General features: G+C 68.6%; 42 protein-coding genes and 1 tRNA gene. 21 read left to right on the forward strand and 22 right to left on the reverse strand.

The annotated features are described in order from the left end of the window. On the reverse strand, positions 1-600 hold a 600-nt coding region (locus tag GBZ26_RS02625; protein ID WP_345772035.1), incomplete at its 3' end, for an N-acetylneuraminate synthase family protein. Positions 601-630: 30 nt separating this feature from the next. Next, positions 631-2238, reverse strand: coding sequence for a glycosyltransferase (locus GBZ26_RS02630; RefSeq protein ID WP_174437474.1), 1608 nt, complete (start codon positions 2236-2238; stop codon positions 631-633). A 362-nt stretch (positions 2239-2600) separates the two neighbouring features. On the opposite strand from GBZ26_RS02630, the gene GBZ26_RS02635 reads away from it, so the two are divergent. Next, positions 2601-3362, forward strand: coding sequence for a TrmH family RNA methyltransferase (locus GBZ26_RS02635; protein ID WP_174437475.1), 762 nt, complete (start codon positions 2601-2603; stop codon positions 3360-3362). A gap of 84 nt (positions 3363-3446) precedes the next feature. On the opposite strand, the gene guaB is transcribed toward GBZ26_RS02635, so the two are convergent. From guaB to GBZ26_RS02650, 3 genes are all read right to left on the reverse strand, one after another. Next, positions 3447-4925 (reverse strand): IMP dehydrogenase, encoded by a 1479-nt coding sequence (gene guaB / locus GBZ26_RS02640; RefSeq protein ID WP_174437476.1) that lies wholly within the window; start codon positions 4923-4925, stop codon positions 3447-3449. Between the two features lie 165 nt (positions 4926-5090). After that, entirely contained in the window at positions 5091-5801 is a 711-nt protein-coding gene (locus tag GBZ26_RS02645) for an RlmE family RNA methyltransferase (protein ID WP_094306430.1), read from the reverse strand. Between the two features lie 14 nt (positions 5802-5815). After that, positions 5816-6844, reverse strand: a complete 1029-nt coding sequence (locus GBZ26_RS02650) for a Ppx/GppA phosphatase family protein (protein WP_174437477.1) — start codon at positions 6842-6844, stop codon at positions 5816-5818. 200 nt (positions 6845-7044) lie between these two features. Between GBZ26_RS02650 and GBZ26_RS02655 the strand changes: the two genes are divergently transcribed. The 4 genes from GBZ26_RS02655 to rpmG all read left to right on the forward strand — a co-directional run bounded on the left by GBZ26_RS02655 (position 7045) and on the right by rpmG (position 11670). Beyond that, positions 7045-7118: transfer RNA gene (locus GBZ26_RS02655), tRNA-Gln, on the forward strand. A gap of 195 nt (positions 7119-7313) precedes the next feature. Next, positions 7314-9599 carry a ribonuclease R gene (gene rnr, locus GBZ26_RS02660; protein ID WP_174437478.1) on the forward strand — a complete coding sequence of 762 codons (2286 nt, stop codon included), beginning with the start codon at positions 7314-7316 and terminating at the stop codon, positions 9597-9599. A 215-nt stretch (positions 9600-9814) separates the two neighbouring features. After that, positions 9815-11341: a S41 family peptidase gene (locus GBZ26_RS02665; RefSeq protein WP_174437479.1), complete on the forward strand. Its 1527-nt coding sequence runs from the start codon at positions 9815-9817 to the stop codon at positions 11339-11341. A gap of 161 nt (positions 11342-11502) precedes the next feature. After that, positions 11503-11670: a 50S ribosomal protein L33 gene (gene rpmG / locus GBZ26_RS02670; protein WP_012974790.1), complete on the forward strand. Its 168-nt coding sequence runs from the start codon at positions 11503-11505 to the stop codon at positions 11668-11670. A 105-nt stretch (positions 11671-11775) separates the two neighbouring features. Here rpmG and GBZ26_RS02675 read toward each other — a convergent pair whose 3' ends face one another. The 5 genes from GBZ26_RS02675 to GBZ26_RS02695 form a co-directional block, all read right to left on the reverse strand. Beyond that, on the reverse strand, positions 11776-13188 hold the full coding sequence (locus GBZ26_RS02675; RefSeq protein ID WP_174437480.1) for a PleD family two-component system response regulator: 1413 nt from the start codon (positions 13186-13188) through the stop codon (positions 11776-11778). A gap of 27 nt (positions 13189-13215) precedes the next feature. Beyond that, positions 13216-13593: a response regulator gene (locus GBZ26_RS02680; protein WP_174437481.1), complete on the reverse strand. Its 378-nt coding sequence runs from the start codon at positions 13591-13593 to the stop codon at positions 13216-13218. 186 nt (positions 13594-13779) lie between these two features. Then, positions 13780-15513 carry a sensor histidine kinase gene (locus GBZ26_RS02685; RefSeq protein WP_345772036.1) on the reverse strand — a complete coding sequence of 578 codons (1734 nt, stop codon included), beginning with the start codon at positions 15511-15513 and terminating at the stop codon, positions 13780-13782. A 110-nt stretch (positions 15514-15623) separates the two neighbouring features. Next, the gene (locus tag GBZ26_RS02690; RefSeq protein WP_174437483.1) at positions 15624-16418 is read right to left on the reverse strand and encodes a GGDEF domain-containing protein; all 795 of its coding nucleotides are present in this window, start codon (positions 16416-16418) and stop codon (positions 15624-15626) included. 249 nt (positions 16419-16667) lie between these two features. Further along, positions 16668-17654 carry a 2-hydroxyacid dehydrogenase gene (locus tag GBZ26_RS02695; RefSeq protein ID WP_174437484.1) on the reverse strand — a complete coding sequence of 329 codons (987 nt, stop codon included), beginning with the start codon at positions 17652-17654 and terminating at the stop codon, positions 16668-16670. 105 nt (positions 17655-17759) lie between these two features. Between GBZ26_RS02695 and GBZ26_RS02700 the strand changes: the two genes are divergently transcribed. Both GBZ26_RS02700 and GBZ26_RS02705 read left to right on the forward strand, forming a co-directional pair. Further along, entirely contained in the window at positions 17760-18638 is an 879-nt protein-coding gene (locus tag GBZ26_RS02700; protein WP_211104546.1) for a cell envelope integrity EipB family protein, read from the forward strand. A 148-nt stretch (positions 18639-18786) separates the two neighbouring features. Beyond that, positions 18787-19014 carry a hypothetical protein gene (locus tag GBZ26_RS02705; protein WP_094303312.1) on the forward strand — a complete coding sequence of 76 codons (228 nt, stop codon included), beginning with the start codon at positions 18787-18789 and terminating at the stop codon, positions 19012-19014. Positions 19015-19139: 125 nt separating this feature from the next. Here GBZ26_RS02705 and aspS read toward each other — a convergent pair whose 3' ends face one another. Beyond that, the gene (gene aspS / locus GBZ26_RS02710; protein ID WP_174437486.1) at positions 19140-20969 is read right to left on the reverse strand and encodes an aspartate--tRNA ligase; all 1830 of its coding nucleotides are present in this window, start codon (positions 20967-20969) and stop codon (positions 19140-19142) included. Between the two features lie 166 nt (positions 20970-21135). Between aspS and rnd the strand changes: the two genes are divergently transcribed. After that, on the forward strand, positions 21136-22302 hold the full coding sequence (gene rnd / locus GBZ26_RS02715; protein WP_174437487.1) for a ribonuclease D: 1167 nt from the start codon (positions 21136-21138) through the stop codon (positions 22300-22302). 264 nt (positions 22303-22566) lie between these two features. Further along, a complete protein-coding gene (locus GBZ26_RS02720) occupies positions 22567-23856 on the forward strand; it encodes a hypothetical protein (protein ID WP_040134396.1) in 1290 nt (429 codons plus the stop codon). Between the two features lie 169 nt (positions 23857-24025). On the opposite strand, the gene GBZ26_RS02725 is transcribed toward GBZ26_RS02720, so the two are convergent. Beyond that, a complete protein-coding gene (locus tag GBZ26_RS02725) occupies positions 24026-25576 on the reverse strand; it encodes a Ppx/GppA family phosphatase (protein ID WP_174437488.1) in 1551 nt (516 codons plus the stop codon). 19 nt (positions 25577-25595) lie between these two features. Beyond that, a complete protein-coding gene (locus GBZ26_RS02730) occupies positions 25596-27743 on the reverse strand; it encodes an RNA degradosome polyphosphate kinase (RefSeq protein ID WP_145672487.1) in 2148 nt (715 codons plus the stop codon). 217 nt (positions 27744-27960) lie between these two features. On the opposite strand from GBZ26_RS02730, the gene GBZ26_RS02735 reads away from it, so the two are divergent. Further along, positions 27961-28479, forward strand: coding sequence for a SixA phosphatase family protein (locus tag GBZ26_RS02735; RefSeq protein WP_174437489.1), 519 nt, complete (start codon positions 27961-27963; stop codon positions 28477-28479). Between the two features lie 70 nt (positions 28480-28549). Next, positions 28550-30160 (forward strand): CHAD domain-containing protein, encoded by a 1611-nt coding sequence (locus GBZ26_RS02740; protein ID WP_174437490.1) that lies wholly within the window; start codon positions 28550-28552, stop codon positions 30158-30160. Positions 30161-30318: 158 nt separating this feature from the next. On the opposite strand, the gene GBZ26_RS02745 is transcribed toward GBZ26_RS02740, so the two are convergent. Then, complete coding sequence (locus GBZ26_RS02745) at positions 30319-31233, reverse strand: LysR substrate-binding domain-containing protein (RefSeq protein ID WP_174437491.1); 915 nt, start codon at positions 31231-31233, stop codon at positions 30319-30321. Between the two features lie 72 nt (positions 31234-31305). Between GBZ26_RS02745 and GBZ26_RS02750 the strand changes: the two genes are divergently transcribed. Together GBZ26_RS02750 and GBZ26_RS02755 are read left to right on the forward strand one after the other, a co-directional pair. Then, positions 31306-31788, forward strand: coding sequence for a DMT family transporter (locus tag GBZ26_RS02750; protein ID WP_174437492.1), 483 nt, complete (start codon positions 31306-31308; stop codon positions 31786-31788). A 41-nt stretch (positions 31789-31829) separates the two neighbouring features. After that, positions 31830-32429, forward strand: coding sequence for an FMN-dependent NADH-azoreductase (locus tag GBZ26_RS02755; protein WP_174437493.1), 600 nt, complete (start codon positions 31830-31832; stop codon positions 32427-32429). 80 nt (positions 32430-32509) lie between these two features. Here GBZ26_RS02755 and GBZ26_RS02760 read toward each other — a convergent pair whose 3' ends face one another. From GBZ26_RS02760 to GBZ26_RS02780, 5 genes are all read right to left on the reverse strand, one after another. Then, complete coding sequence (locus tag GBZ26_RS02760; protein WP_174437494.1) at positions 32510-33289, reverse strand: SDR family oxidoreductase; 780 nt, start codon at positions 33287-33289, stop codon at positions 32510-32512. After that, positions 33228-33992, reverse strand: coding sequence for an HdaA/DnaA family protein (locus GBZ26_RS02765; RefSeq protein ID WP_246653883.1), 765 nt, complete (start codon positions 33990-33992; stop codon positions 33228-33230). Before GBZ26_RS02765 ends, GBZ26_RS02760 begins: the two co-directional genes overlap by 62 nt. 13 nt (positions 33993-34005) lie before the next feature. Further along, the gene (locus tag GBZ26_RS02770; protein WP_174437495.1) at positions 34006-35067 is read right to left on the reverse strand and encodes an AI-2E family transporter; all 1062 of its coding nucleotides are present in this window, start codon (positions 35065-35067) and stop codon (positions 34006-34008) included. After that, a complete protein-coding gene (locus tag GBZ26_RS02775; RefSeq protein WP_174437496.1) occupies positions 35064-35624 on the reverse strand; it encodes a CDP-alcohol phosphatidyltransferase family protein in 561 nt (186 codons plus the stop codon). Before GBZ26_RS02775 ends, GBZ26_RS02770 begins: the two co-directional genes overlap by 4 nt. Positions 35625-35726: 102 nt before the next feature. After that, positions 35727-37184, reverse strand: a complete 1458-nt coding sequence (locus GBZ26_RS02780; RefSeq protein ID WP_174437497.1) for a DUF2066 domain-containing protein — start codon at positions 37182-37184, stop codon at positions 35727-35729. Between the two features lie 156 nt (positions 37185-37340). Between GBZ26_RS02780 and purM the strand changes: the two genes are divergently transcribed. From purM to GBZ26_RS02795, 3 genes are all read left to right on the forward strand, one after another. Then, positions 37341-38375 carry a phosphoribosylformylglycinamidine cyclo-ligase gene (gene purM, locus GBZ26_RS02785; protein WP_425514939.1) on the forward strand — a complete coding sequence of 345 codons (1035 nt, stop codon included), beginning with the start codon at positions 37341-37343 and terminating at the stop codon, positions 38373-38375. After that, positions 38363-39031, forward strand: coding sequence for a phosphoribosylglycinamide formyltransferase (purN, locus tag GBZ26_RS02790; protein ID WP_174437498.1), 669 nt, complete (start codon positions 38363-38365; stop codon positions 39029-39031). The genes purM and purN overlap by 13 nt, the downstream gene beginning before the upstream one ends. A gap of 84 nt (positions 39032-39115) precedes the next feature. After that, positions 39116-39265 (forward strand): aa3-type cytochrome c oxidase subunit IV, encoded by a 150-nt coding sequence (locus tag GBZ26_RS02795; RefSeq protein ID WP_109072472.1) that lies wholly within the window; start codon positions 39116-39118, stop codon positions 39263-39265. Between the two features lie 42 nt (positions 39266-39307). On the opposite strand, the gene GBZ26_RS02800 is transcribed toward GBZ26_RS02795, so the two are convergent. Continuing rightward, positions 39308-39787: a hypothetical protein gene (locus GBZ26_RS02800; protein WP_174437499.1), complete on the reverse strand. Its 480-nt coding sequence runs from the start codon at positions 39785-39787 to the stop codon at positions 39308-39310. 183 nt (positions 39788-39970) lie between these two features. Then, positions 39971-40393 carry a nucleoside-diphosphate kinase gene (gene ndk, locus GBZ26_RS02805; protein WP_014197473.1) on the reverse strand — a complete coding sequence of 141 codons (423 nt, stop codon included), beginning with the start codon at positions 40391-40393 and terminating at the stop codon, positions 39971-39973. Positions 40394-40608: 215 nt separating this feature from the next. On the opposite strand from ndk, the gene GBZ26_RS02810 reads away from it, so the two are divergent. The 3 genes from GBZ26_RS02810 to GBZ26_RS02820 all read left to right on the forward strand — a co-directional run bounded on the left by GBZ26_RS02810 (position 40609) and on the right by GBZ26_RS02820 (position 43960). Further along, a complete protein-coding gene (locus GBZ26_RS02810) occupies positions 40609-42504 on the forward strand; it encodes an ABC-F family ATP-binding cassette domain-containing protein (protein ID WP_174437500.1) in 1896 nt (631 codons plus the stop codon). Continuing rightward, positions 42501-43202, forward strand: a complete 702-nt coding sequence (locus GBZ26_RS02815) for an exopolysaccharide biosynthesis protein (RefSeq protein ID WP_174437501.1) — start codon at positions 42501-42503, stop codon at positions 43200-43202. Before GBZ26_RS02810 ends, GBZ26_RS02815 begins: the two co-directional genes overlap by 4 nt. A 143-nt stretch (positions 43203-43345) precedes the next feature. Then, positions 43346-43960 carry a class I SAM-dependent methyltransferase gene (locus tag GBZ26_RS02820; protein WP_014197477.1) on the forward strand — a complete coding sequence of 205 codons (615 nt, stop codon included), beginning with the start codon at positions 43346-43348 and terminating at the stop codon, positions 43958-43960. A 9-nt stretch (positions 43961-43969) separates the two neighbouring features. On the opposite strand, the gene GBZ26_RS02825 is transcribed toward GBZ26_RS02820, so the two are convergent. Continuing rightward, positions 43970-44731, reverse strand: coding sequence for an SDR family NAD(P)-dependent oxidoreductase (locus GBZ26_RS02825; RefSeq protein WP_174437502.1), 762 nt, complete (start codon positions 44729-44731; stop codon positions 43970-43972). Positions 44732-44855: 124 nt separating this feature from the next. On the opposite strand from GBZ26_RS02825, the gene GBZ26_RS02830 reads away from it, so the two are divergent. Continuing rightward, positions 44856-45722, forward strand: coding sequence for a YicC/YloC family endoribonuclease (locus GBZ26_RS02830; protein ID WP_174437503.1), 867 nt, complete (start codon positions 44856-44858; stop codon positions 45720-45722). 10 nt (positions 45723-45732) lie between these two features. Further along, positions 45733-46384, forward strand: a 652-nt coding sequence (gene gmk, locus GBZ26_RS02835) for a guanylate kinase (RefSeq protein WP_247884751.1), incomplete at its 3' end; no start/stop codon positions are given.

Here is a 46384-nt window from a genome sequence, read left to right on the forward strand (position 1 = left end):
GGGGGTGGGGGGGGGGGGGGGGGGTGGCGCGGGGGGTCGGGAGGGGGTGGAGGGGGGGCAGCGTGAGAGGGGTAGAGGAGACGGCCCCGCCCCCACCGCCTCCGCGATCCCGCCCAGCGTGGCGAGGCCGGTGGAGAGGATCAGCGGCTTGCCCGAGCGGGCCGCCCGGCGGATCAGCGGCAGGTCGTTCAACTCGAAGGAGGCGATCTTGAAGGCCGGAGCGTCCAGCCGCTCCAGCAACCCCACCGCCGTGTCGTCGAAGGGGGAGCTGAAGATGGTCAAGCCGATCCCGCGGGCGCGTTCGAACAGCGGGCCGTGCCATTCCCAGGGGGTGTGGGCCTCGCGGTAGAGGTCGTGCAGGGTGCGGCCCTTCCACAGCCCGCCTTCCAGCAGGAACCCCGGCCCGTCATGGTCGATGGTCAGGGTGTCGGCGGTGTAGGTCTGCAGCTTCACCGCGTCGGCGCCAGCCTCCTTGGCGGCGTCGATCAGGGCCAGCGCCCGGCTCAGGTCGCCCTTGTGGTTGCCCGACATCTCGGCGATCAGATAGGGCGGATGGCCGGGGCCGATGGGACGGCCGTTGATGATGACGTCGCGCGGCACGGAGGGCGGTCTCGCTGTGATGGTCGGGTTTCACTCTGCCACGGAAGCGGACGGCGGGGCTTCCTTTTGTGCGGCAACCCGCAGAAGGTCCCGCGCCTCCTCGCCATAGGCCAGCAGCCGTTCGGTGCAGCGGTGGCGGTCGCCGACGGTCCGGAAGCGGACACGCGACAGCTCCGCCTGCCGCTCCCGCAGCACGGTGTCGGCGACGAGGGCGACGGCGCGCTCCACATAGGCGGCGGTGTCCGGCACGGGGATGCCCGCCCCCGCCACGCTCGCCACGTCGCCCCAGGCCAGCGTGACCACCGGCAACCCTTCCGCCAGGGCGTAGGCGGCGCTGCCCCCTCCGCCCTGGCGCGACGGGTTGAGGAAGGCGTGGCAGCGCCGGTAGAAGGCGCGGATGTCGGTCAGGTGGCCCAGGCTGCGCATCCGCGCGCCGTTGCGCGCCGCCTTCAGCCGGGCCGGCAACTGCTCCACCTGCCCGGCGAAGACGATCACCGCGCCGGGGCAGCGGTCGAGGATGCAATCGGCCAGCGCAAGGAACTCCGCGGTCACCTCGAAATCCAGTCGGGTGCCGACCACGGCGAAGACGAAGGCCGCATCGTCCAGATCGAGAGCGCCCCCGACGCCCGCCGTAGGAGGCGGCGAAAAGCCGAGCGTGAAGGGTCGGAAGCGCCGCGCGAAGGGCCCGCGGTAAAGCGCCGGCATGGCCTCGGTGTGGTTTCCCTCCTCGTAGCCCAGCACCAGATGGGCCAGCGAGATCGTCATGCCCGACGTTGTGGGCAGGCAGACCACCGGCCGCGCGTCGGTCGCCGCGAACAGGTCGCCCACCACATTGGCCCCGCCGAAGGTCACCAGCAGGTCGGGGTCGTAGCCGTCGATGGCCCCGACGATGGTGGACAGCTTGTCCTTGGAGAAGGCGCGGTCGGTGAAGGAGGCCATCTTCACCTGCCGCCCGAACATCTTCAGCGCGAAGACGCCCTCGTAATCGGCGACCAGCTCCGCGATCATCGGCGGAACGAACAGGCTCTCGGCCCGCAGCGGCATGGTGTTGCAATTGATGATGGCGACGTCGAGCCCGAAGTCGTCCTGGAGCCGGCTGGCGTAGTCGAAGCAGTCGCGCGAGGGCTGGTGCTGGTCGTTTGTGAACTGGTTGGTCAGCACGGCCACCCGGCGGATCGGCCCGCCGCGCGGCACATGGCGCGGCGGAACGACGCCCCAGCGCCGCGCCACCGCCCAAACCAGTTCCTCATAGAAGCGGAACAGGTCGCAGGGGCCGAACGCGTCCAGTTTCTCCGGCGCCGACGCGGCCAGGAAGAGCTGCCGGGCCATGCACCAGTAGGTGTAGTGCATCAGCTGCGGGCCGACCCGCTCCCCGCCCAGCAGCAGGTAATGGAGAATCCGCTCGTAGTGGTAAAGGTCGCCGGTCAGCTGGAACAGCACGGACTGGAGCAGCACCGTGTCGCCGCTCGGCGGGTCGCGGCGCAGCCCATCGGCGATGGACAAGCGGGCGTCCCGATCCAGCTCGCGGCGCATGCGCTCGCAGTGGGCGGTCAGGGCGTTCAGGCGGTCGGCGTCGAATTGGCGGTCGGCCAGCAGGGCCCTCAGCGTGGCGGCCTGTTCTCCGGCGATGTCGGACATGCTGTTCCCCCAACCGGCGCCTTGGTTTGCGCCCCGCCACCAGATAACCCCGGGGTGGTTAAGGTTTCAAGAATGCGACATCCGAACCGCCGCCCCCCGTCACCCGGACGGTTGGATAAGCTTCGTTCGCCAGCGGACGAGTGACGAACCCGACGATGGGGAACGGAAACGGTGTTCAGCGGAGTTCAAGGCGACGGTGGCGTGGCAGGGCGACCCGGCGATTTCACGGCTCGTTGCCAAGCATGGCGTGCACCGGCTGCAATCACCTCGGCGGTGGTACCGGATCGGCCTTCCCAAGCCGGCGGCTGGCGCCGTAAGGTCCGCAGCCACGACGACCGCCCGCGCTTGAAAGCCCCTGCCGCATGACCCGCCCGCCACGCCTGATCGAAAGCCCGCAGAATCCGCAGTTCAAGCTGTGGGAATCGCTGCTGGAGAGCCGTGGCCTGAAGAAACAGGGCAAGTTCCTCCTCGCCGGGCTGAAGACGGTGCCGGAGGCGCTGGCCCGCTGGCCGGACCGCTTTTCCACCCTGCTCCTCACCGATCCGGCGCAGGCCGAGGGCTGGCGCCTGCCCGCGGGGCTGGAGATCGTCCAGCTCGCTCCCGCCCTGTTCCGCACCCTGGACGCCTCCGGCACCGGCTTTCCACTGCTGGTCGGCACGGTGCCGGACACGCCGCTGATCGATCTGTCGCAACCGCCGCAAGGGCTGGAGCTGATCTGCGCGCTCGGCGACCCCAACAACCTCGGAGCCCTGCTGCGCAGCGCCGCCGCCTTCGGAGCCCGGCGGGTGATCCTGCTCGACGGGGCGGCGCACCCCTACCATCCCAAATGCCTGCGCGCCGCCTCCAACGCCCAGTTCGAGCTGACCCTGCTGCGCGGCGGCCGGTGGGAGGACGTGAACCGGGCCGCCGGGCCGCTGGTCGCCCTGGACGCCGGGGGCGCCGACATGGCGGCCTACCGCTGGCCGCGCGACGTCCGGCTCGTTCTGGGCGAGGAGGGCCAGGGCGTGCCCGCCACCCTGCCCGTTCAACGCCTGTCCATCCCGACCACGGGCGCCGTGGAATCTCTCAACGCCACCGTCGCGGCGAGCGTGGCGCTGTTCAGCCATTTCACTGCCGACCGCTGACCTGGGAGCCTGAGTCGCTGGCATGAAAAAAGGCGAGGGGGCACTCCCCTCGCCTCTTCGAACCTCGGCCCGACGGATGCCCGATCAACCCTGACGGTAGTTCGGGGACTCGTTGGTGATGGTGATGTCGTGGACGTGGCTTTCGCGCAGGCCCGCGTTGGTGATGCGGACGAACTCGCACTTCGTCTGCATCTCGGCGATGGACTGGCTGCCGGTGTAGCCCATGGCGGCGCGCAGGCCGCCGACGAGCTGGTGGATCACCGCCGACACCGGGCCCTTGTAGGGCACGCGGCCTTCGACGCCTTCCGGCACCAGCTTCATCGTGGACACTTCCTGCTGGAAGTAGCGGTCGGCCGAGCCGCGGGCCATGGCGCCCACCGAGCCCATGCCGCGGTAGCTCTTGTAGGAACGGCCCTGGTAGAGGATGACCTCGCCGGGGCTCTCGTCGGTGCCGGCGAACAGGCTGCCCAGCATCGCCACGCTGGCGCCCGCCGCGATGGCCTTGGCGAGATCGCCCGAGAACTTGATGCCGCCGTCGGCGATCACCGGAATGCCCATCTTCTCGCAGGCCTCGACCACGTCCATGATCGCGGTGAGCTGCGGAACGCCGACGCCAGCCACGATGCGGGTGGTGCAGATGGAGCCGGGGCCGATGCCGACCTTCACGGCGTCCGCGCCGGCATCGACCAGCGCCTTCGCCGCCTCGGCGGTCGCCACGTTGCCGGCGATCACCTGGGTGTAGTTGGACATGTTGCGCGCGGCGCGCACCTGATCCAGCACCTTCAGCGAATGGCCGTGCGCGGTGTCCACCACCAGCACGTCCACGCCGGCGTCGAACAGCGCCTCGGCGCGGCGCAGCCCGTCCGAGCCGGTGCCGGTCGCGGCGGCGACGCGCAGGCGGCCCTGGGCGTCCTTGCAGGCGTTCGGATAGGCCTGGGCCTTCTCGATGTCCTTCACCGTGACGAGGCCGATGCAGCGGTGTTCCTCGTCCACAACCAGAAGCTTCTCGATGCGGTGCTGGTGCAGCAGGCGCTTGGCCTCGTCCTGGCTGACGCCCTCGCGCACCGACACCACCTCCTTGGTCATCAGTTCGCTGACCGGCTGGTTCGGGTTGGTGGCGAAGCGCACGTCGCGGTTGGTCAGGATGCCGACCAGCTTGCCGCTGCCGCGGGAGTCGCGGCTTTCCACCACCGGGATACCGGAGATGCGGTAGTCGGCCATGAGCTGGAGCGCGTCGGCCAGCGTCTGGCCCGGCGTGATGGTGATCGGGTTGACCACCATGCCGGACTCGTAGCGCTTGACCTTGCGGACTTCCTCGGCCTGCTGCTCGATGGTCAGGTTGCGGTGGACCACGCCGATGCCGCCGGCCTGGGCCATGGCAATGGCGAGGCTGCTTTCGGTCACCGTGTCCATCGCGGAGGACATCAGGGGGATGCCCAGTTCGATGGTCTTGGTCAGGCGCGTCCGGGTGTCCACCTCGTTCGGCAGGACCGAACTTTCGGCCGGAACCAAGAGGACGTCGTCGAAGGTCAGGGCTTCGCGGATCGTGGACGAGCGGGCCATCGGCGGTCTCCCGGGAGATAAAAAGGGGCCGGAAAAAAAATTTGGCGCACTATACACAAGACCGTGGGCTTGTGAAGGCGCCTGAACCACAAACTGTCGTGTGCCGGGCCTCATCCGCGCAAGCCAGCCATGACCTGCGCGAACGGACCGCGGCCTGACGTGGACCTAGTCGTTCATGTTGGCCCCACGGAAACCGGTGGCGACCACGTAGGTTTCGGAGGATTCCGCACGGCTGGCCGGCGGCTTGGCGTGGCGCACCGTGGCGAAATCGCGCTTCAGCCGCTCCAGCAGGGACTTCTCCGCCCCGCCCTGGAACAGCTTCGCGACGAACGCCCCGCCGGGGGCCAGCACCTCCTCCGCGAAGTCGTAGGCGGCCTCGGCCAGCGCCATGATGCGCAGATGGTCGGTGGACTGGTGCCCGATGGTCGGCGCCGCCATGTCGCTGAGCACCACGTCGGCGGGGCCGCCGAGCGCTTCCTTCAGACGCTCGGCAGCGCCCTCCTCCAGGAAGTCGGCCTGCATGGTGGTGGCGCCGGGCACCGGGTCCATGGGCAGGATGTCCAGCCCGACGACCTTCCAGCCCTCGCGCCCGGTCTGCACCTTGTCCACGGCCACCTGGGTCCAGCCGCCGGGGGCGGCACCGAGGTCGACCACGCGCTTGCCCGGTCCCAGCAAATGGAATTTCTCGTCGAGCTGAAGCAGCTTGAAGGCGGCGCGGGAACGGAAGCCGCGCTTCGTCGCCTCGTGCACGTACGGGTCGTTCAGGTGCCGCTCCAGCCAGCGGGCCGAGGAGGTGGTGCGCTTGGCCGCGGACTTCACGCGGACGGTGGCGCGGCGCCCACCCGGCGTCGAGGAGGACGGAGGCTTTCCAACCATGGTCTCACATTTCCTTAATAGATTTGCCGCGCCGACCCGATCAGCTCCACGAGGATGCCCTCGCGCAGGCCGCGGTCGGCGATGCGCAGGCGCTCCACCGGCCAACAGTCGCACAGCGCGTCCAGCACCGCGCATCCGGCGATCACCAGATCCGCGCGGTCCTGTCCGATGCAGGGATGCCGCGCCCGCCCGTCGAAGTCCAGCGCCACGAGACGTTCGATGACCGCGCGGGCGTGGTCGATGCGCAGAAAGCTGCCGTCCACCGCCCGCCGGTCGTAGCGGCACAGCCCGAGATGCACCCCGGCCAGCGTCGTCACCGTGCCGGAGGTGCCGAGCATCTGCACCTGCCCGGCGAGCACGCGCTCGCGGATGCCGTTGCGCGCTTCGAAGGAGACGATGGCCGACGCCACCTCCTCCACCATCCGCCGGTACATGCCGCGGTCGGCATTCGCGCCGCCGAACTGCTCGGTCAGGCCGATGACGCCGCACTGGATGGAGGTCTGGTCGAGGATGCGCGGGGGTCGCCCGCGCTCCACCGCCAGCCACATCAGCTCGGTCGAGCCCCCGCCAATGTCGAACACCACCGCATAGGGGACGTTCGGGTCGAGCAGGGACGCGCAGCCGGCGAGCGCGAGGCGCCCTTCCTCCTGGCTGGAGATGATCTCGATGGCGATGCCGGTCTCCCGCTCCACCGCATCGACGAACTCGCTGCAGTTCCGGGCGCGGCGGCACGCCTCGGTCGCCACGGCGCGGGCCGCGGTGACGCCGCGCCGCTCGATCTTGGACCCGCAGATCCTCAGGGCAGCGAGGGTGCGCTCCATCGCCGGGGCGGACAGCCGGTCGTTGCGGGTCAGCCCCTCGCCCAGCCGGACGATCCGCGAGAAGGCATCAATGACGCGAAAGCCGCCGGGAATCGGGCGCGCGATCAGCAGGCGGCAATTGTTGGTGCCAAGGTCGAGGGCCGCGAAAACCGGGCGCGCAGGGGCCGACGAACGCAACCGTCCGGTGTCGTTCTGCCGCTCACTGTGCACCTGAAGGTCCACGTCTCCTCCCCGCCATGCTTAAGGGAGTCATCTTAACCCGGTTTCACGTCCCAGCGAAAGCCCACGAATGGCATTGATTTGTGTCCGCGCGCCCACACCAAGGTGCCAGCGGCGAAAAAAGAGCTATACAAGCCCTGCCCGCTTTGCTAAAAGGGCGGCCCACGACGGGACGCGGCGCAGCGCCGCTCCCGGTGACGGTCTGGGGGATCGTCTAGCGGTAGGACAGCGGACTCTGACTCCGCCAGCCTAGGTTCGAATCCTAGTCCCCCAACCAACTTTCTCCCAATGTCTTTTTGTCTTTGCAGCAAGCGTGAAGCCGGTTGGCATCATCGTCAGCGGCACCTTCCCATTTTGACAATGGCCGGCGAACGCTTTTGAAGCGTTCCCGTGGTGATGCCATGGCATCGCGGTTGGATTTTTCCCGTCCAGGGCTTACTTAAGCGATCCACCCTCCACAGCACGAATTCCCTTGAACGACGCGCCACGCCGCTCCGGCAGCTTTCCCGATAAGGACACGGTCCTCTCCTTCATCCGCTCCAGCACGACGCCGGTCGGCAAGCGCGAGATCGCGCGCGCCTTCAAGCTGTCGGGCAGCGACGACCGCGAAAGACTGAAGGAGCTTCTCAAAGAGTTGGAGGCCGACGGCGCCGTGGAACGCGGGCGCAACAAGCGCGTCGCCCCGCCGCAGTCGCTGCCGGAGGTTGCCGTATTGGAGGTGACCGGCGTCGATCCGGACGGCGAGGTCACCGCCCGCCCGATCACCTGGACGGGCGAAGGCAACCCCCCGCGCATTTTCCTGATGCCGGAGAAGAAAGGCCATCCCACGCTGGGAGCGGGCGACCGGGTGCTGGCGAAGCTGCACCGCATCAACGACCGGCTTTACGAAGCGCGCACCATCCGGCGGCTGGATGGCACGGTGGGGCGCGTTCTCGGCGTTTATTACCCCGCGGCGGATGGCGGGCGCATCGTCCCCACCGACAAGCGCAACAAGACCGAACTGCTGGTCCTGCCGACCAACCGCAACGACGCCGAGCCGGGCGAGTTGGTGCTGGCCGACCTGCTGCCCGCCGCCCGCCTGGGGCTGCCGCAGGCCCGCGTGGCGGAGCGGCTGGGTCACACGGCGGAGCCGCGCGCCATCAGCCTGATCGCCGTCCACAGCCACGGACTGCCCACCGACTTTCCGCCCGCCGCCATCCGCGAGGCGACGCACACCGCCGTGCCTTCCCTGACCGGACGGACCGACCTGCGCGACCTGCCGTTGGTGACCATCGACGGCGCCGACGCCCGCGATTTCGACGACGCGGTGTGGGCGGAGCCGGACCCCGACCCGGCAAACCCAGGCGGCTGGCACCTGCTGGTCGCCATCGCCGACGTGGCCTTCTACGTGCGCCCCAATTCGGCGTTGGACCGGGCGGCCTTCGAGCGCGGCAACTCCGTCTATTTCCCCGACCGCGTCGTGCCGATGCTGCCGGAGGCGCTGTCCAACGATCTCTGCTCGCTGCGCCCCCAGGAGGACCGCGCCTGCGTCGCGGCGCATCTGTGGATCGACCGCAACGGCGCGCTCCTGCGGCACCGCTTCGTGCGAGGTCTGATGCGCTCCGCCGCAAGGCTGACCTACGAGCAGGTCCAGGCGGCCCGCGACGGGGCGCCGGACGAGGCGACGGCCCCGCTCCTGGAGACGGTCATCGCCCCGCTCTACGGCGCTTATGGCTGCCTGTGGGCGGCCCGGCAGCGGCGCGGCACGCTGGAGTTGGATCTCCCGGAACGGCGCGTCCGGCTGGACGAGCGCGGGCGGGTGGCGGAGATCACGCCGCGCGAACGCCTCGACAGCCACCGTCTGATCGAGGAGTTCATGATCTGCGCCAACGTCGCGGCGGCGGACAGCCTGGAGCGGGCGACCATGCCCGGCCTGTTCCGCGTCCACGACCAGCCGTCGCTCGACAAGCAGGAGACGCTGCGCGAGTTCCTGACCGGCATCGGCTACACGCTGCCGCGGGTGCCGCGGCTGACCCCGGCCCACTTCACCGCGATCCTCGACCGTGCCGCCGGCACCGCGGAATCGCAACTGGTCAGCGAGGTCATCCTGCGCAGCCAGTCGCAGGCCGAATACAGCCCGGAGAACATCGGCCATTTCGGCCTGTCACTCGACCGCTATGCCCATTTCACCTCGCCGATCCGCCGCTACGCCGATCTGATCGTCCATCGGGCGCTGATCCGCGCCCACGGGCTGGGGCCGGGCGGGCTGGACGACGCGGCCATGGCCGGACTGGCCGACATCGGCGAGCACATCTCGATGACCGAACGCCGCGCCGCCACGGCCGAGCGCGACGCCATCGACCGCTTCACCGCCGCTTTCCTGGCCGATCGCGTGGGGGGCCTGTTCAGCGGGCGGATTTCCGGGGTCACCCGCTTCGGCCTGTTCATCCGGCTGGACGAGAACGGCGCCGACGGGCTGATCCCCGCCAGCATCCTGCCCGACGACCAGTACGAGCATGACGAGCGCGCCCACGCCCTGGTCGGCCAGCGCACCGGTCGCAGCTACCGGCTGGGCGCCGCGGTGAAGGTGGTGCTGATGGAGGCCGACCCGCTGACCGGAAGCACCCTGTTCGCCCTGCCCCGCGCCGATGGAGACATCAGCGGGGACTTGGCTGGCGGCACCGATCATCCGTTGCAATCCGGCCACCCCGGCCGCCCTCCACGGGACGCCCGTTTTGCGGGCCGCGCAACCCAAAAGCAACGGAAGCGTGGCCGCTGAGTCACAGTGGTGGACATTCCACAACAAAGAGTCTTGCCCCCGTCTTTTGTCCCGCCAGCCCTCATTTCTGAAGTGCTATCCCTTATCCATTCGAATCCGGCGGGCGACCGTCCGGGTCCGCCTGTGGGAAAGGAGGCCGCGTACGGCGCGCCATGGGCAAACGGAAACGAGGATTTTCGCCGCGAGGGCGTCTGTCGATCCCGCTCGCGGCCGCCATGCTCGCCTTTGGCCTCGGAAGCCCCGGCGGGACGCTGCCCCGTCCGGCCGCCGCCGCCACGGCCGAACCCGCCTTCATCAGCGAACAGGTCTTTGCCGTCGCGTACGGCAAGATCGCTGAAGTGTATCTCCAGCAAGTCGATTTCGGCCGGCTTGGGCTGGACGGGCTGAAGGGTCTTGCGACCATCGATCCGACCGCCCGCGCCGACCGCCAAGGCAACACCGTACGTCTGTACGTCTCCGGAAGCCTGATCGGGGAGTACGCCGCCCCCTCCCTGTCCGACGCCGCCGGCTGGGCCGCCCTGACCACCAAGGCGGTGGAACGCGCCCGCCTCTATTCCCCCACCCTCTATCAGGCGGTGCCGGAGCGGGTCTATCAGGTGGTCCTCGATTCCGTGATGACGGACCTGGACGGCTATTCCCGCTACACCGGCACCCAGCGCGCCACCAGCGAACGCGCCCAGCGCGAGGGCTACGGCGGCATCGGCCTGTCGCTGGAAGCGGCCAACGGGCGCATCCTGATCCGCAATGTGCTGCCGCGCAGCCCGGCGGACCGCGCCGGCATCCGCAGCGGTGATCAGCTTCTGGCGATCGACGGCGACCTGACCGCGCGCCTGACCGAGACGGACATGCGTGACCGACTGCGCGGCCCGACCGGGACCATGGTCCTGCTGACCGTGGCGCGCGACAACAACCCGCCGCGCCGCGCCCCCATCCGGCGGGAGCGCGTGGTTCCCAACACCGTGAACGCCAGCGTGTCCGAGCAGGTCGGCGTGTTGAAGGTGGACCGCTTCAACGCCGCCACCGCGTCCAACCTGCGCGACGCCATTCTGTCCACGCGGCAGAGTCTGGGCAAGGGCCTGCGCGGTTTCGTGCTCGACCTGCGCGGCAACCCCGGCGGCCTGCTCGACCAGGCGGTCGCCGTTGCCGACCTGTTCATCGCCCAGGGCAAGATCATCACGACCGAGGGCCGTCACCCCGACAGTCGCCAGCGCTTCGAGGCCGGTCCCGACGACATCGCGGAAGGCATGCCGCTGGTGGTTCTGGTCGACGGGCGTTCCGCCTCCTCCGCCGAGGTGGTGGCGGCGGCACTCCAGGACTCGGGCCGCGCGGTGGTGGTCGGTGCCTCCTCCTACGGCAAGGGCAGCGTTCAGACGGTCACCCGCCTGCCCAACGACGGCGAACTGTTCCTGACCTGGAGCCGCATCTACACGCCCGCCGGCTACACCCTGCACCGCCAGGGCGTGCAACCGACGGTCTGCACCAGCCGCATGGGGCAGGACGACCCCGTCACCTTGCTGTCCGACCTGCGCGACGGCCGGGCGCGCCCGATGACCCAGTTCGCCGGCTGGCGAGCCCGCGCCGCCGACGACGAGGAGGCCCTGGCCCGCCTGCGCGAGGCCTGCCCGTGGAAGGAGCATGAACCGGAACTCGACCTGAAGGTGGCGTTGCGCCTTCTCGCTGAACCGGCGCTTTACCAGCGCGCGGTCGCCCTGTCCTCCACCAACACGGTGGCGGAGCGCTGAGTCGTTTTCCGCCTCGAATACAGGCGAAAACAAGGACGTCCATCGGCCCTTCCGGCCACTTTACAAAGGCTTGACATCGCGGCTGTAGCGGGTATCTTCCCCCGCTACGACGCCGCCCCGCCGGGCTGGCGGGTTTCGGATTTTTAGTCGGGATTGAGATCATGGCGAAGCAGAACACCGTCCTCATCAAGCTGGTGAGCACGGCTGACACCGGCTTCTTCTACGTGAAGAAGAAGAACCCGAAGAAGACCACCGAGAAGCTGTCGTTCCGCAAGTACGACCCGGTGGCGCGCAAGCACGTCGAGTTCAAGGAAGCCAAGATCAAGTAAGGTTTCCCGGACTGCCGGAATCAGAAAGGCCGCCTTTTGGCGGCCTTTTGTTTGTCCGGGAGTTGTCCGGTTCTTTCCAAGGGGACAGCTTCGTCAGCCCTCCCGTCAGGGAGCCAACAGGGCACCGGCGGCAGGGTCGGCGGCGGATGGGTCGGCGATGGTGCGGTTGCGCCCGGCGCGCTTGGCCTCGTACAGCGCCTCGTCGGCACGGCGGATCAACTCTTCGGCGCTGTCGCCCAGCCGACCGCCCACCGTCACGCCGATGGACACCGTGACCGGGATCTCGCCCACGTCGGCGGACACCTTGAACAGAGTGTCGGCGATCCGGGTGCGCAGCCGCTCCGCCACCGTCAGCGCCGCTTCGGCGTCGGTGTCGGGCAGGATGACCACGAACTCCTCGCCACCCAACCGCGCCACCAGATCGAAGGTCCGCAGGTTGCGGCTGGCCCGGCCGGACACCTCCTTCAGCACTTCGTCGCCCACGATGTGCCCATAGCTGTCGTTGACGACCTTGAAATGGTCGATATCGAACAGCAGAATCGCCACCGGCTTGTGGTTGTCGATCGCCCGCTCCAGCAGCCGCGGCAGATGGGCGTTGATGTAGCGGCGGTTGAAGACGCCCGTCAGACTGTCGGTCAGCGCCATCGACAGGCTGTGTTCGTAGTTCGCGCGCAGCCGTTCCTGATAGCGCTTGCGCCGGATCTGTGTGCGGGCGCGTGCCAGCAGTTCGTTCCGGTCGATGGGCTTGCTGATGTAGTCGTTGGCGCCGAGTTCCAACCCCTTGGCGACCCGGTTCAGGTCCCCCTCCTCCACCATCAGAAGGATCGGCACCTGCCGGGTCCGCTCGTGCGAGCGCAGTTGAGAGCACAGGCGCAGGCCATCCTCGTGCATCAGGGTCAGGCTGATGACCACAAGGTCCAGATCGTCGCCCAGCGCGCGCTCCAGCGCCGCGGCGCAGGTGTCGGCGGCCATCACATGGTCGTGGTCGCGCTTCAGCGTCTCAGCGACCCTGTCCAGATCAAGAAGCGAATCCTCCAGCACGAGGACGCGGGCACCCTCGAAGGATTCGCTGCTCAGCGTTCCGGTGGGCTCCAGAACCCCCAACTGGCCGGAGGTCGTCTCGCGCAGCCGCCATTCATCCATCATCATCTTCAGACGGACAAGCGACCGCACCCGCGCGAACAGCGCAATATCGTTGACCGGCTTGGTCAGGAAGTCGTCGGCTCCGGCCTCCAGCCCGCGCACCCGGTCGGCGCCGTCCGACAAGGCGGTGACCATCACCACCGGGATGTGCATGGTCGCGGGGTTGGACCGGATCTTCTCGCACACCTCGAATCCGTCCATGCCGGGCATCATGACGTCGAGCAGAACGATGTCAGGCGACTCCCGCCGGACCATCTCCAGCGCCTCGGGGCCATTGCTGGCGGTGATGACGTTGAAATACTCGCGCGTCAGCTTCGCCGCGAGCAGCTTCACGTTCGGAAGGACATCGTCGACGACGAGGACGCGAGCGGACATGGAACGTGCGACCGATCCCTTAACAGGTTAACGGAGGAATTTCTGAACAGTTTCCAGGAACTTCGTCACCGAGATCGGCTTGGCGATGTAATCCTCGCAGCCGCCCTCCCGGATCTTCTCCTCGTCCCCCTTCATCGCGAAGGCGGTCACCGCGATGATCGGGATGGACCTGAGTGTCGGATCGTCCTTGATCCAGCGCGTCACCTCCAGCCCCGACACCTCCGGCAACTGGATGTCCATGAGGATCAAATCCGGATGGTGCTCCCGCGCTATGGCCAAGGCATCCATTCCGTTGCGGGTCTGAAGCGTCGCGTAGCCGTGCGCTTCCAGCAGATCGTGGAAGAGCTTCATGTTCAGCTCGTTGTCCTCGACGATCAGGACACGCTTCACGGTTCGGTCGTCCATCGGCGCCTTCTTGGGGCTGTTCGGTTCCGCGGGCATCGTGCCACCCGCGCTCCTGCTTGCAGCGACCACACCCGGAGAGACCGGTATAGCCCGTTCACTGTCCCGCCGCGACGGTTAAATTGTCGTTAGCGATGCCGTCGCCGGCCCGCCGCTCGCCGCGAAGTCCCGAGGATTCCACGGATTCCATCATGAGATCACCCGCGCCGACGGAAAATGCAGGTCGATTCGCGTGCCCTGCCCCGGCGCACTGGACAGGGAGAGCCGACCGCCGTGGGCCTCCACCAGGGAGCGTACGATGGACAGGCCCAAGCCGGTCCCGGCGCCGCTGCGGATGCGTTCGCCCGGCACCTGCCGGAAGGGCTCCAGCACGGTGTAGCGGTGTTCCTCCGGGATGCCGATTCCGGTGTCGATCACGGCGATTCGCAGCCCGGTTCCGGCCTCATCCTCCGTGCGCGTCACGTCGACGGCGACGCGACCGCCCGCCGGAGTGAACTTGACGGCGTTGGACAGCAGGTTCAGCAGGATCTGCCGCAGCGACCGCCGGTCCGCGCGCAGGCGCGGCAGCGGCCGGGGGAACGAGGCGTCGAAGGCCAGGCCCGCCGACGCCAGCGACAGTTCCTGAAGCGCGTAGACCTCGCCCACGACGCCCGCGACATCCACATCCTCATCGTGCAAATCGACGTGCCCCGCCTCGATCTTCGACAGGTCCAGCACGTCGTTGATCAGTTCCAGAAGATGCGCGCCCGAGGCGCGGATGTTGCCGATGAACTCGCGCTGCCGGTCGGTCAGCGGACCAGTCCCCGGATGCAGCAGGAAATCCGCGTAGCCGATGATGGCGTTCAGCGGTGTGCGAAGCTCATGACTCATCCCGGTGAGGAAGTCCGACTTGGCCTGGTTTACTTCCGCCTGCCGCGCGGCGTGGGCGACCCGGCGCTCCCGCTCCACGGCACGCTCGGCGGTGTCCAGCATCAGGCTGAGCGCGTCGGCGGCCATGGCGGCCAGCATCCGTACGGCCGGCGGCACCCCATGGGGCCGGCGGCGATGGCCCGAGATCACCCCCCACGGCTTGCCGCCATGGATGATCGGCACGGTCAGGGCCGCCCCGGCTCCCATGCTCCGCAGGAAGGCCCGGCAGGCCGGAGGCGGGCTGCGCAGATGCGCGTGGGCCAGATCCGGCGGCGGAACCGCCGTGTCGGCGTGCAGGAGAGGAACCGGCTCAGTCGCATGATCAAGGACCACGCGCAACCGCGGGTGCCCGTCCGGACCGCGGTCGAAGGCACCCGCCGGCAGGGCCGCGCCGGGCCGGAGATCCGGGACGGCGTAGCCCCAATCCGGCGCCTCGTCCCGTGCCACCACCTCCCCGTTGCCGAAGGCGTCGAAGCGGCAGACGATCACGCGGTCCATCCCGGTGAGACGACGGACGGTCTGGGCGGTGTGGGCCGCCATGGCCTCCAGCCCCGCGGTGTCGCGCAGGACGGTGATGCCCGGCAGGAGGCCGGCCGGCGCGGCCGTGGCGGGCCAGTGCTCCTCTCCGGCGGGCGGCCTTTCCACCTCGATGATCACCCGTCCGCCGTGCTCATGCAGGAAAGCCGGGAGCGGCCGGCCTCCCGGCGGCGTCACGGACGCGTGCAAGCCCAGCACCCGCAGGTCCGGCGGCAGGGCGCGCAGCCTCGCCAGCAGATCCGCAAGTTCGGGAAGCTCGAGCGCCCCCGCGCCATGTCCCAGCAGCCGTTCCGGCACCAGACCAAGGAAGTCCGCGGTGTTCGCGCTGCAGGCAAGGATCGTCCCGTCATCGCTGTGCAGCGCCACCAGGGCGCCGTGCGGCTGTATCCAATCGGCGGCGCCTGCGGTTGATCGGCCGGCCGGGGGCTGGGGCGAAATGGGATCCGGACGATCCGAAGACGTGTTCAGGGCAAGCACCTATGCGACGGAAAGGTGCAGATGCTGCGGCTGGAACGACGGTCCGGTCAAGCCCGGCCTGGGGGGTGCGACAGGCTGCCCCGATGCCTCTGTTCCGCGGTGGCGCCGGTTCAGGCGGTGGTCCGCGCGTTCACCGGACGATGGCCGGACGGCTGAGCGGTCTTGCGCCCCGCCGGGCGCGGCCGGCGGCCGGCCTTGTTGCTGTACATGCGGGAGTCGGCGAGGCGGATCACATCCTCTTCCCGGTCGTCGCCCCCATAGGATTGCACCCCGAAGGAGAAGCGGACCGGCAGGTCGGTGTTGTTCCATCGGACGCAACTTCGGCCTGCCGCCGCGGCGATCTGCCGGACGCGGACGTCGCCGCAGTCCGCGTCGGTGTTGGTCAGCAGCAGCGCGAACTCGTCCCCGCCCAGCCGGGCCACCACGTCCTCCTCTCGGACCGACCCGACGAGCAATTGCGCGACCTGCCGCAGATAGGCGTCGCCGGCGATGTGCCCATGGGTGTCGTTGATCCGCTTGAAGCCGTCCAGATCGATGATGACCAGCACCCCGCCGCCCTTGCCGTTTTCCTTGGCGCCCTGCCGCCGCGCGGCGGCGATCTCACGCCGGAAATGGCTGAAGAAACCGCGGCGGTTCAGCAGGCCGGTCAGTTCGTCCGTCATGGACAGGCTTTCCAGATAGGCGATCCGGTCGCGCTGTTCGGCAATGGTGGCGCGGGCCTCGGCAAGCTGGCTCTCCAAGGCCGGTGCCTCGACGGTCACGATCGCCGCCGAATGGGCGATGCGGCCCCCGCGCAAGGGGGGCATCCGCAGCAGCCGGTCGTGGTTCCCTCGGTCGAAAGGCAGCCCGTCGTGGTGGTCGGCGGCAATGGCTTCCAGATCCTGAGCGGTCACGACGGCGTTCATGGGCTTTCTCCACATGATCGGCACTAGCTGCGCCGAATTCGAAGCAATCGCCGTGCCATATGAGGAAATCCAGAAGACTAAGCCTTTCGTCCCGGCAATCTTTGCCGGGCCCGGCCGTCCTCCAGGCAGAATTTGCCTGGAGAACAGCCCGTTACGGAAAATTTTATCTATTTTTGATTTGTTTTCTCTTTTGAACGGCTTTCGAACAAAAGGACTGTCGTGCTCCCGACAGGCGCGCATGCGGCGGCGTCACACCACGCGGTCCGGCGCCGCCGCACCGGCGAAGACGGCGTCCAGATTGTCGAGCGCCCTGAAGCCCATGGCGTTGCGGGTTTCCACCGTGGCGCTGCCCAGATGCGGCAGCAGGAAGGCGTTCTCCAGCCCGCGGTAGCCGGGGTGCAGATTCGGCTCGTTCTCGAACACGTCCAGCCCCGCGGCGGCCAGCCGTCCGGAGGCCAGGGCGGCGATCAGGGCCTCGTCGTCGACGACCGAGCCGCGGGCGGTGTTGACCACGATGGCGCCCGGCGGCAGGCGCTCGATCCGCTCCGCTTTCAGCCAACGGGTGGTGTCCGGAGTCGCCGGAAAATGCAGAGACAGCACGTCGCAAACCGCCAGCATCTCTTCGGGATCGGCGTGGTAGACGGCGCCGGCCTCCTGCTCCGAGGGCAGGCGGCGCCGGTTGGAGTAGTGGATGGTCATGCCGAAGGCGCGCGCCCGCCGCGCCACCGCCTGCCCGATTCGGCCCATGCCCACGATGCCCAGCCGCTTTCCGCCGAGATGAGTGCCGAGAAGCTGGGTCGGCGTCCAGCCGGTCCAGGCGCCGGCGCGGATCATCCGTTCCCCCTCCGACGCGCGACGCGCCGCGCCGAGCATCAGCAGCAGCGCGATGTCGGCGGTCGCGTCGGTCAGCACGTCCGGGGTGTTGGTGACGATCAGGCCGCGGGCCTTGGCCGCGTTCAGGTCGATATGGTCGGTGCCGACGGAGAAGGTGGCGACGATCCGCACAGCGTCGGGCAGGGCCGCGATGGCCGCAGCGTCCAGCCGGTCCCCGGCGGTGCAGAGAACGCCCTCGGCGCCGGCCTCCCGCGCCAGGGCGGCGATGTCGGCGCCGGACAGCGCGCGGTCCTGCGGGTTCAGCCGAGCGTCGAAATCGCGCGCGGCGCGGGCCTCCACCGCGTCGGGCAGGCGTCGGGTCACCAGGAGGACGGGCCGTGACGCGGGGGTATCGCTGCGCATGTTTCTGTCCTCAGCCTTCCGTTTATTCGGGGGGTCGGGCCTTCCGCTCCGACGCCGAAACACCCATAATCCATCCGACGCTGCCAATCACCTGTGGATGTCGCTTTGCAGAACCGCCGCTCCGCCGCCCGCCTCGCCCTTTGCGCGACCTTCGGCGCGTTCCTGGTGTCCCTGACCGCTCTTCCCGCCGCCGGCCCGGCCCAGGCGGCGCCCGCCAACGCGGCGGGCGCGGCGGTGGGGGCCGCCGCCGGTGCCGCGGCGAACATCCTGCCTCACCGTGCCGTCTATAAGATGTCGCTGCTGTCCGCCCGCAACAGCTCCAAGGTCAGCGACGTGCGGGGCCGCATGCTGTTCGAATGGGCCGACGCCTGCGACGGCTGGACGACGGAGCAGCGCTTCCAGCTCCGCTTCGTCTACGCCGAGGGCGACGAGATGGCGATGACCACCAATTACACGACCTGGGAGGCCAAGGACGGCCAGCGCTACCGCTTCAACGTCCGCAAGCTGATCAACGGTGAGGAGGACGAGGAGGTGCGCGGCGACGCCCGGCTGGCCAAGGACGGCACCGGCACCGCCGCCTTCTCCAAGCCGGAGCCCCAGGACATGGAACTGCCCCCCGACACCATGTTCCCCACCGCCCACACCCTGGCGGTGCTCGACCATGCCAGCGCCGGCGACACCTTCTTCAACCGGGTCGTCTTCGACGGCGCCGATTCGGAGGGGGCGACCGAGGTGTCCACGGTCATCGGCACGGCGGTCCAGACCAAGGAGGATGGTGCCGATCCGCTGCTGAAGGGCAAGAAGGCGTGGCCGGTGCGCATGGCCTTCTTCCCGCTGAAAAGCGATTCGGCCCAGCCGGAGTACGAGATGAGCCTGCGCCTGCTTCAGAACGGCGTCGCCGAATCCATGCAGATCGACTACGGCGACTTCACCGTGAACGCCATTCTGGAGAAGGTGGAAGCGCTGCCGAAATCGGGTTGCTGACGGCCGGGCCAAAGGTCACAGCCCATGGCGCATTTCGTTACAAATCATTTTGCCATGTTTTGAGGAAGCTGGCCTAGACTGTGCATGGTGCGCGGCCACGCCGCCGCGGATTCGTGTCGCGCACCGACAGCAGGATGAGGGTTTTCCTATGGCCAAGAAGCAGGTTTTGGTGGGACAGGTGTTCCAGACCGTTGGGGCGACCAACGGGCGGTCCTGGCGCGTGCGGGAGACCGTGACCCTGTTCGGCATCCCGCATGCCCGCGTGGTCAGCACGGAGGACGAAGGCGACGCGAAGACGCTGAGCTGCCTCGTCCTGGTCGACTCCAATTATTATCGCATGATCGGATCGGCTCCCGCCGGCAACGTCGCGGCCTGACGCCTTCCGGTTTCGCCTTCCGGCTCCCAACAAGAAAGCCCCCCGTCCGCAAGGCCGGGGGGCTTTCTTGTTGGACCGCCCTTCCCTCCCCGCCGAAGCGGGAAAGGAAGGAAAATCCCGGACCGTCAGCTGGCGGCCTTCGGCGTCTCGGCGGCGACCTTCGGCTTCGGCAGGTCCAGCTTCAGGTGCAGTTCGCGCAGGCGCGCCTGATCCACCGGGGCCGGGGCCTGCATCAGCAGGTCTTCCGCGCGCTGGTTCAACGGGAAGGCGATGACCTCGCGGATGTTCGGCTCGTCGGCCAGCAGCATCACGATGCGGTCGATGCCCGGGGCCGAGCCGCCGTGCGGCGGGGCGCCCAGCTTGAAGGCGCTGAGCATGCCGCCGAAGCGGGCTTCCAACTCCTCCGGCGGGTAGCCGGCGATCTCGAACGCCTTGTACATCAGCTCCGGCAGATGGTTCCGGATGGCGCCCGAGGACAGCTCCACGCCGTTGCAGACGATGTCGTACTGGTACGCCTTGATGTCCAGCGGGTTCATCGTGTTCAGCGCCTCCAGGCCGCCCTGCGGCATGGAGAAGGGGTTGTGGCTGAAGACGACCTTGTTGGTTTCCTCGTCCAGCTCGTACATCGGGAAGTCGACGATCCAGCAGAAGCGGAAGGCGTTCTTCTTGATCAGGTCCAGCTCCTCGCCGATCTTCGTGCGGGCGAAGCCGGCCAGCTTGGCCGCCGGGCCGGGCTGGTCGCAGACGAAGAAGACCGCGTCGCCGTCCTCCACGCCCGCCGCCGTGCGCAGCTCCGCCTGAGCGGCCTCCGGCACGAACTTGGCGATCGGGCCCTTGCCGCCCGCCGCCTCGAAGATGATGTAGCCGAGACCCGGAGCGCCCAGACCGCGCGCCCAGTCGTTCAGCTTGTCGAAGAAGCTGCGCGGCTTGTCGGACACCTTCGGGGCGCGGATGGCGCGGACCACGCCGCCCTTCTCCAGCGTCTGCTTGAAGGCGCGGAACTCCACGTCGTCGCGCTTGAAGACGGCGGTGACGTCGGTGATCTCCAGCGGATTGCGCAGGTCCGGCTTGTCGTTGCCGTACTTCAGCATCGACTCCGCGAAGGAGATGCGGCGGAAGGGCGGCTTGTCGATGGCCGGCGGCGTCTCGCGGCGGAAGCCGCCGAACTCGTCGAAGATGCCGTGCAGCACCGGCTCGATGGCGGCGAACACGTCCTCCTGGGTGACGAAGGACATCTCGAAGTCGAGCTGGTAGAACTCGCCCGGGCTGCGGTCGGCGCGGGCGTCCTCGTCGCGGAAGCAGGGGGCGATCTGGAAGTAGCGGTCGAACCCGGCGACCATCAGCAGCTGCTTGAACTGCTGCGGCGCCTGGGGCAGCGCGTAGAACTTGCCCGGATGGTTGCGGCTCGGCACCAGATAGTCGCGCGCACCCTCCGGCGAGGAGGCGGTCAGGATCGGCGTCTGGAACTCGGTGAAGCCCTGGTCGATCATGCGGCGGCGCGCCGACGCGATGACTCGCGAGCGCAGCAGGATGTTCTCGTGGATGCGCTCGCGGCGCAGATCCAGGAAGCGGTAGCGCAGGCGCACGTCCTCGCCGGCGTCGGTGTCCTGGTTGACCTGAAGCGGGATCTGCTCCGCCTCGCCCTGCACCGTCAGCTCGGCGATCTGCACCTCGATGCGGCCGGTCGGCAGGCGGTCGTTGATGGTCTCCGCCGTGCGCTTGACCACCTTGCCGGTCACGGTGATGACCGATTCCAGCTTCAGCCGCTCCGCCGCCTGGAAGGCCGGGTTGGAGGTATCGACCACGCACTGCGTCAGGCCGTAATGGTCGCGCAGGTCGATGAACAGAAGCTGTCCATGGTCGCGCTTGCGGTTGATCCAGCCCGACAGGCGGACAATCTGACCGGCGTTCTCTTCGCGAAGCTGGCCGCAGGTGTGCGTGCGGTAGGGGTGCATGGGTCGAAACACCTTGGAAAAGGTCGGAATCCTGCGCGGAAAGGCGGCCCGACACACCACACCGACCGCGCGGGAATGTCAAGTCGCCATCCGCGTCCGCTGCACGCTGGGAGAGTTGCCGAAGGGCGAGCTTTCGCGCGGTCGCGCGCTCGTGTATGAAGCCCGCATGACACTCATCACGACCACCGAAGACCTTGACGCCTTCTGCCGCTCGCTGGCCGGGGTGGACTACATCACCGTCGACACCGAATTCCTGCGCGAGAAGACCTATTGGCCGCAGCTCTGCCTCGTGCAGGTCGGCGGGCCGAACGGCGCGGTCGCCATCGACCCGCTGGCCGAGGGCATCGACCTTGCGCCGCTGTTCCGCGTGATGGTGGACCCGGCCATCCTCAAGGTGTTCCACGCCGCCCGGCAGGACGTGGAAATCTTCTGGCACCTGTCCGGCCAGATCCCCCACCCGCTGTTCGACACCCAGGTCGCCGCCATGGTCTGCGGCTTCGGCGAGAGCGTGGGGTACGAGACGCTGGTCACCAAGCTGGCCGGGGCGCGCATCGACAAGTCCAGCCGCTTCACCGACTGGTCGCAGCGCCCGCTGACCGAGCGGCAGCTGACCTACGCCCTGTCCGACGTGATCCACCTGCGCCCGGCCTATGAGAAGCTGAAGCGCCGCCTCGTCCGCTCCGGCCGCGCCCATTGGCTGGAGGAGGAGATGGCCGTCCTGACCGACCCGGCCACCTATCAGGCGGACCCGGACAGCTCCTGGCTGCGGCTGAAGGTGCGGACCAACAAGCCGCGCTTCATGGCCGTGCTGAAGGAGCTGGCGGCGTGGCGGGAGCGCGAGGCGCAGCGCCGCGACCTGCCCCGCTCCCGCGTGCTGCGGGACGAGGCGCTGCTGGAAATCGCCGCCCACGCCCCGACCAGCGTGGACGACCTCGCCCGCACGCGCGGCATGGGCCGCGGCTTCGCGGAAGGCCGCCAGGGCGCCGAGGTGCTGGCCTGCGTTCAGAAGGGGCTGGACCTGCCGGACTCCGAACTGCCGCGCGTCGAACCGCGGGAGGAGCCGCCGCCTGGACTGCAACCCATAGTTGAATTGCTGCGTGTTCTCCTGAAGATGAAGTGCGAAGAGAACAACGTGGCGTCCAAGCTGATCGCCTCCGCCGCCGATCTGGAGGCCATCGCCGCGGACGACGAGGCCCAGGTGCCCGCGATGCAGGGCTGGCGCCGGGAATTGTTCGGCGAAGACGCGCTGGCGCTGAAGCATGGCCGCATCGGGCTGGCGGTGCTCGACCGCCGTGTCCGAATCGTTCCGGCCGGCAATGGAGAGGGGTCGTAAACGGCCCTATCCAGAATCGTTCCAGAGCGGCGCAAGAGTCGGTCCGGGACGTTACAGGTTCGATCAGCATCGCGACGTTTAGCCAAAATTATGAAACATTTCATCGCAATTAACAGCGCTTTAAGGCATTGTTAAAAAAGGTCAGGGCTAATAAGTCACGGGCTCCGTATCCATGCCGTGTATCGGCTCGGTTTGGTTCGCGGATGGAATTCTCGCCTACAAGGTGCGCACACGCCCTATGCGCACACCCGGGGGATTTCGCGTATGAGCAGGTTCGGCGGCAAACCACCCATGGGACGCGACCGCGTCCGCCTCTCCACGACGGAGAAGCAGGCCGCCGTCGCCGCCGCGAAGGACCAGAAGCCCGAATTTGACAACGACAAGCTGCTGAATCTTCTCCGCTCCGCAAAATCTGAATTGCAGGGTATGCGGCTGATCCACATGCACCTGTCGCTGCTGCGGGACAAGGACCCCTCCAGCCAGATGATCGTCCGCACGATCATCCAGGAACTGGCGAGCAAGGCCTCCTATCTGCAATCCTTCAATATTTCCAACGGCGACGTCATCATCCTCTACAAGGGGCTGAAGCTGACCGGAGTCACCGACGTCTGCCAGAAGGTCGAGCAGATCTTCCTGGCGAAAACGACGCTGACCGGAGCGAATCCCTACAAGGAATTCTCGCTCTACTCGATCATGGAACTGGCGTTGAACTTCATCAACGTCATCCGTTTCATCGAGGAATTGCAGGCCAACGAGACCGGCGATCATTCCAACGAGACGAAGCCGCCGATCACGCTGGAGGAGATGGCGAAGCTCGAACGCTCCATGCAGATGTTCGACCTGTCGCCCTTCCTGTTCAACCAGGCCATCGCCAACATCGGCCGCAACGCCGAAGAGGACATGGCCTATTTCGAACTCTACATCTCGATCAAGCTGCTTCAGGAACGGCTCTGCCCGGACTACGACATCACGGCCAACAAGTGGCTGTTCAACTATTTCACGGCCAACCTCGACCAGTCGGTGCTGCGGGCGCTGAACCACGGCCTCAGCTTCATGCGGGGCCGGCGCATCGGCATCAACATCAATCTGTCCACGGTCATCTCCACCGGCTTCGTGAAGTTCGACGAGCGGCTTCCGCTCGATTTCCGCGGGCAGGTGGTGCTTGAGATCTCCAAGGGCGACCTGATCGAGAATCTGTCGCTGTTCAACGAGGTCGTGGAATTCGCCCAGGACCGCCGCTACCAGATCGCGGTGGATGGGCTGAACCCCTTCTGGGTGACGAACTTCGATCTGGAGTACCTGAACGCCGACTACGCGAAGATCTTCTGGTCCAACGACATGCTGGAGATGGACCCGACCTTCGAGAAGTACTTCATGGAGCGCATCCAGGAGCAGGACCGCTGCAAGTTCATCCTGGCGCGCTGCGACAGCGTGTCGAGCCTGGTCTATGCCCACAAGGTCGGCATCACCATGGTGCAGGGCCGCGCCGTGGACAACATCCTTCGCAAGGGCGTGAGCGTCCGCGAGGCCATCGCCCACGCCAAGGTGGCGTGAAAGCCTTTGCAGTTTGATCCCCTCTCCCGCCCCGGGAGAGGGTGCCTGCGAAGCAGGCGGGTGAGGGTCGTGCGAGAATCAAGGCACTGATCCTTGAGGGCACCCTCACCCTCCCACCGCTTCGCGGCGGGTCCCTCCCTCTCCCGGGACGGGAGAGGGGTAAAAACCTCTACTCCGCCGCCTGGGGCCTAGCCGGGGGCATGATCTCGCCCTTGCGGTTCAGCGCCTTCGCCAGCGCGTCCAGGCGCCGCTGCACCGTCTCGCCGGCCGGCACGCTGAAATCGTCCGGCAGGGTCAGCACCAGCCGCTCCCCCGACACCTTCAGCGCCGTGCGCTGCAGCAGCGCCGTGGCCCCGCCGGTCAGCGTATGGGCCAGTCGCAGCGCCAGCCCCAGAACCAGCGCCTTGCGCGCCTGGGCATCGCTGAGCAGCGCCCGCGGCCCCGCGGTGACCGCGTTGGGCGTTCCCGGCCCGTCGATGGACCCGGCGTAGCGGGCGTAGACGGCCAGCGCCAGGAAGGCCCGCTCGTCGTGGTCGATGCCGGGGAACGGGTAGCGCAGGATGCGCAGGCAGGCGTGCTCCGCCCGGTAATCGGGATGCTCGGCCCAGCCCACGTCGCTCAACAGGCAGGCGGCCTGCCGCAGCCGCAGGGCCGCGTCGTCCTCCCCGGCGAAGAGATTGCCGGTCCAGGACACCAGAAGAGCCGGGTCGCCAATGCGGACGAAGCGCTGCGCCCAATCCTCCACCGCGGCGATCAGCGGGTCCTGCCGCTGCGCCTCGGAATCGAGCAGCGCGTACAGATGCCCTTCCCTCAGCCCGAAGGCCGAGAACACCACGCTGGACGGCTGGACCATCCGCAGCAGCCGCTCGAACACCAGCGCCGCGTAGGGCAGCGTGTCGATCCGGCGACGGGAGCCGGACATTTTCTCCAGCGAGGACCGGCTCTGCTTGGCGATCAGCCCGGCGAAGTCCCGTGCCTCGGCGAAGGGCACCGTGTAATGGTGGATGATGTGCAGCGGGTGCTTCACATGCTCCATGTGCAGCTTGGCCAGGGCCCGCCAGCCGCCGCCGACCGGGAAGAAGGGTTTGCCGCGCATCTGGGCCAGCCAGTCCAGCTTCTCCAGATGCTGGTCGATGGCGCGGACCAGCCCGTTCGGCTTGGCCGGGTTCAGCTCCATCAGGCGCAACGGCCCCAGCGGCATCGTCAGATGCTCGCCGATCACGCCGCGCTCCAGCCGCACCAGCTCCAGGCTGCCGCCGCCGAGGTCGCCGACCAGCCCGTCCGCGGCGGGGGTGCCGGACAGCACGCCCATGGCGGACAGCCGCGCCTCCTCCTCGCCGCTGATGACGCTGACGTCGAGGCCGGTGCGGTCCTTCACCCGCTGGATGAAGGCCGGCCCGTCCGTGGCGTCGCGCACCGCCGCCGTGGCGATGACGTCCAGCCGCCCGACGCGCATGCCGGCGACCAGCAGGGCGAAGCGTTCCAGGGCCTCCAGGCCCTGGATCACGCCGTCCGGGTTCAGGCAGCCGGTCTTCTCGACCCCGCGGCCGAGCCCGCACAGGACCTTCTCGTTGAAGACCGGCAGGGGCGACCGTTTCAGAGCGTCATAGACGACGAGCCGGATCGAGTTGGACCCGATGTCGATGACGGCGATCCGCTCGCCCCTATCGACCTTGGGGTCGACCTTGCTGGCAACCGTGTGTTCCTGCGCCGGCGTCATAAGCAACCGATGTCCTCAATCAGATGACCGTACGCAGCTTCAACCGCGGCGGCGTCTTTTTGCTGCTGAGCGCACTGCCGCGCCCCGACAGGCTGGGGTTCGTCATGAAGTAGTTATGGGCGCTGAACGCGTCCGGACCAGCCTCCACCCGATGATAAACGCCATCGGGGCCGAGTTTCCAGGTGTTCGCCTCGTCCTTCAGGTTGGCGACCATGATCTGGTCCAGCACCTGCTCGTGCACCGTCGGGTTCTCGATGGGCACCAGCGTCTCGATGCGGCGGTCCAGGTTGCGCGTCATCCAGTCGGCGGAGGAGATGTAGAGCTTGGCTTGCGGGCTGGGCAGCGCGTGGCCGTTGGCGAAGCAGATGACGCGCCCATGCTCCAGAAAGCGCCCGACGATGCTGCGCACCCGGATGTTCTCGGACAGGCCCTTGACGCCGGGGCGCAGGCAGCAGATGCCGCGGATCACCATGTCGATCTGCACGCCCTTCTGCGACGCCTTGTAGAGCTGGTCGATGATCTCCGAATCGACCAGCGAATTCAGCTTCACCCAGATGTGGGCGGGCTTGCCGGCGGCGGCGTTGGCGACCTCCGCGTCGATCAGCTGGCCCAGCTTCTGGCGCAGCGTGATCGGGGCGATGGCGATCTTCTCCAACAGCTTCGGCGTGGCGTAGCCGGTCATGTAGTTGAACATCACCGCCGCGTCGTGGCAGAGCGCCGGATCGCAGGTGAAGAAGGACAGGTCGGTGTAGACCTTCGCCGTGATCGGGTGGTAGTTGCCCGTCCCGAAATGCACGTAGCTGCGCAGCGCCTTGTTCTCGCGCCGCACCACCAGCGACACCTTGGCGTGCGTCTTCAGATCGACGAAACCGTAGACGACCTGGGCGCCGGCGCGCTCGAGATCGCGCGCCCAGCGGATGTTGGCCTCCTCGTCGAAACGGGCCTTCAGCTCGACCAGGGCGGTCACCGACTTGCCGGCCTCCGCCGCCTCGATCAGCGCGGCGACGATCGGGCTGTCCTTGCTGGTGCGGTAGAGCGTCTGCTTGATGGCGACCACCTGCGGGTCGCGCGCCGCCTGCCGGATGAACTGCACCACCACGTCGAAGCTTTCGTACGGATGGTGGACGACGATGTCCTTGTCGCGGATGGCCGCGAAGCAGTCGCCGCCGAAGTCGCGGATGCGCTCCGGGAAGCGGGCGTTGAAGGGGCGGAAGACCAGATCGGGCCGCTCGTCGACGATGAGCTGGCGGGTGTCCGACAGGCCGATCAGCCCGTCCAGGATGAACACGTCGTCGTTCGAGACGCGCAGCTCGTGGCGCAGGAACTCGCGCAGGTCGGCGGCCATGCCGGCGTCGGTGGCCAGCCGGATGACGCTGCCGCGGCGGCGGCGCTTCAGCGCGCTTTCGAAGGTGCGGACCAGATCCTCCGCCTCCTCCTCGATCTCCATCTCGCTGTCGCGCAGCACGCGGAAGACGCCGTGGGCCTTGACCTGGAACGGCGGGAACAGCCGGTCGATGAACAGCATCACCAGCTTTTCCAGCTGGATGAAGCGGATCTCCGAGCCCGGCAGGCGGATGAAGCGGTCGAGCTGCGCCGGCAGCGGCACCAGCGCGTCGAGATGCCGCCCCTTCACCGGCTCGTGCAGTTGCAGCGCCAGCGAGAAACCCAGGTTGGGCAGGAAGGGGAACGGGTGCGCCGGGTCCACGGCAATGGGGGTCAGGATGGGGAAGATGTCGTCGAGGAACTTGGCCTCCAGCCAGTCCTTCTCCCCCTCGGTCAGGTCCTCGGCACCGACCACCATGATGCCGGCCTCGCGCAGGTCCTGCTTCAGGCTGCGCCACATGGTCTGCTGCGCGTTCATCAGCTCGACGATGCGCTGGTTCACCGCGGTGAGCTGCTGGGCCGGGGTCAGGTTCTCGGCGCTGGGGGTCTTCACCCCCGCGGCCACCTGCCCCTTCAGGCCGGCGACGCGGACCATGTAGAACTCGTCGAGGTTGCTGGACGAAATCGACAGGAACCTCAGCCGCTCGAGCAGCGGGTGGTTCGGGTTGGACGCCTCATCCAGGACGCGCTGGTTGAAGGCCAGCCACGACAGTTCGCGGTTGATGAAGCGCTCCGGCGCGTCCGCTTCGATGCAGGTCGCTTCCAAGTCCTGAAGTTCGGTCACAGCAGCCTCGGGCTTTTGCGTGATGGGTGGTGCCGCTACAGTCCGGTCGGGCCGAACCGCCCCGCCGCGGTCGACGGGCCTGGCAACCTACCCCAACTACGTTACGGTTTTGGGTCAGACAGCATAATACTGCCGCCACGATAATACCGCTGCGAAAACAGTCGCACCCCCGGCGCATCCCGCCGGACCGCGATCCGGACAGGAAGGGACCGCCTCGATGAAGACCCTGTATCTCATGCGCCACGGCAAGTCCGCGTGGGACGATCCTTCCCTGGACGATCACGACCGCCCGCTGGCGCCGCGGGGCAGGAAGGCGGCCCGGCTGGTCGGCCACGAACTGAAGGACCGCGGCGCACGCATCGGGATGGTGCTGTGCTCCACCGCCCGGCGCGCGGCGGACACCGCCGACCGTCTTCTGGAGGTGATGGACGCGCCGGACATCCCCGTGGAGCGCGAGCGCGGCCTTTACCTGTGCGGGGCGCGCGTCCTTCTGGAACGGCTGCGCGACGCGCCGGATTCCGTGTCGTCGCTGATGCTGGTCGCCCACAACCCGGACCTCCACGACCTTGCCCGCGAACTGACCGGCAGCGGCGACGAGCGGCACCGTGAGGCGTTGGCGGAGAAGTTTCCGACCGCTGCCTGCGCCGTAATTCTGTTCGAAGCGGCCCGCTGGGCCGACCTGGACAGCGGGGCGGGACGGCTGGCCGATTTCATCCTGCCGCGGAAACTCTCTTAACGCCCTTAGGCCAAATGGGGTATTTCAACCCCGAACAGAGCAGGCCCGGAACCGAGCAGGAGTCGCCCCCGTGTCTTCCGCGCCCCAGAACAACGCCCCCTCCGGCGCACCCGCCACGGTGTCCGCCGTGCGCGAGGTGGAGATGAAGCTCCATCTCGACCCGCGCGACCTACCCCGCGTTGCGGAACTGCCCGCGCTGAAGGAGAAGGCGGAGGGCGCGCCGGCCGTCCGCGACCTGCGCACCGTCTATTACGACACGCCGGACCGCCGCCTGTTCCTGGGGGGCGTGGCCCTGCGGGTGCGGCAGGACGGCGACCGCTTCGTGCAGACGCTGAAGACCATCAACGCCGCCACCCCCGGCGATTCGGCGGCTGTGGCCATCCGCAAGAAATGGGACTGGACCATCCCCACGGCCGCCCCCGACATGACGCCTTTCGACGCCGAGGGCGTGGCTGCCCTGGTGCCGGAGGACGCACGTGGGGCGCTGGTGCCGCTGTTCACCACCGAGTTCCGGCGCACCACCCTGCTCGTCCGCCCGGACGCCCTGACCTCCATCGAGGTGGCGGTGGACGATGGCCAGATCACCGCCGGCAACGCCTGCGCCCGAATCAGCGAGGTGGAGCTTGAGCTGAAATCGGGCCGCATCGGCCGCCTGTTCGACCTCGCGCTGGCGCTCCAGCGCCGCGTGCCGGTTCGCATCGGGACCGAGAGCAAGGCGGAGATCGGCGACCGCCTCGTCACCGGGCGCCTGCCCGCCCCCACCCTGCCGGATCCGCTGGGCCTCACCCCGGTCACCACGGTGGCCGAAGCCTTCCGCCACATCCTGCGGCACGGTCTGCGGCTGCTGCTCGCCAACGAAGCCTGCGCGTTGGCCGGCGGCGATGTGGAGGGGCTGCACCAGATGCGCGTGGCGCTGCGCCGACTTCGCACCGCCATCCGCCTGTTCCGCCCCTTGGCCGGGGTGCCGGACGCCTGCCGCGCCGGGAATGACATCCGCTGGTTCTCCCGCCAGCTCGGCCCGGCGCGCGATTGGGACGTGCTGCTGTCCCATGGAATCGCCCCCTTCGCGGCGACGGGAAAGGCCCCCGCCGAGGGGATCGCCGCGCTGACCGCCGCGGTTCGGGAAGCCCGGCGGGCGCCCGCGCTGGCGGCGGTGGAGGCGATCCAATCGCCGCGCTGCACCGGGCTGATCCTGACGCTCGGCGCCTGGCTGGAAGACGGGGCGTGGCAGTCCGGCGCCGCGCCGGAGGTCCGCGCCCAACTCGACCACCCGATGGCCGAGCTGTCCGGCCCCTGGCTGGCCGCCCAGCACGCCAAAGCCTTGAAGGCGGGGGCGTTGAAGGCGGGCCGCGACCTGGACGGTGCCGACGCCGCGACGCGCGACCGGCTGCGCCGCCGCCTGCGCAAGCTGCGCCACACGGCTGAGTTCTTCCGCGGCCTCTACGCCGAAACCGCAACGGTGCCCTTCATCGCCGCGCTGGACACCCTGTTGGGTGCTCTGGACGCCGAGCACGACGCCGCGGTGGCCGGCGATCTTCTGCGCGGCCTGTCGGCGGACCGGCCGGAGCAGCGCCCCGCCGCCGAAGCGACCGCCCGCTGGCTCACCAAGCAGGCCGACAAGCGACGCAAAGCGCTGCCGGGGCTGTGGAAGGCGTATCGCGATGGACCGGTGTTCTGGTGACGGTCTGGCCTCACCCTAACCCTCCCCCGCTCTCGGCGGACCGAAGGTCCGCCTGCCGCGTCAGCGCAAACTTCGTTTGCGCGAGAGCTTCGCAGGGGAAGGGATGGACGCCGCTTCGCAGACGTGCGTGGACAGCGCCACCCCTGGATGGCGGCTAATTACACGGCCATCGAGACGCCGGCGACCATGTTGCGCAGCCACAGGTGCGCGGGATCGCCGCTGCGCCGTTCATGCCAAACCTGGACAAAGGGAAATGGCGGTATCGGAAACGGCGGCTCGAAGACGGCGACGGCCGGATCATGCTCATGGAGCGCAAGGGCTTTCCGGGCCACGGTCAGAACAAGGTCCGTCCCTTGGATCAACCGTGGCGCATTTCCCCAATGCGGCAGCGTGACGGCGATGCGGCGTGCGTGGCCGATCGCGCGCAAGGCCGTGTCGATTTCGGTGCTGGATTGGTCCTTCATCGCAACGAGAACATGCGGCCGGGCGAGGTAGGCGCCGATATCCAGACGGTCGCGCCCTCCCAGACTCTTCCGATCCGCCAGACAAGCGAAGCGCTCGACGAAAAGCTGCTCTGAGTCGATCCGTTCGGGACGATCGGGAAACACGCCAATTGCCAGATCGCAGTCCCCGTCCAACACCTGCCGAAGCATCGCTTCACGGTTCGATTGGGTTATCACCACGTCGACTCCCGGCGCTTCGAGGCGCAGCATCTTCAGCAGGCCGGGGAGGACAACAGCGGAGCCGTAATCCGACATCGCAAGGCGAAACGTTCGTTTTTCCTTGGCCGGGTCGAAGCCGCCCGGTCCCAGAACCTCCCGCACCTGTCGCAAGGCTTCGCTCAGCGCCGGAGCAATTTCAAGCGCCCTTGCGCTCAGAACCAGTTGCCCGTCGCGGCGTATCAACAGGGGGTCATCGAACAGATGCCGCAGACGCCCGAGCGCATGGCTAACCGCCGGCTGGCTCATATTCAGTCGGGATGCCGTGCGCGACACATGCCGCTCGGCCAGCAGAGCATCGAGGATCACCAGCAGGTTGAGGTCGATGCCGCGAAGAGTATTCGTGTCGTGCATTCTTGAGATATCATATCAGAATTTCCATCCATGAAACGAATGCGGCATCGGGTGATGCATGGAGGTTCAACCATGCAAACCAATGCGCTGATTCTTATCTCCGCCGCGATCGTCTCCGGTGCGGTGGTGCCGTTTCAGGCCGGGGCCAACGCCGTCCTCGGACGGACGCTCGGTCATCCCCTTTGGGGAACGGCGGTATCCCTGTGCGTCAGCTTCGCCTGCATCCTGCCAGTCATGGCGTTGGCGAGGGTGGAAGCGCCAAGCCTCTCGAATCTGGCGCAAGCCCCCCGCTGGGTGTGGATCGGCGGTGTCGTCGGCGTCGCCTACATCACCGGCGCGCTCATGCTTGCGCCGAAACTCGGAGCCGCCGGATTCATCACGGCGGCCATCGCCGGGCAAATGCTGGCGTCGATCATCATCGACCAATGGGGTCTTGTCGGCCTCCCCCGAAAGCCCGTCTCGCTGTCCCGCCTCGCCGGTCTTGGCCTGATTTTTCTCGGGCTGATCGTGATGCAGTTGCAGGCGCTCGGCACGAAGCCGCCCGCCGGCTCGTGACGGCCCGACGCTCTCGCCGACCTCTTGAAGAAAGATCCCCCATGAAACTGCTTCATATCGACTCAAGCATTCTCGGTGAGCAGTCCATAAGCCGTCTGCTGTCCAAAGCCACCGTCCAACGATTGAAGGAACACAATCCAACGATTGAAATCATCCATCGTGATCTGGTCGCTGTTCCCGTTCCACATCTGACTGGCGACCATCTGGCGGCGTCCCCGGCCGCGATGGAAGACATCGCGTTTGGTGAAAAGCTTCTGGACGAGTTCCTCAACGCCAACGTCATCGTCATCGGCGTCGCGCTCTACAACCTGACCATTTCCAGCCAGCTCAGGACATGGATCGACCGGATCGTCATAGCGGGGAAGACGTTCCGCTACACGGAGAACGGCTCGGAAGGGTTGGCGCATGACAAGCGGGTGATCCTTGCCGTGGCGCGGGGCGGTCAATATCGACAGGGCATGTCCCTGGCGTCGACCGAACACGCCGAAGCCTACCTTCGGTCGATGTTCGCGTTCATCGGCGTGACGAGGCTCGACGTGATCGTCGCGGAAGGTCTTGCCATCAGCGAAGCGCACCGGGAAAGCGGCAAACGGGCCGCGTTTGAGGCGATATCGGTCCTCGATCCGTGCTGCGATTTCTAGCGGGCGCTTTGCCAGGTCCTGTCTGACGGCCTTGGAACGGCGCGGCCAGACAGGACCTGTCGGAAGCATCGACCAGCCGCCTACAGAGTCCCAGCGTAGGCACCGCCATCCAGCAGGACGTTCTGCCCGGTCATGAAGCCGGCGTGGGCCGAGCAGAGGAAGGCGCAGGTCGCACCGAACTCCGCCGGATCGCCGAAGCGGCCGGACGGGTTGCCGGCGCGACGGATGTCCATCTCCTCGTCCAGGCTGCGGTTGTTGGCCTTGGCCCCGCCTTCCATGGTGGCGCGCAGGCGGTCGGTCTCGAAGGGGCCGGGCAGCAGGTTGTTGATCGTCACGTTGTGGCGCACGGTCTGGCGCGACAGCCCGGCAACGAAGCCGGTCAACCCGGCCCGCGCGCCGTTGGACAGGCCGAGGATCGGAATCGGCGCCTTCACCGCCGCCGAGGTGACGTTGACGATCCGCCCGAAACGGCGGCCGATCATGCCGTCCACCGTCGCCTTGATGAGGAAGATCGGGGCCAGCATGTTGGCCTCGACGGCGCGGACCCAGTCGTCGCGTTCCCAGTCGCGGAAGTCGCCCGGCGGCGGGCCGCCCGCGTTGTTGACGAGGATGTCCGGCTCAGGGCAGGCGGCGAGCGCGGCGGCGCGCCCCTCCTCCGTCGCGATGTCGCCGACGGCGGTGGTCACGGTGGCGCCGGTCTCCTTGCGGATCTCTTCCGCGGCGGCCTCCAGCAGGTCGCGCCCGCGCGCGGTGATGGTGACCGCCACCCCTTCGCGCGCCAGCGCCAGGGCGCAGGCCTTACCCAGTCCCTTGCTGGCTGCGCACACGATGGCGCGGCGTCCGGCGATTCCCAGATCCATCCTCGTCTCCTCCCTTCCCGGCCTCCAGACCGGCCAGCACCTCGCGGGCCAGCGGCACGGTCAGGGGACGGTGCGCGGCCAGCGAGGCGCGGTCAAGAGCCGCGACCACCCGCCCCGCCGCCTCCAGCGACCGCTCCATCCGGGTCAGCAGGTAGGTGATGAGGTCCATGCCCGGCCGCAACTGCCGGTCAGCGAACAGCTTGACCAGCACGGCGGCGAGCAGCGCGTCGTCGGGCGCCTCCACCCCCACCGCGGGAGCCGCCTTGATGCGGGAGCGCAGGTCGGCCAGTTTCATCCGCCAGCGTGACGGCGGGCGGCGCGACAGCAGGAGCAGATGCCCGCCCGAGTCGCGGGCGAGGTTGTAGAGATGGAACAGCGCCTCCTCCCGCGCCGGCGCGCCGGCCACCCGGTCCGCGTCCTCCACCACCACGGCGTTGGCGCGGCCCAGCAGGGCGTGCGGATCGATCCGCTCCAGAGCGTCGCCCATGGCAATGGGGGCGTGGCTGCGCGCCCGCCAGACATGGCCCAGATGAGTCTTGCCGCAACCGTCCGGCCCGTACAGCGTCAGGGCCGGCGCCGGCCAGGACGGCCAACGGTCGAGCCACGCCACCGCCTCGGCGTTGCTGGGCGCCACGAGGAAATCCTCGCAACCCATGGCGGCGCGGTGTCCGAGGTCGAGCGGTATCTGAGCCGCAAGCGTCATGAGGCGGGGATCATCAGGAGGGGGTACCGCGGTAGTAGGGGCTCTCAAGATAGCGCCCCAACGCGAAGCGTGTCAGCACCCCGATCACCGCCGCCACCGGAACCGCCAGCAGAACCCCGACGAAACCGAACAGCGACCCGCCGGCCAGCAGGGCGAAGATCACCCAGACCGCGTGCAGCCCGACCTTCTCGCCCACCAGCTTCGGCGTCAGGACGTTGCCCTCCACCGCCTGCCCGAACAGGAAGATCGCGATGACGATGGCGATTCGCCACGGGTCGTCGAACTGCAGCAGGGCAAGCCCGGTGCTCGACACGAATCCGAACAGCGAACCGACATAGGGGATGAAAGACAGGAGCCCCGCCATCAGCCCGATCACCAGCCCGAAATCCAGCCCCGCCAGCGACAGCGCCACCGCGTAGAACACCCCGAGCACGAGGCAGACCAGCGCCTGCCCGCGGACGAATCCGGCCAGCGTCTCGTCGACCTCGCGCGCCTGCTCCCGGATGGTCGCGGCATGGTGCAGGGGCAGCCAGCCGTTCACCTTGGCGACCAGGATGTCCCAGTCGCGCATCAGGTAGAAGGCGACGATGGGGGTGATGAACATCACCGACAGCACGTCGAACAGCGCCAGCCCGCCGGACAGGATGTGCTTCAGCACCCGCCCGACCCAACCGACGACGTCCCCGGCGTAGTTGCCGGCAGCACCGCGCAGCCGCTCGACATCCTCCGGCGACAGGCGGTGCACCAGCCGGTCGAGCATCGGCATCAGCCGGTCGCGCGCGGCGTTGGCGTAGTTGGGCAGCACCTCGATCAGGTGGGACACCTGCGACTGCACCAGCGGCAGCAGCAGCAGGACCATCAGCACCAGAACCAGGACGAAGGACAGCAGAACCAGCGTCGTCGCCAGCCAGCGCGGCAGACGCCAGCGCTCGACCCGGTCGACCACCGGATCGAGCAGATATGCGACCGCCAGCCCCACCACGAAGGGCAGCAGCATGCCTGACAGCAGCCACAGCGCCAAAACGAACAGGCCAAGCCCGATCAGCCAGAAGCGGATCTGCTTGCCCGCCGTCACGGCACCCCTCCGTGCCGGCTGAACAGAAGTCCGCCGCGGTAGACGTAGGCCAGCCCGGACAGCACCGTGGTGGCGGCGCAGACCCAGATGAGCAGAGGAACCAACTCCTGCCCGAACAGGTGGAAGTCGGGCAGCCCCAGCCCCGCCGGGGCCAGCACCGCCGCCGCCAGGGCGAGCTGCACCGCCGTGTTGATCTTGCTGACATAGAGCGGCTGCATCGCCAGCGACTCCTTCAGCGTGTAGAGCAGCATCACCCCGCCGATGATCATCAGGTCGCGGAACACCACCAGGATGACCAGCCACAACGGCAGCACGCCGATGTGGCCCAGCGAGACGTAGACGCTGACCAGAAGCGCCTTGTCGGCGATCGGGTCGAGATAGGCGCCGAGCACCGTGCGGGCGCGGAACATGCGGGCCACGGCGCCATCCACGGCGTCGGACACCCCCGCCCCGACGAACAGCCAGAAGGCGACCCCCAGCTCTCCGGCCAGGATGAAATAGACGGCGACCGGCACCACCAGGATGCGGCCGAAGGTGATGATGTTCGGAATGCTCACCGTGGTGCCTTCTGCCGTTTTCCCTTACGCCGCCGCCCCTTCCGGGGTCGGTCCCGGCCCGTCTGTAACGCCGTTGGACGGCCTGCCGTCACGCCCTCCGCGTCACGGACGCGCCGTGCCAGCCGGCAGCGTCCCCAGAATGCGCGGCGGAGCCCCCGGCGCGGCCTGCGGCGCACCGACCGGGGCCGGCGTCACGCTGGGATAGGCCGACGGCGGGGTGGCGGCCGGAGAAAAGCTGGACGGAGCGGTGGCCGAAACGGGCGCCGGCGAAACGGCGGCGGGCTGCGCCATGGACGCCCCGGCGCCCTTCGTCAGCACCTGGAGCTGCCATTCCGGCGTGGGCGCGACCGGCGGAAGCGGCTGGCCCTGGATCGGTTGGCCGGGAGCGGGCACTGGCACCGGCGCGGCGACCGCCCCGGTGCGGGCGAGGCCGAGGTCGCGGCGGGCCAGCGCCTGGCGCAGCCGCTCCACGTCGCCCCGGTGGGTCAGCGTGACCAGCGCCTCGTAGCGGCTGATCGACAGCACATCGGTGCGGGTCACGGCGTTGACCATGCCCAACCGCTTGCGCGTCTCCACCCAGTCGTTGAGGCTGGCCAGCGGCACGCGCACCAGCGTCGACTGCTCCGGCCCGCTCGCCACCGTGTTGTCGCGGCGGTAGGATTCGTCGATGGCGGCCGACACGAAAGTCGTCGCGCGGGTCAGGAAGTCGCCGGCCCGGTCGGCCATGTCGGCCTTCACGTTGACCGTCTGCTGGTCCCGCGTGCCGTCGGGCGTGTAGTGGGTCACCTCGACCGCCAGCGGACGGCCGAGATCGAGCCCGCCGGCCGGCAGGTCGGTCTTGGCGACGACTACGCCTCCGGCGTTGTAGCGCTGGGCGATGCGGGCCAGAGCTTCCTGATCGCCGGACAAGGCCTCGTTCACGCCGATGGCGGAGATATCCGCCAGCTCGCCGTCCGGAACGACCAGCGGCACCAGCGAGGCGCCGGTCTGCCGGCCTTCCCAGGCCTCGCGCCAATCGGTGCGGTCCTCCCACAGGACGGGGCGCCCGTCCACGACGGTGACCGGCAGGATGACGTAGGGCCGGGCGGGCGGCTCGACATACTGCTGGCCGCCGCCGGCCAGCGTCTCGCGCACGGAATTGGGACGGAAGCGCACGGTGATGCTGCCGACATAGCGGGTGGCCGACACCTTCTCGTCGTCGATCTCGAAGCCCTGGACCAGCCGGGCGAGTTCGATGTCCGACACCCGCGGAACCGTGGTGGCCGAGGGGACGAGGCGCTTGTACAGCTCGGCCCAGGCCTTCACCTGCGCGTCGCGGATCGCCTGATCGCGGGCGGCGTTGGCGTTGGCGGCGCTGACGTCCACCTTCACGCCCGACACGGTGAAGGGATCCGCCGCCGGAACCGCCGCGGGCGCAGCCCCTGGCACAGCGGCGGGAGCTGCCACCGCGGGTGGCGCGGCGCCGGGCACCTGCGCGTCCACGGGGCCGGCCGGAACGGCCAGGGCCACGGTGATGGCGGCGAAGCCCGCAAACAGCGGCGCATGGCGGCGGTGGAGCATTGCAAAGCCTTCCGATTCGAGTATGTTCGGCCCGTTCCCTATTGACCCGGCCCAAAATGACCCGGTTCAGGTGGCCCAGGTATATAGCTCAGCCCAAGCGAGGATACCATCAGCACCCAGTCTAATAACACGTCCGACGCCTACAAGCAGGCCGGCGTGGACATTGATGCGGGCAACGCGCTCGTTGACGCGATCAAGCCGCTCGCCCGTTCCACCGCGCGCCCGGGCTCCGACGCCGGGCTGGGCGGGTTCGGCGCCCTGTTCGACCTGCGCGCGGCCGGGTATCACGACCCGCTGCTGGTCGCCACCACGGACGGCGTCGGCACCAAGCTGAAGGTCGCCATCCTGGCGAACCGTCACGACACGGTGGGCATCGACCTCGTGGCGATGTGCGTGAACGACCTCGTCGTCCAGGGCGCGGAGCCGCTGCTGTTCCTCGATTACTACGCCACGGGCAAGCTGGACGTCGCCGCGGGCCGCGCCATCGTCGCCGGCATCGCGGAAGGCTGCCGCCAGGCCGGCTGCGCGCTGGTCGGCGGCGAGACGGCGGAGATGCCGGGCATGTACGCCGAGGGCGACTACGACCTCGCCGGCTTCTCGGTCGGTGCCGTCGAGCGCAAGGACGCGCTGACCGGCGCCACCGTGCGGGACGGCGACGTCGTGCTCGGCCTCGCCTCCTCCGGCGTGCACTCCAACGGTTACTCGCTGGTCCGCAAGCTGGTGGAAAAGTCCGGCCTCGGCTACGACTCGCCCTGCCCCTGGGACGCCGGGAAGACGCTGGGCGAGGCCCTGCTGACCCCGACCCGCATCTATGTGAAGAGCACGCTGGCCGCGGTGCGCGCCGGCACGGTGCGGGCGATGGCCCACATCACCGGCGGTGGCCTGATCGAGAACATCCCGCGCGTCCTGCCGGACGGGCTGGGCGTCACCCTCGACGCGTCCAAGTGGCCGCTGCCCCCGGTCTTCAACTGGCTGATGAAGACGGGCGGGCTGACCCCGCTGGACATGGCGCGCACCTTCAACACCGGCCTCGGCATGGTCGTCGTGGTCCCGGCGGACAAGGCGCAGCAGGCGTCCGAGATCCTGGCCCAGGGCGGCGAGACGGTCTTCACCGTCGGCACCGTCCACGCGGTCAAGGACGGCGACGCCCGCGTCACCGTCACCGGCATGGACACGGCATGGTCGGCCTGACGCCCAACGCTCTGAAGGTTGGAGTCCTGATTTCCGGGCGCGGCAGCAATCTGCAGGCGTTGATCGACGCTTGCGCCGCCCCGGAGTTTCCGGCGGAGATCGCTCTGGTGCTCTCCAACAAGGCCGACGCCTACGGGTTGGAGCGCGCCGCATCCGCCGGGGTTCCGGTCGCCGTGGTCAGCCACCGCGACTTCCCCGGCGACAAGCGCGCCTTCGAAGAGGCCATGGACGCGCGCCTGCGCGAGGCGGGCGTCGAGCTGGTCTGTCTGGCCGGCTTCATGCGGCTGCTGTCGCCCTGGTTCGTCGAGCGCTGGCACGACCGGATGATCAACATCCACCCGTCGCTCCTGCCCTCCTTCAAGGGGCTCGACACGCACCAGCGGGCGCTGGACGCCGGGGTGCGCTTCCACGGCTGCACCGTCCATTACGTGCGCACGGAGATGGACGAAGGGCCGATCATCGCCCAGGCCGCGGTCCCGGTCCTGCCCGGCGACGACGCCGACCGGCTGTCCGCCCGCGTGCTGGAGGCCGAGCACCGGCTCTATCCCCAGGCACTGCGCCTGATCGGCGAGGGCCGCGCCCGCGTCGAGGACGGCCGGGTCGCCCTGTCCGGTCCTGAAGCGACTTTACCGACCCTCATCAACCCGTCGGTCTAAGTCGCCCCTAGCGGAACCCTTGCCGCAACCGTCCGCGCTCCCCACATTCTCCGCCGGAACCATAACAAGGGGAGGCAAAGGGCGATGGCGGTTACCGATCACGGCCACAATCCAGTCAGCGAGGATGTTGTCCGCCGCCACGAGGCGGGCTGGCACGCCTTCACCCGCTTCATGACGCTGGCGACCGCGGGCGTGATCGCCGTGCTGGTCTTCATGGCGATCTTCCTGGTCTGACGGCCGGTTCAAGCGGCCAACCGGCAAACCGTGGCGGGGCGCTTACGCCCCGTCCGGCAGACGGCCGAGCAGAAGGTCGCGCATCTCGCCGACCAGCGCGTCCACCTGCTGCTCCCACGCTTCGGTGCCACCCTGGATGGCGTGCATGACGTGGGTGGCGAGGTGGATCAGCGCGGCGCGCACGCAATCCTCGGCCGGGAAATCCAGCCCCACCGTGTCCTGAAGGAACTGGCCGAGCTGGTCGGCGGAATTCCAGGGGTGGACGACCACCGTGTCGAAGCCGCTGGTCCCCAGGAACACGGCGTTGAGGGCTGTGGCCTGCGCGTTGATCGCGTCGATGGCCGCGTCCTGCTCGATGTTGCCGCGCAGCACCTCCTGGAAGGCCGCCAGACACTGGTCGACGTAGCCGCGCACCAGCAGTTCCACCACGCCCGGATCGCTCAGGTCGTTCCTGCCCTTCACGAGGGGCGGCAGCGGTTCCAGCAGGGCCGCGACGATCGGCTTGACGTGCGGATTTTCCATGGCGGGGGTACTCCTAGCGGTAGAATCCCCGAATACTCGACTTCGCCACGCCTGTCCACGGCGCCGTGAACCGGCGCGGGCGACAAGTTGCGGGCGGAAGGCCCGGAATCGGCCCGGAATCGAAAAGGGCCGCCCCGGTCGGGACGGCCCTTCGCGCAAGGCTGCGAAGCGGACGAGCCGCGATCAGCCAACCAGCTCGATGCCGGCGAAGAAGAAGGCGATCTCCTGGGCGGCCGTCTCCGGAGCGTCGGAGCCGTGCACCGAGTTGGCCTCGATCGACTCGGCGAACTCCTTGCGGATGGTGCCCTCGGCGGCGTTGGCCGGGTTGGTGGCGCCCATGATCTCGCGGTTGCGGGCGATGGCGTTCTCGCCTTCCAGAACCTGGAGCACGACCGGGCCGGAAATCATGAAGGAGACGAGGTCGTTGAAGAACGGACGCTCGCGATGCACGCCGTAGAACTGCTCGGCCTGGGCCTTGGACAGCTGGACGCGCTTCTGCGCGACGATGCGCAGGCCGCCGTCCTCGAACTTGGCGTTGATCTTGCCGGTCAGGTTGCGGCGGGTGGCATCGGGCTTGATGATCGAGAGGGTGCGTTCGACGGCCATGGCGGTGGGCTCCTGCTGGAAATGCGTTATGGGCGCCGCTGGTTTGGCCGGGGCGCCGATTGCGCGGGGTTATATAGGCGCTTTTCGGCCACGGCAACCGGTTCGTGAGGCCGCTTCGCGAGGCTGCGCCGCCCGACTTCGCGCGGCTGCCATGAAGGGTTGCCCCGCGGGTCCCGCTTCAAATCGCGGTTTCCCCGTGGTAAACCGGCGCCGATATGCTGCACATCAACGACCTGACGTTCCGCTACGGCGGACGTGTGCTGTTCGACCGCGCCACCGCGGTCGTGTCGAAGGGCCACCGCGTGGCGCTGGTCGGCCGCAACGGCACCGGAAAATCCACCCTCCTCAAGCTCATCGCCGGCCAGCTCCAGACGGACGCCGGGGCCATCGGCGTGCCCACCGGCACGAAGATCGGCATGGTGGCGCAGGAGGCCCCGAGCGGCGCCACCACCCTGATCGACGCCGTCCTGGCCGCCGACACGGAGCGCACCGCCCTGCTGGCCGAGGCCGAGACGGCCACCGACCCCATGCGCATCGGCGAGATTCACGCCCGGCTGGCCGACATCGAGGCGCATTCGGCACCGTCGCGCGCCGCCCAGGTGCTGTCCGGCCTGGGGTTCGACGCCGACGCGCAGGCGCGGCCCTGCTCCGACTTCTCGGGCGGCTGGCGGATGCGCGTGGCGCTGGCCGGCGTGCTGTTCGCCCGGCCCGACCTGCTGCTGCTCGACGAGCCGACCAACCACCTCGATCTGGAGGCGACCATCTGGCTTGAGGGGTACCTCAAGAACTACCCCCACACGATCCTGCTGGTCAGCCACGACCGCGACCTCTTGAACTCGGTCCCCACGACGACCATCCATGTGGACCAGGGCAAGCTGGTGACCTACGCCGGCAACTACGACCAGTTCCTCAAGCAGCGCCGCGCCAACATGGAGCGGTTGCAGGCCATGGCGACCAAGCAGGAGGCCAAGCGCAAGCACATGATGGCCTTCGTCGAACGCTTCCGCTACAAGGCGACCAAGGCCCGGCAGGCGCAGAGCCGCCTGAAGGCCCTGGAGAAGCTGGAGACCATCACGCTGATGGAGGACGACGCCGAGGTCGTCTTCAACTTCCCCCAGCCGGACGAGATGGCCCCGCCGCTGATCGCGCTGGACGGGGTGACCATCGGCTACGGTGACCGCGCCATCCTGCGCCGCGTCAACCTGCGCATCGACATGGACGACCGCATCGCCCTGCTCGGCGCCAACGGCAACGGCAAGTCCACGCTGGTGAAGCTGCTGGCCGGGCGGCTGGAGGCGATGGCCGGCGAGGTGAAGCGCCCGACCAAGCTGCGCGTCGGCTATTTCGCCCAGCACCAGCAGGACGAGCTGGACCTGTCGCTGACCCCGATCCAGCAGACCCAGCGCATCATGCCGCTGGCGCCGGAGGAGAAGGTGCGCGCCCATCTCGGCCGCTTCGGCTTCCAGCAGAGCAAGGCGGAAACCCGCATCTCCGACCTGTCCGGCGGCGAGAAGGCCCGGCTGCTGCTGGCGCTGATGAGCCGCGAGACGCCGCACATCCTGATGCTCGACGAGCCGACCAACCACCTCGACGTGGACAGCCGCGAGGCGCTGATCGAGGCGATCAACGGGTTCGAGGGCGCCGTCATCCTCATCAGCCACGACCCGCACCTGATCGAGCTGACCGCCGACCGGCTGCTGCTGGTGGCCGACGGCACGGTGCAGCCCTACGACGGCGACCTCGACGACTACCGGCGCTTCCTGCTCGACCGCGCGCGGGCCGAGCGCGCCGCCGCCAAGGGCGGCGAGCCGGCGGACGCCGGAGCCAGCCGCAAGGACCAGCGCCGCGCCGCGGCGGAGGCGCGCGCCACCCTGGCCCCGCTGAAGAAGAAGGCCACCGACGCGGAGTCGCAGGTGAACAAGCTGACCGAGGAGAAGCGCAAGATCGAGGCGAAGCTGGCCGATCCCGCCCTCTACAGCGGTCCCAGCGACAAGCTGCAAAAGCTGCAGATCGACCTCGGCGTCGTGGACAAGAAGCTGTCCGCCGCCGAGGAGGCGTGGCTGGAGCATCTCGAAGCCTATGAATCGGCGGCGGCGGAGGCCGGCGTATGAGCGTGCCGCGCAATGTGGCCTTCACCGGAGCGGCCTCGCTCCCCGCCACGATCGCCCGCCGTGGGCGGCAGGAGCATGGGGAGGAGCGGACTTCCGATGTCCTCGCGGCCTTCCGCGCCAACCTGCCGGACGGGCGGGTGTCGCTGGGCGACCTGATCCAGGCGCTGGGCGACCGCTCGCTGGGCACCATCCTGCTGGCTCTGTCGCTGCCCACCATCGCGCCGGTGCCACTGGGCGTGTCCTGCCTGTTCGACCTGCCGATTCTGCTCTTCTCCGCCCAGATGGCCTTCGGCAAGCGCGGCGCCGCCCTGCCCGGCTGGATTCTCCGCCGCTCGGTCAGCCGCTCCCTCGCCGCGCGGATGATCGACAAGGCGATGCCGCGGCTGACCGCCATCGAGAGGATGCTGAAGCCGCGCCACAGCCGCTTCGCCGGCATCGACGGGGAACGCTGGTTCGGCGTGCTGGTGCTGCTGCTGTCGCTGACCTGCGTGGTGCCGCTGCCGCTGACCGGCTGGCTGCCGGGCTTCGCCCTGGTCCTGCTGTCCCTGGGCCTGATCGAGCGCGATGGGGCCGCGGTCGCGGTCAGCCTCGCCCTCACCGTGGCGGGTCTGGTCTTCTTCGCCCTGGTCGCCAGTGGCCTGTCCTACGCCGGCCAGACCCTGCTGGCCGTCACGTCATATCCCGCGTTCTTGGCATAGCTTCCGCTGCTTCGGCGGGTTGCGGGGGGACCCCGGATGCGACATAAGTGCGCTCTGGGATTGTTAGGTTCGGGACCCCCTGAGGCTCCAGCTTGTTTAGCCCCGGGGTAAAACGCTCAACAGCCAACGGCGAAAGGCCGATCATGACACCAACGGAAATCACCGTCGCGGAGAAGCAGAAAAGCGGCAAGACGCCGCCGGCCGCGTGGCTTTTCTTCCAGCGTTGGTTGGCAAATCCCCTTTCCATGGGCTCCGTAACACCATCCTCGGGCGCGCTCTGCCGGCTGATCGGCGAACAGGTGCTGTGCGGGCCGGATCAGGTCGTCGTGGAGTTCGGCGGCGGCACCGGCGCCATCACCAAGGCCCTGCTCCAGCGCGGCATCCCGGGCAACCGCATCTTCACCTTCGAGATCGACGACCACCTGTCGCGCTTCCTGCGCGGCCATTACCCGGACGTCAACGTCGTCCATGACGACTGCCGCAAGGCCGCCGACATCCTCGGCCCGGAGTTGGTCGGCAAGGTCGGCACGGTGGTGATCGGCATCCCCATGCTGAACCTGCCGATGCGCGCCCAGAAGGAGGTCGTCGAGGCCTGCTTCCGCATCCTGCCCGAGGGCGGGCGCTTCGTTCTCTACACCTACGGCCTCGTGTCGCCGCTGAACCAGCGCGCGCTGGGCGTCAAGGGCAAGCGGCTGGGCTTCACCCCGCTGAACGTCCCGCCGGCCTCCGTCTGGGGCTATTGGAAAGCCAAGCCCTAATCCCCGCTATCATTCCTTGCGCGGCGCCTGCCGCAGCAGGACGTCCGTCAAGCCCACCGGCAGAGCCGCCAGCAGCCACACGGTGGCGGCCATCGGCCAGGGAAAGGTGATGCGCGCCTTGTTGCGGGCCAGCCCGCTCTTGATGACCTGGGCGGCGCGGTCCGCCTCCATCAGGAAAGGCATGGGGAAACGGTTCACCGCGGTCATCCGGCTTTTCACGAAGCCCGGACAGATCACCGTCACGCCGATCCCCTGCCCCGCCAGATCGCCGCGCAGCGACTCGCCGTAGACCCGCACCGCCGCCTTGCTGGCGCAATAGGCGGGCGCGCCGGGCATGCCGCGGAAGCCGGCCAGCGAAGCCATCAGGGCGATCTGCCCGCGCCGCCGCGCCTGCATGCCGGGCAGCAGCGGGTGGACGCTGTTCAGCACGCCGTCCACATTCACCTGGAAGATGCGCCGCGCCTGTTCGGCGCTCTCCACGCCGCCCCCGGTGCCGGCGGAGATTCCGGCGTTGGCGATGACCAGATCGACCGGCGCGCGGGCGTCCAGCGCGCTCAGCCACGCCGCCATCGCCGCGCGGTCGGCCGCGTCGACGAGCGCCGTTTCCACCGACGCCCCGGCGGCGCGGCAGCGCTCCGCCACCGCCTCCAGCCTTGCGGAGTCGCGCCCGCTCAGGGCCAGCGCGACGCCGGGGGCGGCGTAGGCGCGGGCCAGCTCCTCCCCGATGCCGCTGGACGCCCCGGTGATGACGATCGAGCGCGGATCGCGCATGCCCCTTTCCCCCTTGTCCCTGACGCTTGTTGCCTTGGCCGCCCGACGCTATAACGTGAGCCTCCCGATCCCACAAATACTCGTCGAGGCCGCTTTGCCCGCCCAACGCTCCGCCGTTTCCAGCATGACCGGTTTCGCACGCGTGGACGGGCATGCCGACGGCTACAGTTGGACCTTCGAGGTGAAGAGCGTCAACGGGCGCAACCTCGACATCCGCTGCCGCCAGCCCGCCGGCTTCGACACGCTGGAGGCCGCCGCCCGCGCCGAGATCCCCAAGCGGCTGTCCCGCGGCAGCGTCAACCTGAACCTGACCGTCACCCGCAGCCAGTCGGTGGCGCAGCTTCGCATCAACCGCGAGCTTCTCGCCCAGGTGCTGGAGCTGGCGCGCGAGATCGAGGGCGCCGGGGCCGCCCCGCCGCGGCTCGATTCGCTGCTCGCCGTCCGCGGCATCATCGAGCCGGTGGAGGAGGACGAGGGCGAGGCGCGGGAGCGGGTGGAGGCCGCGCTGAAGGTCGACCTCGGCCGGCTGATCGGCGAGCTGGTGACCGCCCGCCTGTCGGAAGGGGCGCGTCTGGTGACCGTCCTGAACGGCCATCTCGACGAGATCGAGCGGCTGATCACCGCCGCCGCCGCCTGCGCCAGCACCCAGCCCGAGGCCTTGCGCGAGCGTCTGCGCAGCCAGGTTGCCGCCCTGCTCGACGCCGCCCCGGCCCTGCCGGAGGAGCGGCTGGCCCAGGAGGCGGCCATTTTGATCGCCAAGGCCGACGTGCGCGAGGAGATGGACCGGCTGCGCGCCCACATCCAGGCCGCCCGCGACATGCTGGCGGAGGGGGGTGCCATCGGCCGCCGCTTCGACTTCCTGTGCCAGGAGTTCAACCGCGAAGCCAACACCCTGTGCTCCAAGTCCGCCGACGTGGAGCTGACCCGCATCGGCCTGTCGTTGAAAGCCTCCATCGAGCAGCTTCGCGAGCAGGTCCAGAACATCGAGTGACACCTACCCCATGCCCGAGACCATGAACACGAAGATCGCCCGGCGTGGCCTGATGCTCGTGCTGTCCTCCCCCTCCGGGGCGGGCAAGACCACCATTTCGCGCCGCCTGCTGGACCGCGACCCCGGCATCACCCTGTCGGTGTCCGTCACCACCCGGCCGATGCGCCCCGGCGAGCAGCCGGGCGTCCATTATTATTTCGTCGACATGCCGGAGTTCGACCGCATGGCCGGGCAGGGCGAGTTGCTGGAGCACGCCCGCGTGTTCGGCAACTGCTACGGCACGCCGCGCCACGCCGTGGAGACGGCGCTGAGCGCCGGGCGCGACGTGCTGTTCGACATCGATTGGCAGGGCATGCAGCAGCTGGCGGCCAACGCCCGCGCCGATCTGGTCAGCATTTTCGTCCTGCCGCCCTCGGGCACCGAACTGGAGCGCCGCCTGCACTCCCGCGGCCAGGACTCGGCGGAGGTGATCGCCCAGCGCATGGCCAAGGCGTCGGACGAGATCAGCCACTGGGGCGAGTATGATTACGTGATCGTCAACAACGACGTGGACGAGAGCGTGCAGGCGGTCCAGGCCTGTCTGAGCGGCGCGGCGCGCGGCTGGGAGAGCCCGGGCGGGTTGCCGGGGTCTTGTGCGACGTGCGAGGCGGGCCCCTCGCCGT

The organism is Azospirillum formosense (assembly GCF_013340925.1).
In the GTDB taxonomy this organism is placed as follows: Bacteria; Pseudomonadota; Alphaproteobacteria; order Azospirillales; family Azospirillaceae; genus Azospirillum; species Azospirillum formosense.

Coding starts and splice junctions, on each gene's coding strand:
- GBZ26_RS02725 (WP_174437488.1), bottom strand. CDS start 25,576: ATGACGCCGGCGCAGGAACACACGGTTGCCAGCAAGGTCGACCCCAAG.
- GBZ26_RS02705 (WP_094303312.1), top strand. CDS start 18,787: ATGGCCAAGAAGCAGGTTTTGGTGGGACAGGTGTTCCAGACCGTTGGG.
- GBZ26_RS02755 (WP_174437493.1), top strand. CDS start 31,830: ATGAAACTGCTTCATATCGACTCAAGCATTCTCGGTGAGCAGTCCATA.
- GBZ26_RS02635 (WP_174437475.1), top strand. CDS start 2,601: ATGACCCGCCCGCCACGCCTGATCGAAAGCCCGCAGAATCCGCAGTTC.
- GBZ26_RS02680 (WP_174437481.1), bottom strand. CDS start 13,593: ATGGACGACCGAACCGTGAAGCGTGTCCTGATCGTCGAGGACAACGAG.
- GBZ26_RS02825 (WP_174437502.1), bottom strand. CDS start 44,731: ATGCGCGATCCGCGCTCGATCGTCATCACCGGGGCGTCCAGCGGCATC.
- GBZ26_RS02780 (WP_174437497.1), bottom strand. CDS start 37,184: ATGCTCCACCGCCGCCATGCGCCGCTGTTTGCGGGCTTCGCCGCCATC.
- guaB (WP_174437476.1), bottom strand. CDS start 4,925: ATGGCCCGCTCGTCCACGATCCGCGAAGCCCTGACCTTCGACGACGTC.
- GBZ26_RS02745 (WP_174437491.1), bottom strand. CDS start 31,233: ATGCACGACACGAATACTCTTCGCGGCATCGACCTCAACCTGCTGGTG.
- GBZ26_RS02760 (WP_174437494.1), bottom strand. CDS start 33,289: ATGGATCTGGGAATCGCCGGACGCCGCGCCATCGTGTGCGCAGCCAGC.
- rpmG (WP_012974790.1), top strand. CDS start 11,503: ATGGCGAAGCAGAACACCGTCCTCATCAAGCTGGTGAGCACGGCTGAC.
- GBZ26_RS02735 (WP_174437489.1), top strand. CDS start 27,961: ATGAAGACCCTGTATCTCATGCGCCACGGCAAGTCCGCGTGGGACGAT.
- GBZ26_RS02830 (WP_174437503.1), top strand. CDS start 44,856: ATGACCGGTTTCGCACGCGTGGACGGGCATGCCGACGGCTACAGTTGG.
- GBZ26_RS02800 (WP_174437499.1), bottom strand. CDS start 39,787: ATGGAAAATCCGCACGTCAAGCCGATCGTCGCGGCCCTGCTGGAACCG.
- GBZ26_RS02750 (WP_174437492.1), top strand. CDS start 31,306: ATGCAAACCAATGCGCTGATTCTTATCTCCGCCGCGATCGTCTCCGGT.
- ndk (WP_014197473.1), bottom strand. CDS start 40,393: ATGGCCGTCGAACGCACCCTCTCGATCATCAAGCCCGATGCCACCCGC.
- GBZ26_RS02765 (WP_246653883.1), bottom strand. CDS start 33,992: ATGACGCTTGCGGCTCAGATACCGCTCGACCTCGGACACCGCGCCGCC.
- GBZ26_RS02695 (WP_174437484.1), bottom strand. CDS start 17,654: ATGCGCAGCGATACCCCCGCGTCACGGCCCGTCCTCCTGGTGACCCGA.
- GBZ26_RS02675 (WP_174437480.1), bottom strand. CDS start 13,188: ATGTCCGCTCGCGTCCTCGTCGTCGACGATGTCCTTCCGAACGTGAAG.
- rnd (WP_174437487.1), top strand. CDS start 21,136: ATGACACTCATCACGACCACCGAAGACCTTGACGCCTTCTGCCGCTCG.
- GBZ26_RS02630 (WP_174437474.1), bottom strand. CDS start 2,238: ATGTCCGACATCGCCGGAGAACAGGCCGCCACGCTGAGGGCCCTGCTG.
- purN (WP_174437498.1), top strand. CDS start 38,363: ATGGTCGGCCTGACGCCCAACGCTCTGAAGGTTGGAGTCCTGATTTCC.
- aspS (WP_174437486.1), bottom strand. CDS start 20,969: ATGCACCCCTACCGCACGCACACCTGCGGCCAGCTTCGCGAAGAGAAC.
- GBZ26_RS02810 (WP_174437500.1), top strand. CDS start 40,609: ATGCTGCACATCAACGACCTGACGTTCCGCTACGGCGGACGTGTGCTG.
- GBZ26_RS02720 (WP_040134396.1), top strand. CDS start 22,567: ATGAGCAGGTTCGGCGGCAAACCACCCATGGGACGCGACCGCGTCCGC.
- GBZ26_RS02690 (WP_174437483.1), bottom strand. CDS start 16,418: ATGAACGCCGTCGTGACCGCTCAGGATCTGGAAGCCATTGCCGCCGAC.
- GBZ26_RS02665 (WP_174437479.1), top strand. CDS start 9,815: ATGCTCGCCTTTGGCCTCGGAAGCCCCGGCGGGACGCTGCCCCGTCCG.
- GBZ26_RS02820 (WP_014197477.1), top strand. CDS start 43,346: ATGACACCAACGGAAATCACCGTCGCGGAGAAGCAGAAAAGCGGCAAG.
- GBZ26_RS02645 (WP_094306430.1), bottom strand. CDS start 5,801: ATGGTTGGAAAGCCTCCGTCCTCCTCGACGCCGGGTGGGCGCCGCGCC.
- GBZ26_RS02795 (WP_109072472.1), top strand. CDS start 39,116: ATGGCGGTTACCGATCACGGCCACAATCCAGTCAGCGAGGATGTTGTC.
- GBZ26_RS02815 (WP_174437501.1), top strand. CDS start 42,501: ATGAGCGTGCCGCGCAATGTGGCCTTCACCGGAGCGGCCTCGCTCCCC.